The organism is Micromonospora sp. LA-10 (genome assembly GCF_051853095.1).
GTDB lineage: Bacteria > Actinomycetota > Actinomycetes > Mycobacteriales > Micromonosporaceae > Micromonospora > Micromonospora echinospora_A.
In genome coordinates this window covers 1400861-1457380 of the sequence record NZ_CP195710.1, presented here as the reverse complement: position 1 = coordinate 1457380, position 56520 = coordinate 1400861, and the positions used below count along the sequence as shown (strand labels likewise).

Genomic DNA, 56520 nt, shown 5'->3' with positions numbered 1-56520 from the left:
TCGAAGTACAGGCCGTAGTTCAGGTCGCGGCTGTCCACCGGTACCCGGAGGAAGTCGCCGAAGTCCTCGGCGCGGGCCAGGTCCTCGCGGCTGGCCAGCGTCTCGTACAGCTTCTCGCCGTGCCGGATGCCCAGCACGTCGAACTTCGCCGGCACGCCGAACAGGTTGCACAGGGCCACGGCGAGGTCCTCGATCGTGCAGGCGTCCGCCTTGCGGATGAACACGTCACCCGGCTGGCCGTGGTGGAAGGCGTGTTCGACGAGTTCGACCGACTGCTCCAGGGACATCAGGAAGCGGGTCATCGTCGGCTCGGTCACGGTGAGCGGCACGCCGCCGCGGATCTGCTCGACGAACAGGGGGATCACGGAGCCGCGGGAGTACATCACGTTGCCGTACCGGACGCAGCAGACCCGGGTACGGGCACCCGGGTTGTTGCGCGCGTGGGCCTGCGCCACCTTCTCCATCAGCGCCTTGGTCATGCCCATCGCGTTCACCGGGTAGACGGCCTTGTCGGTGCTGAGCAGCACCAGCGCCTCGACGCCGTTGCGCTCGCAGGCGTCCACCACGTTGGCGCTGCCCAGGACGTTGGTCCGGACCGCCTCCAGCGGGAAGAACTCGCAGGAGGGCACCTGCTTGAGCGCCGCCGCGTGGAAGACGTACTCGACTCCCCGGGTGGCCTTCAGCGTGCTGTCGTGGTCGCGCACGTCGCCGACGTAGTAGCGGACCCGGTCGTCCCGGAGCCGGTGCCGCATCGCGTCCTGCTTGGACTCGTCCCGGCTGAGCACCCGCACCTCTTCGGCGCCGGCCTTCAGCAGGCGGACGACCATGGTCTGGCCGAACGATCCGGTGCCGCCGGTGATCAGGAACCGCCGGCCCGAAAGCGAGGAAGCCACATCTCCTCCAGTCTCCCCCGTGCCTGACGGGAGCTCACATCGCAACTGCACGTTACTTCCTCATAACGAGTCAAAGATGGAGATAGCGGCAATAAGCGGCGTGATCCGCCGGTCGCTCCCGTCCGGCCGCCACCGGGCGCGACGCCTGCTCGTTGATCCAACGAGCAGAGGTCGCTGGTGGAAGCTGGGCCGGCTGGGCGAAAGGCAGTTCATGACACGGGTGATGACGGTGGTGGGGACCAGGCCGGAGATAATCCGGCTCTCCCGGGTGATCGCGCGACTCGACGACACTGTGGAGCACGTGCTCGTGCACACCGGGCAGAACTGGGACAGCACCCTGTCCGACGTCTTCTTCAAGGAGCTGCGGATCCGCGAGCCCGACCGCTTCCTGCAGGTCGACACCGCGTCCCTGGGACGCGTTCTCGGTGGCGTGCTGATCGGGATGGAGTCCGCGATCGCCGACCTGCGCCCGGACGCCCTGCTCGTGCTCGGTGACACCAACAGCAGCATCGGCGCCCTGATGGCCCGGCGGATGAAGGTGCCGGTCTACCACATGGAGGCCGGCAACCGGTGCTTCGACCTGAACGTGCCGGAGGAGACGAACCGGCGCCTCGTCGACCACATCGCCGACTTCAACCTGGTCTACAGCGAACACGCGCGGCGCAACCTGCTGGCGGAGGGCCTGCACCCGCGGCGGATCCTGCACACCGGCTCGCCCATGCGGGAGGTGCTGGAGCACTACCGGCCCGCGATCGCGGCGTCCACGGTGCTGAGCCGGCTCGGGCTGACAGCGGGCCGGTACTTCCTCGTCAGCGCGCACCGCGAGGAGAACGTCGACCGCCCGGACCGGCTCGCCCGGTTGCTGGACTGCCTGTACGCGGTCCGGGACGAGTGGGGATTCCCGGTCCTCGTCTCCACGCATCCGCGGACGCGGAACCGGCTGGAGGCGCTGGCGCCGGAGGCGGACCTGCTGGACGGCATCGTCTTCCACGAGCCGTTCGGCCTGCCCGACTACGTCCACCTGCAGACCAGCGCCTACTGCACGCTGTCGGACAGCGGGACGATCAGCGAGGAGGCGGCGATCCTGGGCTTCCCCGCCGTCACGCTCCGGGACGCGATCGAGCGCCCCGAGGCGCTCGACGCCGGAGGCATCATCATGACTGGGCTGGATCCGGCCGGGGTGACCGAGGCGGTCCGGGTGACAGTGCGCCAGCACCGGGCGGAGGGCGTGCCCTGCCCGGCCGACTACGAGGTCACCGACACGTCACGCCGGGTCGTCGACTTCATCCTGTCCACGGTCCGTCGTCACCACGACTGGGCGGGCATCCGTCGCTGATCCCCGACGCGGTGGGCGGTGTCGGCGCTGCCCGCCGCGGGAGCGCTGGATCAGCGTGCCGGCACACCCTTCACGACCGTCCGCTCCCCGACGTCGCGTACCACGCAGGCGCCGGCGCCGACAGTGCTGTCCCGGCCGACCCGCAGGCCCTGGAGCACCGCGGCGTTGGTGCCGACGAGCGTGCCCTCGGCCAGGTGGCAGTCACCGGAGACGGCGGCGAGCGGGTTGACCGACACGAAGTCGCCGAGGGTGCTGTCGTGCCCGACGGTGACGTTCTGGTTGAGGTGGACGTGCCGGCCGATGGTGACGTTCGTGGTGACGCGGGCGCCCGCGAAGGCGACGAACCCTGGGCCGTACCGGTTGTCCGGGCCGACGGTGGCATCCGGGTGGACGAGGCTCGCGGCCGGAAGGTCGTAGGCGTCGACCCTCGCCGCCACCGCCCGGCGGATCCTCGGGTCGCCGATGCCGATGACGTGGTGGGTCTGCGGCGGCGCCTCGCGCAGCCACGCGACGCCGCCGAGGTACGGCACGTCCAGGCGCTGTACCCGCTTGAGGTTCTCCTCCGAGGGGTGGTCGTCGACGAACCCGATCAGGTGCCAGTCCGGTCCGCCGGCCGACACCACCGCCCGGGCGATCGTCAGCAGTTCCCGCCCGTGGCCACCGCACCCCACGATCAGCAGGGGTGTCATGCGGCTACGCCCCGATCCGGGCGGCCAGGAACTCGCCGATCGCGCCCAGCACCGTGCTGATCTGCGGCTCGGTGAGCGCGCTGCCGCTGGGCAGGGTCAGCCCTTGGGCGAACAGGTCGTCGGCGGCGCCACTGAGGATGCTCTCCGCGCCGGCGAAAGCCGGCTGCCGGTGCATCGGCTTCCAGACCGGGCGCGTCTCGATGTCTCGCTTCCGCAGCTGTTCGGCCAGCTCGGCCGCGTGCCACCCGGCGCGGTCGGGGCGTACCCGGATCACCGTCAGCCAGCAGTTCGAGGTGTCGTCGGCCGCGCCGACGAGTTCGACGCCCGGGACGGACGCGAACAGCTCGGCGTAACGGTTCCGCAGGCGCCGACGCCGGCCGATCATGCCGTCGAGCCGCACGAGTTGCGCGCGGCCGAGGGCGGCGAGCAGGTTGCTGAGCCGGTAGTTGTACCCGGTCTCGCGGTGCTCGTAGTGCGGCGCCTGCTCGCGTGCCTGCGTGGCGAGATGCCGGGCGCGGGCCAAAAGCGACAGGTCGTCGGAGACGAGCATGCCGCCGCCGGAGGTGGTCATGATCTTGTTGCCGTTGAAGGAGAGCGCGCCGACCCGCCCGAACGAGCCGGCGGGCCGGCCACCGTGCGTCGCGCCGAGCGCCTCCGCGGCGTCCTCCACCACCGGCACGCCCGCCTCCGCGCAGACCGGAAGCAGCCGGGTGTAGTCGGCGCAACTGCCGAACATGTCCACCGGAACGACCGCGCCCACCCGTTCGCCCCGGTCGCGTAGCCGGTCCAGCGTCTCGGCCAGCAGCGACACGTCGATGTTCCCGGTGCCCGGGTCGCAGTCGACGAACACCGGCCGCGCGCCGGTGTACCGGACCGCGTTCGCGGTCGCGACGAACGTCAGCGTCGGTACGACCACCACGTCCCCGGCGCCGACGCCGACGCCGAGCAGGGCCAGGTGCAGCGCGGCGGTGCCGGAGCTGACCGCCACCGCGCCCCGGACGCCGACCCGGGCCGCGACTTCGCGCTCGAACTCCTCGAGATCGGGACCGGTGGGCGCCACCCAGCCGGAACGCAGCGCGGCGATCAGGTAGGACTCCTCCAGCGGACCGACGTCCGGCGCGGACAGGTGGACCAGGCGGCTCATGACAGCCTGCCCGGCCGGACCGTGGCACGCGCGGTGTCTCCCGCCGCGGCTGCGGCCGGCACGGTCCCGAGGAACTCCGGCGCGGTGGCCGACCCGGCCGCCGAGATGCCCTCCCGCCGCAGCACGGTACGGACGGTGGCGGCGAGAATCGCGAGGTCCAACCGCAGTGAGCGGTTGTCGACGTACTCCACGTCGAGGGCGAACTTCTCCTCCCAGCTCAGCTCGTTGCGGCCGCGTACCTGGGCCAGGCCGGTGACGCCGGGTCGCACCTCGTGCCGGCGCGCCTGGGTCGGCGTGTAGCGGTCCAGGTACTCCGGCAGCAGGGGGCGCGGGCCGACGAGGCTCATGTCGCCGCGGAGCACGTTCCAGAGCGTGGGCAACTCGTCGAGGCTCGTGGCGCGGAGCCGGCGACCGAACGGCGTGAGGCGGTCGGCGTCGGAGAGCAGGCCGCGCCGGTGGTCCGGCTCCCGCATGGTCCGGAACTTGACCACCTCGAACAGCGCGCCGTGGCGCCCGGCGCGCCGCTGGCGGAACAGCACCGGGCGGCCCAGCCGGACGGCCACCAGAACGGCGACGACCGCCAGCACTGGCGCCGTCACCACGAGCAGGACGACGGCCGCGAGCACGTCGAGGAACCGCTTCGACCGGTCGGACCGGCCGGTCGAGAGCGATCCGTGACGCACATCGGGAAGCGACATGCCCCCACCTCCGCACAGGTACCCGGCCACCTGTCCGGGCGCGGCAGGAAGCCGCGATCGGGAACAGGCGGCACCGATCTCTCGGATCAACCGTGCGGGAGCGCGCGAGGACACGGGTGCGGGAGATCGACACTTCGCCTGGTCAGGTGGCGGGCGTCAGCCCGTCGTGGGCCGGCAGCCAGTACCCGACGTACACCCCGGCCGTGATCTGGTAGCTCATCGTCCCGTTCACCCAGGCGGTCGCGCCGAACGGCGCGGCCGAGCTGCGGGGGAAGGTGAACGTCTTGCTCCCGGTGACGCCCCAGCCCGGCCCGTGCAGATGCGCCGTGTAGGTGCCGGGACCGAAGGACAGCGTCCGCTGCGGCGTGTAGGTGTGGCGCACGACCGCGCCGAGCAGATTTCGCTCGCCCGGGGTCTCCGCTATCAGGAACCCGGCCAGCGCCCCGTTCGTGATCCGGTAGTGGATGCCGCGTCCGGGGATGCGGATGCGCTGGTCGGCGTTCGCCTGGGACTGCCGGGACAGGGTCAGGGATCGCTGCTCCAGCACCGCCCCGGCGGAGGAGAACCGGTAGCCAACGTGCGTGCCGCCGGAGAAGACCACGGTCCCGGAGACGGCCGGCGCCGGGTAGTCCTCACGGAACAGGTCGGCCAGGCCCGCGAAGACCGGCGCCCGGGTCATCTCGTACGTCTTCAGCAACTGCCCTATGTGCACAGGGTGGTAACTGGCGTACGAACTTGGACACCCGATCGAGTAGCGACTGATCCACTGCGGGGCGCGGAACGTGGACGGCACGTGGTGGCGCAGCGTGGTCGCGGCCCCGTCGAAGAGGGCGACGGCCCGCTGGTCACCGGTCAGCCGCCAGTAGTCGTACACGCCGTAGAGCGCGAATATGTGGCCGTTCAGCACACGCTCACCGGTCACGCCCGGGGTCACCGGATACTCCTCGAGCCACAGGTGTCCGGCGTCGTCCACCCAACTGGCCCAGGGCACCCCGGTGGCGGGTGGGAGCAGGAGGCTGGCGAACGTGCGGTCGGCGGCTTCGCGCCACTTCCGGTCGCCGGTGACGACGTGCAGGCGGGCGAACAGGCTGAGCAGCTGTCCCTGTGCCATCGCGCTGTACCAAGGCGCCCGGACCACGGGCATCTGACTGCAGCGCGGAAAGTCGAATTCGTAGGAGTACCACCAGGCCGACCGCGATTCGACCCGGCGGTCGATGTTGCGCTGCGCCTGGGCCAGCGCCCGGTCGAGGAAGAGCCGGTCGCGGTTGGCGAGGTACGTGCGCAGGTTGCTCAGTCCCCACTGCGCCTGGGCGACGGGATGGTCGTACGTCTGCCCGTTGTACTGGAACAGGCGGACACCGTGCTCGTCGTGCGGGTTCGGATCCACCCGGGGCGCCAGCGCGCTGTCGTTGTACGGCAGGCCGGCGTCCGGGATGAACTGTGGCCGGAATCCGTCGCGCGCATAGCCGCTCACGTCCGCCGCGCCGCGGAGCGTCGCGACGTCGGCCGCCTCCGCCGTACCGGCTGTCGAGGCCACGACGCCCATGGTCAGCGCCAGTGCCAGCAGAGTGTTCCTCATCGGGGAGAACAGGGTGCTCATAGGGGGACGGTTGGGACGAGATCCACCAGAGCCATGGAAAATATCGGCTTTCCGACATGTACCTGCGGCTCGTCGCTCCGCAGTAGAGTGCGCCAGTGCTGCACCTGCGAATCATCGCGCCGGGCGACCGCTCGTCCGCCGTCGTGGACCTGCTCGGCGGCGAGCCCGGCGTGACCCACCTGGTCGTCGTCCCCGGGGCCGCCCGCCGGCCCGCCGGCGACCTCGTCCTGTGCGACGTGGTCCGGGAAAGCGCAGACCACGTCCTGCGCCGCCTTCAGGACCTCGACGTGGACGTACGCGGTGGGATCGCCGCCGACGACGTGGAGCTGACCCTGTCCGAGGCGGCCGACCGGGCCGCTGAGGAGGCCCCCGGCCACGGCGAGGACGCCGTGGTGTGGGACGAGATCGCCGCGAAGACCGGCGAGCAGACGGTGCTCACCGGCACGTTCCTCGCCCTGATCGTGGTGGCCACCATGATCGCCGGCATCGGTGTGTTGCTGGACCAGCCCATCCTGATCGTCGGCGCGATGGTGGTCGGCCCCGAGTTCGGCCCGCTCGCCGCGCTCTGCGTGGCGCTGCTGCGGCGCCAGCCGCGCGTGGTCGGCCGCTCGGTGCAGGCGCTGACCGTCGGCTTCCTCGTCGCCATGGCGGCCACCGTGCTGAGCACCTGGGCGCTCACCGCGACTGGTCTCGTCGACCGGGACATGCTGCTCGCCGAACGGCCGATGACCGACTTCATCTGGCGTCCGGACGCGTTGTCCTGGGTGGTGGGCCTGCTCGCGGGCGTGGCCGGCATGCTGTCGCTGACCTCGAAGAAGTCCGGGTCGCTCGTGGGTGTGCTGATCTCGGTGACCACCGTGCCGGCGGCGGCGAACGTGGCTGTGGCGTCCGCGTACGGCGTGTGGCACGAGGCGGCCGGCTCCGCCCTCCAGTTGGTGATCAACCTGGCCGCGATCGTGCTCGCCGGGTTGCTCACGCTCGTGGTTCAGCTGTGCTGGTGGCGGCACGTCGCCCGGCGGGCCGCGCACGCGGTGCCCCGGCAGCGGGCAGATCGGCCGCCGTCCCCGGTCAGCGCCAGTCGTCGCCCGCGTCGAGACGACGGCTGAGCAGCGTCGCCAGCGGCACGGACTCGCCGTCCCGGCCGCCCCGGCCGATGACGAGGGGCGGCGGACTGGGCGGCGGGTCCGCCCCGAGCAGCCGCGCCCGCAGACCCGGCGGCACGGTGAGCAGGTAGAAGCGCCCGTCGGTGTCGACCGCGCGGCTGTGCGCCCGGTCCACGTACCAGCCGGTGATCCGCGTGCGGTAGCGGCCGCGCCCGTCGTGGCCGGTGGCGGTCAGCCGGTCGGCGCGCAGCCCGCGCCGCAGCGCCTCGGCCGCGAAGCGGGCGACCAGCTCCGCGGCCTCCGCCTGCTCGGCCTCGCGTTCGCGGGCGGCGGCCTCCGCGTGCGCCCGCACCGCGTGGCGTTGCCGCTCCCGCCACCGCTCGTCGTCCTCACCGCCCACGACCGCGAGGGTACGCGGAACCGGCGCCGCCCGGCGCAGAGGCCGTCGGGACCGGGGCGCGCACCGCCGAGGCTGCGGTTGCTCTGGCAGGCGTGACCCGTTCGCGGCGCGCTGCCCCGCCCGGCGTGATCAACTCCAGCTCGCCGAAGCGGTGGTGTCGCGGTGCCTCTGATGCCACCACCTCGGCGAGATTGTGTTGATCAAGGGTGGCGATGCCGCCGCCTCGGCCCGGCAGCGGGACGTGTCAGGCCAGCCCGGCGCGGCGCAGCGCCTCCGCCATGGCGTCGTTGACCGGGGCCGGACCGCCGCCACCGCGCCCCGGCCGCTGCTGCTGGCCACCGCGCGCCGCGCCGCCCTGCCCGCCGCCGCGCTGGCCGCCGCCGCCCTGCCCGCCGCCCGAGCCGCCGCCCGAGCCGCCGCCCGAGCCGCCGCGCTGGCCGCCGCCGCCCTGCCCGCCGCGACCCTGGCCGCCCGGGCGCGGACCGGCGCCGCCCCGACCGCCCCGGCCCTCGCCGCCCGCCGGGCGTCCGCCGCCGGCCGGCGCCTCGTCCTCCAGGCGCAGCGTCAGCGAGATCCGCTTGCGCGGCACGTCCACGTCGAGCACCCGGACCTTCACCACGTCACCGGACTTCACCACGTCGCGCGGGTCCTTGACGAACGTGTGCGACATGGCCGAGACGTGCACCAGGCCGTCCTGGTGCACGCCCACGTCGACGAACGCGCCGAACGCGGCCACGTTCGTGACCACGCCCTCCAGCACCATGCCCGGCGTCAGGTCGCTGATCTTCTCCACGCCCTCGACGAACGTGGCGGTCCGGAACTCCGGGCGCGGGTCGCGGCCCGGCTTCTCCAGCTCGGCCAGGATGTCGGTGACGGTGGGCAGGCCGAACGTGTCGTCGACGAAGTCGGTGGCGCGCAGGCCACGCAGGATCGCCGACTTCCCGATCAGCGCGCGCAGGTCCTGCCCGGTGGAGGAGAGGATGCGGCGCACCACCGGGTACGCCTCGGGGTGCACGCTGGAGGAGTCCAGCGGGTCGTCGCCGCCGGGGATGCGCAGGAAGCCCGCGCACTGCTCGAACGCCTTCGGGCCGAGCCGCGGCACCTTCTTCAGCTCCGCCCGGGTGCGGAACGGCCCGTTGGCGTCGCGGTGCAGCACGATGTTCTCGGCCAGCCCGGCGCCGATGCCGGAGACCCGGGTGAGCAGCGGCGCGGAGGCGGTGTTGACGTCCACGCCGACCGCGTTGACGCAGTCCTCCACCACCGCGTCGAGCGAGCGGGACAGCTTCACCTCGGACAGGTCGTGCTGGTACTGCCCGACCCCGATCGACCGCGGGTCGATCTTGACCAGCTCGGCGAGCGGGTCCTGGAGGCGGCGGGCGATCGACACCGCGCCGCGCAGCGAGACGTCCAGACCGGGCAGTTCCTGGGAGGCGTACGCGGAGGCGGAGTAGACCGACGCGCCCGCCTCGGAGACCACCACCTTCGTCAGCTTCAGCTCCGGGTGCCGCTTGATCAGGTCACCGGCGAGCTTGTCGGTCTCCCGGCTGGCGGTGCCGTTGCCGATCGCGATCAGCTCGACGCCGTGCGCGGCGGCGAGCGTGGCGAGCGTGTGCAGGGAGGCGTCCCACTGCCGGCGCGGCTCGTGCGGGTAGATCGTGTCGGTGGCGACCACCTTGCCGGTGGCGTCGACCACCGCCACCTTCACGCCGGTACGCAGGCCCGGGTCGAGGCCCATCGTCGCCCGCGTGCCGGCCGGCGCGGCCAGCAGCAGGTCGCGCAGGTTGGTGGCGAAGACCCGCACGGCCTCCTCCTCGGCCGCCTGCCACAGCCGCATCCGCAGGTCCGCGCCGAGGTGGATGAGGATCCGGGTACGCCAGGCCCAGCGCACCGTGTCGGCCAGCCACCTGTCGGCGGGCCGCCCCTGGTCGCTGACGCCGAACCGGCCGGCCACTACCGCCTCGTAGCGGCTGGGGCCCGGGTTCGCGTCGGCGTCCCCGTCGGCCTCCGGGTCCATGGTCAGCTCCAGCACGCCCTCCTTCTCGCCCCGGAACATGGCGAGGATGCGGTGCGACGGCAGCTTCGGGTACGGCTCGGAGAAGTCGAAGTAGTCGGCGAACTTCGCGCCCGCGGTCTCCTGGCCCTCGCGTACCCGGGAGACCAGGCGGCCCCGCGACCACATCTGTTCGCGCAGCGTGCCGATCAGGTCGGCGTCCTCGGCGAAACGCTCGATCAGGATGGCCCGCGCGCCGTCCAGCGCGGCGGCGGCGTCCGCGACGCCCTTGTCCGGGTCGGCGAACCCGGCGGCGACCGCCTTCGGGTCCTGCGCCGGGTCGGCCAGCAGCGTGTCGGCGAGCGGCTCCAGCCCGGCCTCGCGGGCGATCTGCGCGCGGGTGCGCCGCTTCGGCTTGTAGGGCAGGTAGATGTCCTCCAGGCGCGACTTCGAGTCGGCGGCGAGGATCTGCGCCTCCAGCGCCTCGTCGAGCCTGCCCTGGCCGCGGATCGACTCCAGCACGGCCGCGCGCCGCTCGTCCAGCTCACGCAGGTAGCGCAGGCGCTCCTCCAGCGTGCGCAGCTGCGCGTCGTCGAGCAGGCCGGTGGCCTCCTTGCGGTAGCGGGCGATGAACGGCACTGTGGCGCCGCCGTCGAGCAGGTCGACTGCTGCCCGCACCTGACGTTCGGCGACGCCGAGTTCCTCGGCGATCCGCTGGTGCACTGACTGGGTCACGATTGTCATCCGCCTTCTCGGGTGGTTTCCGCCCTGCATTGTGCCGTTCGCCTCCGACCGGCTGTGCCCGGCCCGCCGCCGTCTGCGCTAGCGTGGCGATCATGGAGGCACCTGCGGATCCGCGGGCCCGGCGGCTCTTCGGGGGCAGCGCCCGGGCGCTCGGCGACCTGGCCGCCGGCCCGTTCCGGGCCGACCGGGACCGGATCGTCGGCTCGCCGTTCTTCGCCCGGCTGAACGGCGTCACCCAGGTGATCAGTCCCGGCGGGTCGGGGCTGCTGGTGCACAACCGGCTCACCCACAGCCTCAAGGTTGCCCAGGTGGCCCGGGCGATCGCGGAGCGGCTGACGGCCGACCCGGCGTACCGGGACCTGCTGGACAAGCTCGGCGGCTGCGACCCGGAGGTGGTGGAGGCGGCCGCGCTCGCGCACGACCTCGGCCACCCGCCGTTCGGGCACCTGGGGGAGCGGGTGCTGGACCGGCTGGCCCGGCAGCGGCTCGGGCTGGCCGACGGCTTCGAGGGCAACGCGCAGTCGTACCGGATTGTCACCAGCACCGAGATCCGTGGCGCGGCGACCACCGGACTGGACCTGACCGCCGCGGTCCGGGCCGCGATGCTGAAGTACCCGTGGACCCGCCTGGACCATCCCGACCCGCACCCACGGCACCTCGACCCGGCGCCCCGGGGCGCGGCGGCGCCGCCGGACGACCCGGAGAGCGGGTCGGTGAAGTTCGGCGCGTACCGCACCGAGCTGGACGATCTGCGCCAGGCGCGGGAGCCGTTCGCCGGGCGGATCCCGGACTGGCAGCAGACCCCGGAGGCGTCGGTGATGGACACCGCCGACGACATCGCGTACGCGATCCACGACGTGGAGGACTTCTACCGCGTCGGGGTGCTCCAGCAGGGCGCGGTGGCGGCCGAGCTGATGGCCTGGCAGCGCGAGTGCGGGCACCTGCGGTCGATCACCGCCCCGGCGCTGGAGGCGGCGGGCCGGCGCCCCGGCGCGGCGATCGAGCGGCTGCGCCGGCACCTGCACCGCAAGGACGGCTGGATCGCCGACGACGAGGCGTTCGCCGCCGCTGTCGAGCACGTGCGCGAGGAACTGGTCGAAGGGCTGCTGGCGCTGCCGTTCGACGGCTCGATCGAGGCCGAGCAGTACGTCGCCCGGTTCTCCGCCCGCTGGACCACCCGCTTCGTGGACGCCATCACGGTGACCCCGGAGCCGCACGTCCGCTCCGGGTACGTGCTGCTGACCAAGGCGCAGTGGCACGAGGTGCAGGTGCTCAAGTTCGTGCACCACCGGTTCGTGCTGGCCCGGCCGGACCTGGCGCTGCACCAGCGTGGCCAGGCCCGGCTGCTGGGCACGCTGGTGGAGGCGCTCTGGGAGTGGCTGCTGGACCCGGACGAGGAGTCGCGGCTGCCGCGCCGGCTGCACGACCTGGTCGAGCTGGCCGAGGCGGAGCTGCACCCGCGTACCCCGGACCGGATCGGCCGGGCCCGGGGCCGGGCGATCATCGACTTCGTCGCGCAGCTCACCGACGGCCAGGCGGTGGCCATGCTGGACGCGCTGTCGGGCCGCTCGGGCGCGCTCTGGACGGACGCCTTCGTGCTCTGAGCCGCCGGGTCAGAGCACGAAGTGCGGCAGCCCTCGGTCAGGCGATGTCCTGCCACCAGCCGTCGACCGCCGGCGGCTCGTCGACCACCACCCGCTCGCCGGGGCGCGGCACGGCCAGCCGCACGTCCCGGGCTTTCGCCTCGGCCCAGAGCCGGTTCACCGGCTCGGACCAGTCGTGCAGGGCCAGGTTGAACGTGCCCCAGTGCACCGGCACCAGCAGTCCGCCGCGCACGTCGAGGTGGGCGGCGACCGCCTCCTCCGGGAACATGTGGATGTGCGGCCACGCCCTGTCGTACGCGCCGATCTGCATGAGCGTCAGGTCGAACGGGCCGTGCTCGGCGCCGATCGCGGCGTACCCGTCGAAGTAGCCGGAGTCGCCGGTGTAGAAGACCTTCCGGTGCGTGCCGGTGATCGTCCAGGAGCTCCAGAGCGTGCCGTCGCGGCGCAGCCCCCGGCCGGAGAAGTGCTGGGCGGCGGTGGCGGTGAGCGTCAGCCCGCCGACCCGGTGGCTCTCCGACCAGTCCAGCTCGATGATGCGGTGCTCGGGTACGCCCCAGCGGGCCAGGTGGGCGCCGACGCCGAGCGGCACCACGAACGGCGCGGACTGGAGATCGGCCAGCGTGCGGACGGTGTCCATGTCGAGGTGGTCGTAGTGGTCGTGCGAGATCAGCACCGCGTCCAGCGGGGGCAGGTCGGTGAGGCGGACCGGCGGTTCGTGGATGCGCCGCGGGCCGACCAGCCCGGACGGGGAGCACCTGTCGCTCCACACCGGGTCGAGCAGCACCCGCTTTCCCTCGATCTCGACGAGCGTGGAGGCGTGGCCGTACCAGATGACGTTCAGCTCGCGGTCCGGGTCGGCGGCGGGCGCGGCGCCGGGGCGCAGCAGCGGCACCGGGCTGTCCGGGCGCCGCTTCTGCTTGCCGAAGACCAGTTCCCGGAGCAGGTTGCGGCCGGGGTCGGCGACCATGGTGGCGCTGGCGCCGGCCGGGTTGTGGAACGTGCCGTCGCGGAACCGCGGGGACCGGGCCGCCCGTTCCGCCCGGTCGCCGGTGAGCCGGCCGCCGAGCTGGGCCGGTACGTCCCGTGCCGCCCAGGCCAGCCCGGCCACCGCGGCCAGCCCGGCGAGTTTCCACATCCGCCCGCCGCGCGTCCGGTCCGGTTCCTGCCCCGTTGGTTGCCGCATGCTCGTCCCTCCGCAGTGTCCCGCCGTACACGGTAACGACCCGCGCCACGGTCCGCCCGCGCGGCGGTCAGGGCAGCCGGCGTCGTACCGCCGACGCCACGCCGGCCGCGCGCCCGCCCACGGCCCGGACCACCTGCGACACGTCGGGCAGCCAGCCGCCCCGGACCGCCTCGCCGGCCGGGTTCGGTGCGAACACGATGCCCCGGTGGGCGGCGATCGGCTGCCGGGTCAGCCCGGCCAGGCGCATCAGCGGCCCGACCAGCACGTCGTACACCCCGGGCAGGGCGGTGAAGCCGAAGCGCATGATCACGTTGAGCCGTCCCACCGAGACCTCCCGGCGGGGCCGGTCGAGGCACTGCGCGATGGCGCGGGCCACCCGCTCGGGTGAGGCGATCGGGAGTGGCGGCCGGCCGATGCGGCCCAGGTAGTTGGCCGCCTGCCGGTAGACGGGTGTGTCGACGCTGCCCGGGTTGACCAGGCAGATCGCGATGCCCGGTGTCTCCCGCGCCTCCTGCTGGAGCGTGCGGGCCAGCCCTTGCAGGCCCCACTTCGCCGCCACGTAGCCGCTCATGTAGGGCGCGGTGATGTGCCCGAGCACCGAGCCGGTGAGCACGAGCGTGCCGCCGCCGGCGGCCCGGAACCGGAGCAGCGCCTCCCGGGCCACGGCCGCGGCGGCCAGCAGGTCGGTGCGGACCACCTGCTCGAACACCTCGGCCGGGGTCTCGTCGAAGCGGCCGTAGGACATCACCGCGGCGGTGTGCACCCAGGCGTCGACGCCGCCGTACTCGGCCTGCGCCGCGTCGGCGAGCGCGGCCACCGCGCCGGGCTCGGTCACGTCCATCGGTACGGTGATCGCCGCCGCGCCCGCGGCCCGGCACTCGTCGCGCACCTCGGTGAGCGTGGCGGGGGAGCGGGCCGCGAGGACCAGCCGGTCCCCGCGGCCCGCCAGCTCCCGGGCGGTCGCCCGGCCGATCCCGCTGGTCGCGCCGGTGACGACCACCGTCCGGGTCACGGCGCGAGCACGACCTTGACGCAGCCGTCCTCCTTCTTCTGGAACATCTCGTACGCGCGCGGCGCGTCGGTCAGCGGCAGCCGGTGGGTACGCAGGTCCTCCACGCCCAGCGGGTCGTCGTCGCGCTCCAGCAGCGGGATGATGTCGTCGACCCAGCGCCGTACGTGGCACTGCCCCATGCGCAGCTGGATGCCCCTGTCGAACATCTCCATCAGCGGCATCGGGTCCTGCTCGCCGCCGTACACGCCGGAGATCGACACGGTGCCGCCGCGCCGCACGGCCTTGAGCGCGGCGTGCAGCACCACGAGCCGGTCCACGCCGGCCTTGTCGGTCATCGCCTGGTCCAGCTTGTCCGGGAGCAGCCCGGCGGCGGTCTGGGCCATCTTGCCCAGCGGCGCGCCGTGCGCCTCCATGCCGACCGCGTCGATCACCGCGTCCGGGCCGCGCCCGTCGACCAGGTCGATGAGCGTGCCGGGCACATCGTCGAGCTCGCTGACGTCGAGCACCTCGATGCCGTGCCGGCGGGCCATCTCCAACCGCTCGGGGACCAGGTCCAGCCCGATGACGCGGCCGGCGCCCAGGTGGCGGCCGATCCGGGCGCTGAACTGCCCGACCGGGCCGAGCCCGAACACGGCGAGCGTGCCGCCGGGCGGGGTGTCCGCGTACTTCACGGCCTGCCAGGCGGTGGGCAGGATGTCGGACAGGTAGAGCCAGCGCTCGTCCGGGCCGCTGTCCGGGATCGTGATCGGGCCGAACTGGGCCTGCGGCACGCGCAGGTACTCGGCCTGGCCGCCGGGGATCGAGCCGTACAGCGAGGTGTAGCCGAACAGGGACGCGCCCTTGCCCTGGATGGTGACCTGCGTGGTCTCGCACTGGGCGTAGAGCTGCCGCTCGCACATCCAGCACGAGCCGCAGGAGATGTTGAACGGGACGACCACCCGGTCGCCCTTCTTGAGCCGGGTCACCCCGGGCCCGACCTCCTCGACGATGCCCATCGGCTCGTGCCCGAGGACGTCGCCGGGCTTCAGGTACGGCCCGAGCACTTCGTACAGGTGCAGGTCGGAACCGCAGATGGCGGTCGAGGTGATCCGGATGATCGCGTCGGTCGGCTCCTCGATCCGGGGGTCCGGGACGTCCTCGACGCGAACGTCCCGCTTGCCGTGCCAGGTCAGTGCCTTCATGCCTGTATGTCCCCTCTCCGGTGCCGTCCCTCGGACTGCTACCCGGCAGGGGGCTGTTGAATCGGCGGCGCCGGTCACCGTGGCGTGAGGTCGACGGCCACGGCGATCGTGCTGGTGCTGGCGGCGGTGACGGCGAGTGCGCCGATGTCGAGGCGGCGGCCCGCGCGGTCGGTGACGGCGCCCGCGGCGAGCCGCAGGCCGGCGACGGGCGTGCCGAGAGTCGCCGACGCGGCCTCCAGCAGCCGCCGCCGGGCCACCGCCACCGCGACCCGGACGGGGGTACGGGTGGGAACGGCCGGATGGGGCGCGCCCCGGACGGTGGCGACCGCCGCCCGTGCGCCCGCGCCGGCCGGTGGCACGCGCACCCGGCGGCGGGGCAGGGACAGCTCCTCGGCGATCAGTTCGGCGGCCGAGGCGCCGCTGCCGTATCCCGGCCGGCCCGGCGGCAGCGTGCACGACACGGTGCCGTCCGGGTCGATCTCGACGGCGATCAGTGCCGTCCCGGGCAGGGCCGCCGCCGTCATGATGTCGCCGAGGCCGAGCAGCCCGGTGACGTCCGGCGACGGCGTCCGGGCGGTCGCCGGGTACGCGGCGGTGAGTTCGGCCGCGGCCACGAGGATCGGCGCGGCCAGCACGTACCCGACGAACCGGGGGACGGGCACGGTGCTCAGAACTCGCGGTTGCCCAGTGGGATCTCGATGTTTATCGACTGTCCCTCGGACAGGAACAGCAGGGCGAGCTTGCGCAGGAACTCGTCGAAGAGCCAGTAGCACTCCGGCGCGAGCGGGAACGGCAGCAGTGCCTCCCGGACCGCGATGAACGGGCCCCAGCTCGTCCGCAGCAGCGTGTCCCAGAGCAGGTCGCGCGGGATCTCCAGCCAGTTGGCGATCTGGTTGCCGAGCAGGAACCGGGTGAACGAGCCGAGGATCGGTTTGCTGAGCAGCCCGGCGTCGATCTCCTTGCCGAGGCCGAGCAGGATGTCGGCCAGCGCGTTGCCCTCGCGGGTGGGCGCGAGGATCGGGTCGAGGACCTCGCCCGCCTGGGCGTTCGCCTCGCTCCACGTGGCCGGGATGTACTCGTCCTTGATGCCGAGCATGTGCGCGGCGACCTGCCACAGGTGCAGGAACGCGGCGGACTCGGCGGCGGGGATCGGGACGCGCCAGTCGGTCAGCTTCCGCATGACAGTGGTCGGCAGGCTGTGCCAGGTGACCATCAGGTCCCGCTGGCTGATCGGGATGTCCTCCGGCGCGACGTCGGCCCAGTCCGGCGACTGCGGCAGCAGGTGCCGGACGCCCGCGTGGGCCAGCCGGGTCTTGACGGCGGTCACGATCATCGAGCCGTCGGGCTGGTAGGCGTTGGCGGTGCCGATGTCGTACCCGAGCTTGGCGGTCTTGGAGATGCGGTCCTTCATGTCCGCGCCGCCCTTGGAGTAGTAGACGGCGCGGGCCTCCTTCGGGATGACGGTGCTCATCATGCCGCTGGCCAGTCCGTACAGCACACCGAGGTAGAGTCCGCGCTTCTCGTTGAAGCGCACGGCGGTGGCCAGCTTGCCCTGGTCCACCCAGGACGGCAGCACGCGTGCGCGTTCGATGAACGCGCGTACGTCGGCGGGGAGGCCGGCCGGCAGCGGCTGGCCGTTCTTCGTCCAGGTGCGCAGCAACTGGTTGACCAGTGGCGCGTCGCCGCGGTCGAGGAGGGAGGCGACGAGCGGATCGGCCTCCTCGTCCCACACCCACCGCGGGTCGACGCCCGCGCCGGCGCCGGCCACCGAACCCTGGGGTGACCAGGTCCACGCCGACCGGGCCTGGGCCGGGGCGGCGACGCTCAACGCGCCGAGCGCGCCCAGCGCTCCGCCGGCTTTCAACATCTTGCGCCTGCTGACTGGTTCCACGTCCACTCACTCCTCGGGGGTCGAGGCCGCTGATACGGTGAAACAAATGTTGCGCCCGTGTATCACATGAGAGCACGCCGTAACGGCGTCCACAAGGCTCGTTATGACAACTGTCGATGGATCAAGGTGAGGGGAGTCCACGGTGGCGCTGGTCGGGCAGGCACTGACGGGAAGGGTCGCGTGGGTGACCGGGGCCAGCCAGGGCGTCGGCGCGGCGATCGCCGAAGGGCTGGCGCGGGCCGGCGCTTCGGTCGTCCTCCAGTCCCGGCGCGTGGACGCGCTGACCGCGGTCCGGGACCGGATCGTGGCCGCCGGCGGCACGGCCGAGGTGGTGGCCGGGGACGTCGCCGACGAGTCCGCCGCCGACGCGGCCGTGGCCCTGGCGAAGCGGCGGTGGGGCCGCCTGGACGTGCTGGTCAACAACGCCGGGATCAGCCCGGCGCTGTGGCGCAGCGAGCGGCTGAGTCTCGCCGACTGGCAGCGGGTGATCGACACCAACCTGTCCGGGGTGTTCCTCTGCGCCCGCGCGGCCGGCGCCGTCATGATCGAGCAGGGCGCGGGCAGCATCGTCAACATGTCCTCGGTGCACGGTCAGGTCGGCTTTCCGCGCCTGGCCGCGTACAGCGCCAGCAAGGGCGGGGTCGAGCAGCTCACCCGGGCGCTGGCGCTGGAGTGGGCGACGGCCGGCGTACGCGTCAACGCGGTGGCGCCCGGCTACCTGGAGACCCCGATGACGGAAGGGCTGCGTGGCCACGAGCAGTGGTCGCAGCGGCTGCGGGAACGCATCCCGATGGGCCGGTTCGGACGGCCCGAGGAGGTCGTCGGCGCGGTGCTGTTCCTGGCCTCGGACGCGGCGAGCTACGTCACCGGGAGCGTGTTGCACGTGGACGGCGGCTGGACCGCGCAGTGAGCCGGCGCGGTTAGTCGTCGTTCTCCTCCGGCAGACGCGTCCGATCTGGATGAGCACGTATCCACCGCTGCTTCTTCCCAGGAAGTTAACCCTCGTTTACAGTGCTGCCATCGGCTGCGGAGCCCCGCGGCACCACGGCGAGGGGTGCGGCCAGCCCTGCCACCACCAGGCCCGGTTGCGTGCGAAGGAGAACTCCATGGACCCCGCCGACGTACTTGCCGACCACTGCGTCAGAAAAGCCGCCGACCTGACCGTCCCGGCGTTGCTGCACCGCAACGCCGAGGAGTTCGCCGACCTGCCGGCGCTGACCACGCTCGGCCGCGACGACACCCGCACCTGGGCCGAGCTGCGCGACGAGGTCGCCGAGCTGTCCGGCGGCCTGGCCGAGATCGGCCTGGAGCCGGGACGGCACATGCTGATCATGATGTCCAGCCGCGCCGAGCACTGGCTGGTCGACCTCGCCGCGGTTCACCTGGGCGCGGTTCCGTCCACCATCTACCCGACGCTCAGCTCCGAGCAGATGCGCTACCTGGCGCGGCACAGCGCCGCGCAGGTGCTCGTGCTGGAGGGGCCGGCCGAACTGGAACGCTGGCGGCCGATCCTGGCCGACCTGCCGGACCTGCTCCGGGTGGTGCTGGTGGACGAGCCGGGTGAACCGGCCGCCGACGCGGTGCCGCTGTCGCGCGTGCGTACCCTCGGCCGGGCCGCCCACGAGGCGGACCCGGACGCCTTCGAACGGCGCTGGCGCGCGATCCGGCCCGAGCAGCCGGTGACGCTGCTCTACACCTCCGGGACGACTGGTAACCCGAAGGGCGTCGTGCTCAGCCACCACAACGTGATCTACCAGGCGGTGGCGCTGGACGCGATGGTGTCCGTCCCGGACCACGCGCCGACGGTGGCCTACCTGCCGCTCGCGCACATCGCCGAACGGTTCCTCGGCATCTACAACGCGATCTACCGCGCCGGGCACGTCACCATCTGCCCCGACGCCACGCAACTCGTCGCGGCGCTGCGCGCTGTCGGTCCCGCCTCGTTCTTCGGGGTGCCGCGGGTCTGGGAGAAGATGGCCGCCGGTGTGCAGGCCCACCTGGCCGGCGCCGAGCCCGCGGTCCGCGCCGCCGTCGCCGCCGCGAGCGCGGTGACGCTGGAGGCGTACGAGCTGCGTGCGGCCGGAAAGCCGGTGCCCGACGAGTTGGCCGCCCGGGTGGAGCAGGCCCGCGCCACAGTGCTCCGCCCGCTGCAGTCCACGCTCGGCCTGCAGAACATGGTCTGGCCCGGCAGCGGCGCCGCCCCGATCCCGGTCGACGTGCTGCGGTTCCTCGCCGGGCTCGGCGTCGACGTGCTGGAGGTGTGGGGCCTGACCGAGACCACCGGCACCGCCACCCTCAACACCCCGGACCACTTCCGCACCGGGACGGTCGGCCGGCCCAACGTGGGCATGGAGGTACGCCTCGCCGACGACGGCGAGATCCTTGTCCGGGGCCCGCTGGTGTGCTCCGGCTACCTGCGCGAGGACGGCGGCGTCGAGCCGGTCGTGGACGCGGACGGCTGGCTGGCCACCGGCGACGTCGGCACGCTCGACGCCGACGGCTTCCTCACCATCACCGACCGCAAGAAGGAACTCATCATCACCTCCAGCGGGAAGAACATCTCCCCGGCGCAGATCGAGAACCTGCTGCGGGCGCACCCGCTCATCAGTCAGGCGGTGGCGATCGGCGACCGCCGGCCGTACGTCACGGCGCTGATCGTGCTGGACGAGGAGGTGGCGCCCCAGTGGGCGCGGGCGCACGGCGTCAGCGACCCGCACCTGCCCGCCCTGGCCTCGGACCCGGTGCTGCTGGCCGAGATCCAGGCCGCCGTGGACGCGGCGAACGCCCGGCTCGCCCGCCCCGAGCAGGTCAAGTCCTTCCAGGTGCTGCCGTCGGCCTGGACGCCGGAGTCCGGCGAGCTGACCCCGACGTTGAAGCTACGGCGCCGGATCATCGTCGACCGGTACGGCGACCGGATCGACGCCCTCTACACGGCCGCCGGGGTGGCGGCGGAGCCCGTCACGCAGTAGCGCCGGGTCGATGCCGGGCGGGGGTGGCGGCGCGCCGAGGTCGGCGGGCCGGTACCCCCGTGGGTAGCCGGGATAGGTGCGGTTGCGCGGCGCGCGGGTCAGCCGGCTCGTCCTGCGCGCGGGCAGCAGCCGCACCACCGCCGCCCGGGCGCGCAGCCCGGCGGCGAGCGCCCCGGACAGCCAGCGCGGCGCGGCCGGGAAGCCGAACGCGGCCCGCAGGTCGGCGGGCAGCAGCGCGAGGACGCCGAGCCGGGCCGCGCGGCGCAGCGGCGCCGGATACCAGGACGCGAACAGGTCGAGCGTGGACGCGCCGACGCGCTCGTTGCTCGGGGCGTAGCGGAAGTTCGCGCGCTCGTACTCGCGCTTGAAGTCCCGGAAGGCGTCGAAGTCCGCCGGGACGTCCCGGATGCCCATCCGCGCGCCGACCGCGCGGTAGTAGTGGAACGCGGCGAGCCGTTCGTGCTCGTGCAGCGGGCGCCAGCCGTACCGGTCCAGCCAGTCGATCGGCTCGTAGACGAACGTGGACAGCACGTAGCGCATGTCGTCGTCGGAGATCGCGTACCGGCCGTGCGCCCGGTTGATCACCCGCAGCGCCTCCCGGCCGCGCGGTGAGTCGTACCCGTGCTCGACCATCTCCGCCATCAGCAGCGCGGTGTCGTCGTAGCGCTGCTGTGCCCGCACCCGGAACTCGCCTGTCGCGTCGAGCAGCGCGGAGATGCTCGGCACGCAGTACGTGCGCAGCAGCGCCAGCTCCAGCGCGCGCTGGTAGTCGAAGGGGAACTCGTACCCGGCCGAGAGCCGGTAGATCTCGTGATGGTCGCGGACCGGATCGAGCTCCTCGATCCGGCGCAACCAGCGGTACCGCCCGCCACCAGCCATTCCGACCACCTCACCACCCACCCTTGCCGACGAAGTCAAGCTCCTCTATGTTAATAGAAAATCACATCCCCGGATAACTCGAAACCTGCTTGTGCGCACCTCACAGGCCGGTGTTCAGGGCGATGTCCGGTCGAACCGGGAAGTGGTGCGAATGGAAAATCTCAGTAGACGCAGCATCCTGACCCTCGGTGCCGCGCTGGGACTGGTCGCCGTGACCGACACCCCCAAGGCGTGGGCGTGGTCGTCGTCCGGCTCGATCGCCGGGACCGACACGGTCACCGACCCGTGGGACGTCTGGGACGACGACACCGACCCGCTCGTCGCCTCCATGCTGGACGCCGGTCAGATCCCGGCGGTGAACGCCGCGTTCGCGTCCTGGATCCGCAACGGCGACGCGCTGCCCGCCGGCCTGCCCCCGGCGCTGACCACCTACCTGCGGCGGGTCAACACGCTGCCGTCCTGGGCCGACCAGGCCAAGCTGGACCGCGCCGCCCAGTTCAACAAGCGCATGAGCATGTACCTGTTCCTGCTCTACGGCCTCGGCAGCGGGATCATGAGCACGGTGATCCCACGCGAGGCCCGCAACGTCTACTGGTCCGAGGGCGGCGCGGACATGAAGTCGCGCGCCGCGAAGACCTTCACCTACGGGTACGACCTGAGCGCCCCCGACGCGTTCAAGGCCACCGGCAACTTCGTGGTCACCTCGCACAAGACGCGACTGACCCACGCGGCGGTGCGGCACCTGCTGCCGCAGTCCGCGCCGTGGCGCGGCGTCACCGACCACCCGATCCCGATCAGCAACGGCGACATCCTCATCACCTTCCACAGCCTCGGCACGTACGTGCACCGCAAGCTGCTCGACTGGCGTCGCTGGGGGCTGCGGATGTCGGCCGCGGAGGAGGAGGCCTACCTGCACATGTGGCAGGTCGCGCTGCACCTGCTCGGCGTGCGCGACGAGTTCATCCCGAACAGCTGGGCCGCCGCCGAGGAGCAGTCCCGGTACGCGTTGTCCCCGCTCCTCGCGCCGACGCCCGAGGGCATCGACCTGGCCGACATCCTGCTCAACCTCACGTCCTCGGTGGACCTGGGCGTCACCCGGGGATTCCAGCGGGAGTTCGCGCGCTACGTGCTGACCGACCGGATCGGCGACTGGCTGCGGCTGCCGCGCGACTACATCTCCCGGGGCGTGATCGAGGCCGGCTGGCCCACGTACGTCATGTTCCGCGAAGGACTGTCGCCGCTCATGCCGGAGACGTTCGGCCTGTTCGACAGGTTCATCCGCGGGCTGGCGATGCTGTTCCTCAACAACGGCTCGTCCGCGTCGCACACCCCGATCACGATCCCGGTCATGAACCGGCCGGGCACCTGAGGCGGGTGCGGCCTCACCGCATGAGGGCGCCGGTGACCAGCGCGGTGACGGCGTCCCGGTGGCCGGGCGAGTCCTGCCAGCGCAGGGCGCGCCCGGCCTCCACCGCCACCCCGAATCCGGCGTGCACCAGCAGCCGGGCCTGCCGCCGGTCCAGGTCCGGCCGGGCCGCTCGCAACTGCTGCTCCCAGACCGCTATGTGCTCGCGCTGGGCGAGGATCAGCGGGCGCCGCACGTCGGCCGGAAGGCCGGCCACCTCCGCCTCGGCGACACTGTTGAGGGCGTTGTGTTCGAAGCAGTAGGCCACGTACGCCGCCGCCAGCGCGACCACCGCCTGATGCGGGTCGGCCGCCCGCTGGAGACTGCGGTCCACCGCCTGGGCGAGCAGTTCCGCCGCCTGGAGGCAGGCGGCCACCAGGATGTCCACCTTGCCGGGGTAGTGGCGGTAGAGGGCGGACGGCGCGAGCCCGACGGCCTGGGCGATCTGCGCGTTCGTGACGGTGGCGAACCCGTCACGGGCGAACAGCGGGACGGCGGCGGCCAGGATCTGCGCGCGCCGGGTCCGGGGCACCGGCTGGGTGGGCAGCTCGACCAGCCGCGCGGTGCCGGCCGCCGTCGTGGGGTCGGTGGCCGCCACGCGCATCGCGGACCGGAGCACCAGATCCTCGATCCGGCGCTGCGCGATCGAGGTGTGGTGCATCGTCACCGAGCCGATCACACCGAGCGCCGCCACGGCCCGCAGGCGCTCGTCGGGCAGCGGGTACTCCCGCCGTACCGTCTCGGTGACCCGGCCCACGACGCGGTCGAACTTCGTGCGGAGCAGGCGGCGGTCCTCGCGGCCGAGGTAGCGGGCCTCCCAGCGGTACAGGCCGCCGGAGGCGCGGTGCGCCACGGTGACCCGGGTGAGGGCGAGGAGCACGTCGGACAGCGTCGCGTCCGGAGGCCATTCGTCGATGACCTCGACCAGGTTGTCCACCATGACGTTGGCGCACGCGGCGAACAGCGCGTACTTGTTCGGGAAGTGCCGGTAGAGCGCGGGCGCGCTGATGCCGACTGCGGCCGCGATCTCCTCCATGGACGCGCCGTGGTAGCCGCGCTCACTGAACACCTGCCCGGCCGACTCGACGATGACCTGCCTGCGGTTGCGTGGCCGGGTGGCAGCGGCCGGCCCGGTGGTCACCGGGCCGGCCGATCGGCCGCGGGCGGGCACAGCACCATGCGTGTCAGTCAATCACAGCGCCTCACGCCGCCCGCGCGGTCGCCGCGGCCCGGCGGCGCCGGTCAGGCGTGCAGCGCGGCGAGCGCGAGTCGGGCGGTCTGGGTGTCGTAGCCCTCGGTGCGGTCGAAGCGGCCGATCCGTCCGACGTCGGTGACGACGTTCAGCGCGGCGTGCACGAGGACGCGGGCGTCCCCGGCGGGCAGCTCCGGCCGTACGGCGCGGACCAGGCGCACCCACTCCTCGACGTGTGCCCGCTGCGCGCCCCGCAACTGGTGCCGGTCCCGGTCGGGCAGGTTGTTGTTCTCCGCCAGGTAGACCGCGACGAGGTCGCTCTGGGCGAACGCGAAGTCGACGTAGGCCCGCACCACCCGGCGCAGCGCGTCGGCCGGGTCGCTCGCCTCGGCGAGCGCGGCGGTCGTGGCCCCGGTCAGGCGGTCGGTGGCGCGGTAGTAGGCGGCCGCGAGCAGGTCGGCCTTGCCGGGGAAGTACCGGTACACGCTGGACGCCTGCATGCCTGCCGCGCGCCCGATGTCCTCGACGGCGACGGCGTGGTAGCCGTGGCGGTGGAACAGGCGGATCGCCTCGACCAGCAGCAGTTCGCGGCGCGACGCCGGACGGACCGGCGCGGCGCCGGGCGCCGGGTCCGCCGTGACGCGCGGGCGGGGCGGCGCCGGGGGAGCGTCGGTCCGCAGCAGCGTCCAGGCGACGCGGGTGAGCAGGCGTTCGGTGTCGGCGCCGGTGGCCGCGGCCCGGTAGGTGGTGACGCTGCCGAAGGCGCTCAGGGCCGCGTTCGTCAGCAGGTCCGCCTGCCCGGCGGTCAGCTCGGGGCGCAGCTCGCGCAGCGGTCCGGCCAGGCGGCCGACGAGCGTGGTCATGCTCGCGGCGAACTCCTGCCGGTGCTCGGCGGTGAGGTACCGGCCCTCCCACTGGTACAGCCCGGCCACCCGCCGCCGGCTCACCGCGACCCCGGCGAGCGCGTGCAGCAGTTCGTCGAGCCGCCCCCGGGCGTCGTCGGCGGACGGCTGGTCGGACGCGGCGAGCAGCGCGCCGACGACCTCCCGGGTGGCGTGCACGAGGATCGCGTACTTGTTCGGGAAGTGCCGGTAGACGGCCGGCCCGCTGATGCCGACGGCGGCGGCGATCTCGTCGACGGAGACCCCGTGGTAGCCCCGCTCGCAGAACAGCTCGGCACCCGCCAGCGCGATGCGGGCCTTGCGGTCCTTCGGCCGTCTGGCGGGTGCCCCGGCGGTGTCGCTCGCTGCTTGTCGCACCCGCACAGGTTAGCGCCACCTCGCGGTACGGCCGCGTCGACCCGCTGGCTCCTCGACCGCTGAGCAGGGGTCAGGGCGAAGGCAGCCAGCGCTCTTCGGCCGTCGGAACTTCTTGACAAGCTGCGGTGGGCTCCAGAAAAGTTAGGCGAAATTCGCATGCGGGTGAGCAATGAGGAGCTTGGCATGACGACCGAGGCGTTCATCTACGACGCGTTGCGCACACCGCGCGGGCGAGGCAAGCCCAGCGGGGCCCTGTACGGGGTCAAGCCGGTGTCGCTCGTCACCGGCCTGATCGAGGAGACCCTACGGCGGATGCCCGGCCTGGACCCGGCTCTGATCGACGACATCGTGCTCGGCGTGGTGTCCCCGCTCGGCGACCAGGGGGCCGACATCGCCCGCGCCGCGGCCGTCGCCGCCGGCCTGCCCGACACCGTGGCCGGCGTCCAGCTCAACCGCTTCTGCGCCTCCGGTCTGGAGGCGGTGAACATCGCCGCGCAGAAGGTGCGCTCCGGCTGGGAGGATCTCGTCCTCGCCGGTGGCGTCGAGTCGATGTCCCGGATACCGATGGGCTCCGACGGGGGAGCGTGGGCGCTGGACCCGGAGACCAACTACACCACCGGCTGCGTGCCGCAGGGCATCAGCGCCGACCTCATCGCCACGATCGCCGGCTTCGACCGCGAGACCGTCGACGCGTACGCGCTCCAGTCGCAGGCCCGGGCCGCGAAGGCGTGGGCCAACGGCTACTTCACCCGCTCCGTGGTGCCGGTGCGCGACCGCAACGGGCTCACCGTCCTGGACCGCGACGAGCACATCCGGGCCGACTCGACGGCGGAGAGCCTCGCCGCGCTGCGCCCCTCGTTCGCCGAGATCGGCGAGCAGGCGGGCTTCGACGCGGTCGCCTTGCAGAAGTACCACTGGGTCGAACGCATCGAACACGTCCACACGGCCGGCAACTCCTCCGGCATCGTGGACGGCGCCGCGCTCGTCACGATCGGCAGCGAGGCGGCCGGCGCCGCCGCCGGGCTCACCCCCCGCGCCCGCGTCGTCGCCACGGCGCTCAGCGGCGCCGACCCCACCATCATGCTCACCGGCCCGGCCCCGGCCGCCCGCAAGGCGCTGGCCAAGGCGGGCCTCGGCGTCTCCGACCTCGACCTGGTCGAGATCAACGAGGCGTTCGCCGCCGTGGTCCTGCGGTTCGTCGCCGACCTCGGGCTCAGCCCGGACATCGTCAACGTCAACGGCGGCGCGATCGCGATGGGCCACCCGCTGGGCGCGACCGGCGCCATGATCCTCGGCACGCTCGTCGACGAGCTGGAACGACGCGGCGGCCGCTACGGGCTGGCCACGCTCTGCGCCGGCGGCGGCATGGGCATCGCGACTGTGATCGAACGAATCTGAGGAGCACGAATGGCAAACACCATCCGGTGGGAGCACGGCGACGACGGCATCGTGCTGCTCACCCTCGACCACCCCGGCCGCTCGGCGAACGTGATGAACGCGGAGTTCGGCGAGAGCCTCCTGGCCACAGTGGACCGGCTCGAAGCCGAACGCGACCGGATCACCGGCGTGATCCTCACCTCGGCCAAGAAGACGTTCTTCGCCGGCGGCGACCTGGAGACCCTGGTGCGGCTCACGCCCGCCGACGCCGAGGCGTCAGCGGCCGATGCCGGCCGGCTCAAGCACACGGTACGGCGCCTGGAGACGCTCGGCCGCCCGGTCGTCGCCGCGATCAACGGCTCGGCCCTCGGCGGCGGGCTGGAACTGGCGCTCGGCTGCCACCACCGCATCGTGCTCGACGACCCGGCCATCGAGATCGGCTTCCCCGAGGTCACGCTCGGCCTGCTGCCCGGCTGCGGCGGCGTGGTGCGTACCGTCCGGCTGCTCGGCGTCACCGCCGCGCTCACCGACTGGCTGCTGCGCGGCCAGCGCCGCCGTCCGCAGGACGCGCTCGCGCACGGGCTGGTCGACGCGCTTGCCGCCGACCGCGACGCCCTCATGGCCGCCGCCCGCGCCTGGATCGCCGCGAACCCGGACGCGACCCAGCCGTACGACCGCAAGGGCTACCGGATGCCCGGCGGCACCCCGTCCAGCCCGGGGCTGGCGATGCAGTTGCCGGCCATGCCCGCGCTGCTGCGCAAGCAGCTCAAGGGCGCGCCCTACCCGGCGCCCCGCAACATCCTCGCCGCCGCCGTCGAGGGCGCCCAGGTCGACCTGGACACCGCGTTCACGATCGAGGGGCGGTACTTCACCGAGCTGGCCACCGGCCAGGTCGCCAAGAACATGATCAAGGCGCTCTTCTTCGACCTCCAGACCGCCCGGTCCCGGACCGCCGGCGGCGAACACCCGCCGGTACGCGGCGTCGCTGTCGTCGGCGCGGGCATGATGGGCGCCGCCATCGCGTACGTCTGCGCCCGCGCCGGGATGCGGGTGGTGCTCAAGGACGTCACCGCCGAGGGGGCGGCGCGCGGCAAGGCGTACTCGGCCGGTCTGCTCGACAAGGCGGTGGCCCGGGGCCGGTCCACGCCGGAGAAGCGCGACGAGATCCTGGGCCGCATCCACGCCACCGGCGACGTCGCCGACCTGGCCGGCGTCGACCTCGTCATCGAGGCGGTCTTCGAGGACCCCGCGCTCAAGCACAAGGTGTACGCGGAGATCGAGCAGGTCGCGCCGGACGCGCTGATCGCCTCCAACACCTCCACGCTGCCCATCACGATGCTCGCCGAGGGCGTCAGCCGGCCGGAGGAGTTCGTCGGGCTGCACTTCTTCTCGCCGGTGGACAAGATGCCGCTGGTCGAGGTGATCCGTGGGGAGCGGACCAGCGAGGCCACGCTGGGGCGCGCCCTCGGTGTCGTCCGCCAGCTGCGCAAGACGCCGATCGTGGTCAACGACAGCCGGGGCTTCTTCACCAGCCGGGTCATCGGCACGTTCACCAACGAGGGCGTGGCGATGCTGGCCGAGGGCATCCCGGCGGCGACCATCGAGCAGGCCAGCAGCCAGGCCGGCTATCCCGCGCCGGTGCTCGCGCTGATGGACGAGCTGACCCTCACCCTGCCCCGCCGGATCCGCCTGGAGACGGCAGCGGCGACTGTGGCCGCCGGTGGCACGTGGCAGCCGCACGCGGCCGACGCGGTCATCGACCGGATGATCGACGAGTGCGGCCGGACCGGACGCTCCGGCGGCGCCGGCTTCTACGACTACCGCGACGGCAAGCGGGCCGGGCTCTGGCCGGGGCTGCGCGAGCAGTTCGGCGGCACGAACCTGGACACGCCCTTCGAGGACCTCAAGGAGCGGATGCTCTTCATCGAGGCGATCGAGTCGGTGCGGTGCCTGGACGAGGGCGTGCTGACCTCGGTGGCCGACGCCAACGTCGGCTCGATCCTGGGCATCGGCTACCCGAGCTGGACCGGCGGCGTCCTGCAGTACGTCAACCAGTACGACGGCGGACTGCCGGGCTTCGTGGCCCGGGCCCGGGTCCTCGCCGAGCGCTACGGCGAGCGGTTCGACCCGCCGCCGCTGCTGGTCGGCATGGCCGAGCGGGGCGAGCGGTTCGAATAGGCGACGACGCGGCCGGGCCGGTGAGGGGAAACCCACCGGCCGGGCCGCGCCACGTCAGGACATCTGCTCGGACAGCCCGTACGTCTTGGCGATGATCTCGCGCTGGATCTCGCTTGCGCCGCCGTAGACGGTGGACACGATCGACGAGCGGACCAGCCGTTCCATGTCGAACTCGGTGGTGTAGCCGTAGCCGCCCATCATCTGCATCGCGTCCAGGGCTACCCGGCGGGCGGTCTCGGTAGCCTTGAGTTTCGCCATCGAGCTCTCCCGGGGCAGCACCGTGTCCGGCGCCCTGTCGACCTTCGCGGCGGTGTCGTAGACCAGCAGCCGGGCGCACTCGATCTCGGTGGCCAGGTCGGCCAGCCGGTGCCGGAGCACCTGGAACGATCCGATCGGGCGGCGGAACTGCCGCCGGTTCTTCACGTACTCCACGACGTCGTCGAACGCCCGCTGCGCGGTGCCGAGCATGACGCTGGCCAGGATGAGCCGCTCCATGTTGAGCCCGGCCATCAGTTGCCGCCAGCCGTTGTCGACCTCGCCCACCACGGCGTCGGCGGGCAGCACGCAGTCGGTGAAGTAGAGGTCGTTCACCTCCCGGCCGCCCATCGTGTCGATGCCGGAGACGGTCAGGCCGGGCGCCGAGGCGGGGACCAGGAACATGGTCAGGCCGTGGTGGTCGCCGGCCCGGCCCGAGGTGCGGGCGACGAGCAGGATGTGCTCGGCCAGATGGGCGTTCGAACACCACGTCTTCTGGCCGTTGACCACCCACCCGTCGTCGCGGCGCTCGGCGCGGCAGCTCAGGTTCGCCACGTCGGAGCCGGCCTCGGGCTCGGACATCGCGACCGCCTCGATGACGCCGCGGGCCACTCCGGACAGGATCAGCTTCTTCTGCGCCGGCGTGCCGAACCGCTGGTAGGTGGCGGCCACGATGATCGAGGTGGTGAAGCCGCCGATCGGGGCCATCGCGCGGGCCGTCTCCTCCAGGAACAGGCACAGCTCGGTCGTGCCGGCGCCGCCGCCGTCGAACTCCTCCGGCAGCGACAGGCCCAGCCAGCCGAGGTCGGCCATCCTGCGGTACAGCTCCGGGCTGTGCGGTTCCCGGCCGCCGTTCGTGAGGTTCTGCCGCTGCTCGCGGGTGCCGACCTCGCGGCGGCAGAAGTCCCGCACCGCCTGGACCAGGGATCGTTGCTCGTCGCTCCACTCCACTGCGGTACCTCCAGCGCGTCAGCAGGGATTGACAGCAAGGCTAGACTATCGAATATCAAATGTCAGGAGGCTGCCGATGACGTCCCTCGTTGAGCGCCCTCGCCGGCTGCGCGTCGTCGACCCGGTGACAGGTGAGCACCGCGCCGACTACGACATCGCCGACGACGCCGCAGTGCGCGCCGCCGTCGAGCGGGCCCGCGAAGCGGCCGGCTGGTGGTCCGGTCTGGACGCCCGGCAACGCCGCCGGCACCTGCTCGCGTACAAGGCGTCGATCGCCGGCGGCATCGACGAGCTGGCCGGCGTCATCCGCAGCGAGACCGGCAAGTCCCTCGCCGGCGCCCAGCTCGAGGTGATGCTCGCCGTCGAGCACCTGGACTGGGCGGCGCGTCACGCCCGGCGGGTGCTCCGGCGGCGGTCGGTCTCCTCCGGCCTGCTCGCGTTCAACCAGGCCGCCTCCGTCGAGTACGTGCCGTACGGCGTGGTCGGCGTGATCGGCCCGTGGAACTACCCCGTCTACACGCCGTTGGGCGCGGTGTCGCACGCGCTCGCCGCGGGCAACGCGGTGGTGTTCAAGCCCAGCGAGTTCACCCCGGGCGTCGGCGTGTGGCTGGCCGAGCGCTGGCGTGAGCTGTTCCCTGACCACCCGGTCCTGCAGGTCGTCACCGGTGACGGCACGACCGGCGCCGCGCTGTGCCGCGCGGGGGTCGACAAGCTCGCGTTCACTGGGTCGGCCGCGACGGCACGCGTGGTGATGGCCGCCTGCGCCGAGAGCCTGACGCCGGTGGTGATCGAGGGCGGCGGCAAGGACGCGCTCATCGTCACCGCCGACGCCGACCTCGACGCCGCCGCCCGGGCTGCGGTCTTCGGTGGCCTCGGCAACGCCGGGCAGACCTGCGCCGGCGTCGAGCGCGTCTACGTCGAACAGCCGGTGTACGAGCCGTTCCTGACCAGGCTGACCGAGCTGGCGCGGGAGGTCCGCCCGGGCGCCGAGCCGGACGCGCCGTACGGGCCGATGACCACGCCCGCTCAGCCGGACGTGGTGCGACGCCACGTCACCGACGCCCTCGACCGGGGCGGCCGGGCGGTGGTCGGTGACGCGAACTCGGTACGGCCCCCGTTCGTCGAGCCGGTCGTGCTGGCCGAGGTGCCGGAGGACAGCGCGGCGGTCACCGAGGAGACGTTCGGGCCGGTGCTCGTGGTCAACCCGGTGGCCGACGCCGACGAGGCGGTACGCCGGACGAACGCGACGACCTACGGGCTGTCCGGCTCGATCTTCACCCGCGACCGTCGCCGTGGCCTGGCGCTCGCCGGGCGGCTGCGGGCCGGCGCGGTGTCGATCAACTCGGTGCTGGGGTACGCCGGCGTGCCGTCACTGCCCTTCGGCGGTGTGGGCGACTCGGGGTTCGGCCGGGTCCACGGCGCGGACGGACTGCGCGAGTTCAGCCGGGCGCGGTCGGTCACGTGGCAGCGGTTTCGGCCCGCGATCGATGTGATGACGCTGCAACCGTCCGCCGTCGCCATGCGCCGGTCGCTGGCGATGTTCGCCAAGCGTCATGGCCGCCGGTGACTCACTCGCTCCACACGCCGAGGCCGTCGAGGTGCTTGACCAGCCGCTCCGCGCCGTCGGTGAAGTGGCGGGCCATGACCGGCCGGACGGTGTCCGGGTCGCGGGCTTCGAGTGCGTCGAGCAGGGCCTCGTGATCGGCGACCATGCCGGCCCGCCACTCCGCGTCGGCGGCGTAGAACCGCGACGGCGTGTAGCGGGTCACGGTCCGCAGCAGCCAGGACAGCTTGCGCGCGTCGGCGAGCCGGTTGATCCGGCGGTGGAACTCGTACTCCAGCTGCTCGACCCGGCTGACCTGCCGGGCCTGGGCGGCCCGGCGCAGGCGCTCGTGCTGCTGCCGCAGGTCGTCGAGCTGGTCGGGCGTGATGCTGAGCGCGACCCGGGCGGCCAGCTCGCCGGCGATGTGGCCCTGGAGGCCGAACACGTCGAGGATGTCCTGCCGGGACAGCGGCGCGACCACGTGCCCGCGGCGCGGTTGCAGCTCGACCATGTCCTCCGCGCGCAACATCAGCAGCGCCTCACGCACCGGCGTGATGCTCAGCCCGGTCTCCTGGGCGACCTCCTCCAGCCGGATCCGCTCGCCGGGACGCAGCTGGCCGGACATGATCCGGTCGCGCAGCAGGCTCGCCACCGTCTCGGAGAGCTGGGGCTGGGACACGCTCGGGGTCTTGCCACGTTCCACCACCGCCTAAGGGTATCAAATGTCAAATGTCACAAAGACCGAGCCGGCGGGTGAGGGCCTGCGGGCCGCCACCGCCGGCGGCGTCCGCACCATCTGGTTCGACCGGCCCGAACGGCGCAACGCGATGTCACTGGAGATGTTCCGCGACTACTACGCCGCGCTGGTGGCCGCCGACGCCGACCCTCAGGTACGGGCGATCGTGGTGACCGGGGCCGGCGACTGGTTCTGCGCCGGCGCCGACCCGGAGGCGCTCGTCGCGCTGCTGGACGGGCACAACCGTGACCTGCTCGCAGACGAGTTCGGCTTCCCGCCGCACCTGCCGTTGACGCTCGGCACGCCGGTCGTCGCGGCGGTGAACGGCGGAGCGGCCGGCCTCGGTCTGGTCCACGCGCTCTACGCCGACGTGCGGTTCCTGTCCGAGCGGGCGCGCCTGGCCACCTCGTTCAGCCGGCTCGGCCTCGTCGCCGAGTACGGCAGCGCCTGGCTGCTGCCCCGGCTGATCGGCGTCGGCAACGCGCTCGACCTGCTGCTGTCCGGCCGCAAGATCGACGCGGCGGAGGCGTACCGGATCGGGCTGGTACAACGTGTGCTCCCGCGCGACGAGGTGCTGGCCGAGGCGCAAGCCTATGCCGCGGACCTCGCCGAGCACTGCTCACCGGCCTCCATGGCGGTGATCCGGCAGCAGGTCTGGTCGGGCCTGGAGACCGGGGCGGCCGAGGCAGCAGGCGACGCCATCCGGCTCATGACCGCCTCCCTCGCCGGTGCCGACTTCGGCGAGGCCCTGCTCAGCCAGGCCCAGGGACGCGCACCCCGCTTCGCCCCGCGGGCCGGCGCGTGAGCGGCCCGCTCGCCGGCGTCCGGGTCGTGGAGCTGGCCGGGATCGGGCCCGGCCCGTTCGCCGCCATGCTGCTCGCCGACCTCGGCGCCGACGTGGTGCGCGTCGACCGGCCGGAGCCCGGCGCGTTCGCGGCCGGCGACCCCGGGCGGAACCTGCTCAACCGCGGCAAGCGCTCGGTGGTGGTGGACCTGAAGCACCCCGACGGCGCGGAGGTGGTCCGCGAACTCGCCGGCCGGGCCGCGATCCTGATCGAGGGCTGGCGTCCCGGCGTCGCCGAGCGGCTCGGCGTCGGACCGCAGGACGCGCTGGCCCGTAACCCCGCTCTGGTCTACGGGCGGATGACCGGGTGGGGGCAGGACGGGCCGCTGGCCCGCGCCGCCGGCCACGACATCGGCTACATCGCCGTAGCCGGGGCGCTGCACCCGATCGGCCGGGCCGGCGGGCCGCCGCAGATCCCGCTCAACCTGGTCGGCGACTTCGGCGGCGGCGCGCTCTACCTGGTCGTCGGCATCCTGGCGGCGCTGCACGTCGCGGGCGCCACCGGGCGTGGGCAGGTCGTCGACGCCGCCATCGTGGACGGCGCGGCCCACCTCACCACCCCGTTCGCCGGGCTGCTCGCGCAGGGCGCCTGGCGGCCCGAGCGGGGCCGCAACCTGCTCGACGGCGGCGCGCCGTTCTACGACGTGTACGCCACCGCCGACGGCGGGCACATGGCTGTGGGCGCGCTGGAACCCCAGTTCTACGCCGAACTGCTGCGGCTGCTCGGGCTCGCCGACGCGGACCTGCCGGACCGGCACGACGTCACCGGGTGGCCGGTGCTGCGGGCCCGCTTCGCCGAGGTGTTCGCCGGCCGTACCCGCGAGGAATGGACAGCTGTGTTCGACGGCACCGACGCCTGCGTCGCGCCGGTGCTGTCGCTCACCGAGGCGCCGGACCACCCGCACCTGGCCGCGCGCGGCACGTACGAGGAGCACTTCGGCGTCCGGCAACCCGCCGTGGCGCCCCGCCTGTCCGGGACACCGGGGCAGGTCGGCGGTCCACCGCCCGCGCCGGGCGCGGACACCGAGCCCGTCCTCACCGACTGGGGGCTGGGCGCACACCTACGACGGTGGCGCGACGGCGGCGCCGTCCGCCAGGGACAGGGAGCGCACTGATGCGTATCGGGACGACACTGGCGTACGCCGCCGATCCCCGCAGCGGCGCTGATGACGTGGCCGCCTGGGAACAGGACGGCCTGGACGTGGTCTGGGTGTCCGAGGCGTACGGCTTCGACGCGCCCACGGTCATGGGTTACCTCGCCGCTCGCACGAGCCGGGTGCACATCGGCTCCGCGATCCTGCCGATCTTCTCGCGTACCCCGGCGTTGCTGGCGCAGACCGCGGCGGGCCTGGACGCGATGTCCGGTGGCCGCGCCATCCTCGGCCTGGGCGCGTCCGGGCCGCAGGTGATCGAGGGCTGGCACGGCGTGGCGTACGACAGGCCGCTGGCCCGCACCCGGGAGGTGATCGACATCTGCCGGCGGGTGTGGCGGCGCGAGACGCTGACGAACGACGGGCTCTACCAGCTGCCGCTGCCGCCCGGTGAGGGCACCGGCCTGGGCAAGCCGCTGAAGATCCTCACCCACCCGGTCCGCGACCGCATCCCGATCCACGTGGCCAGCCTGGGCGACCGGAACGTGCGGATGACCGCCGAGATCGCCGACGGGTGGCTGCCGTTCCTCTACGACCCGCAGCGCGCCGGCGACGTCTGGGGCGACGCGCTGGCGGCCGGCCGGGCCAAGCGGCCCGCCGATCTCGGGCCGCTGGAAGTGGTGGCCGGTGGGCCGCTGGCCATCGGCCCGGACGTGACCGGCCTGCGCGACCTCGCCCGGCCACTGATCGCCCTGTACGTGGGCGGGATGGGCGCCAAGGGCCGCAACTTCTACCACGACCTGCTGTGCCGCTACGGCTACCCGGCCGAGGCGGACCGCATCCAGGACCTCTACCTGGCCGGCCGCAAGGCCGAGGCCGCCGCCGCGGTGCCGGCGGAACTGCTGGAACGCACCAGCCTGATCGGGCCGGAGAGCTACGTGCGCGACCGGGTGCAGGAATTCCGCGACGCGGGCGTGACGGTCCTCAACGTCGCGCCGCTGGGCGAGGACCCCCGGCGTCTCGTCGCCGCCGTCGCGGACATGGCCCGGTAGCGCAGGGGAGGGAGCTGACACATGGACCGCGCGATCTTCACCGCCGACCACCTCGCGTTCGCCGAACTGGTGCGCGCGTTCATCGACAAGGAGATCACCCCGCACCACGAGCGCTGGGAGGCCGACGGCATCGTCGACCGCGCCGTGTGGCGGGCCGCCGGCGCCGCCGGGCTGCTCGGCTTCTTCGTCGACGAACGGTACGGCGGCGCCGGGGTGACCGACCGGCGTTTCCACGCCGTCCTCACCGAGGAACTGGCCCGGGCCGGCGCGAGCGGTCCGGCGTTCGGCCTGCACAACGACATCATCGGGCCGTACCTGACCGACCTGACCACCGAGGAGCAGAAGCAGCGCTGGCTGCCGGGCTTCTGCTCCGGTGAGATCGTCACCGCGATCGCCATGTCCGAGCCGGGCGCCGGCAGCGACCTGCAGGGCATCACCACCACCGCGGTACGCGACGGCGACGACTGGGTCCTCAACGGGCAGAAGACGTTCATCAGCAACGGCATCCTGGCCGACCTGGTCATCGTGGTCGCCCGTACCGACCCGGACGCCGGACGGCGGGGGATCAGCCTGCTCGTGGTCGAGCGCGGCATGCCCGGCTTCGAGCGGGGCCGCAACCTCGACAAGCTCGGGCAGAAGGCGCAGGACACCGCCGAGCTGTTCTTCGCCGACGTCCGCGTACCAGCCGCCAACCTGCTCGGCGCGGAGGGGGAGGGCTTCGCCTACCTGATGCGCAACCTGCCCCTGGAACGGCTGTCGATAGCCGTCGCGGCGCTCGCCGGCGCCGAGACGGTGTTCGCGCAGACCCTGGAGTACTGCAGGCAGCGCCGGGCGTTCGGCCGTCCCATCGGCAGCTTCCAGCACAACCGGTTCGTGCTCGCCGAACTCGCCACCGAGCTGCGCCTGGGCCGCGTCTTCGTGGACAACTGCCTGGTGGCGCCGGACCTCGGCGCGGAGACGGCGGCCATGGCGAAGTGGTGGTGCACCGAGTTGCAGCAGCGCGTCGTCGACAGGTGTCTCCAGTTGCACGGCGGCTACGGCTACATGCGCGAGTACCCGGTGGCCCGCGCCTACCTGGACGCCCGCGTGCAGACCATCTACGGCGGCACCACCGAGATCATGAAGGAGGTGATCGGCCGGTCACTCGGTCTGTGAGCCGGTCTCCAGCATGGGTACGAGGAACCGGCGGGCCATCTCCCGCAGCGCGTCGTCGTCGTCCAGGTCGATGACGTGGCTCGGGGTGAGCAGGAACGAGCAGGACAGCCGCGTCATCAGCTCGGCCACCACCTCGACGTCCACGGCGCCGGAGATGGTGCCGGCGCGTTGCTCGCGGCGCAACTGCCCGGCGACGAACCGTTGCACGGTGGCCAGCGTCCGCCCGCCGTCGCTGATCATCGAGGGGATGAGCACGTCCGGCTCGACCGCCATAAGCCCACCGATCAGCGGGTTGCGGCGGATCGCGCCCAGCGCGCTGACGAAGCCCAGCACCACCCGGTCACCGACGGTCTCCGCCCGCTGGATGTCGATCAGGAACTGGTCGAAGTAGCGGCGGAACTCCCGGCGGACCACCTGCTCGACCAGCCGGTCCTTGGTGGCGAACCGGCGGTACGCGGTGATCCGGGAGACGCCGGCCCGCCGGGCCACATCCTCCATCGTGGAGCGCCGGATACCCATGCGGCAGAACTGCTCGTAGGCGGCGTCGAGGATCCGGGTGGCCACCTCGTCGGTGTCGTCGGCGCTCTGCAACGCCTCGGTGAACGCGCGTTCCAGCAGCGACTCCGGCGGGCCGGCCGGTCCGCCGTGACCCGCCTCGGGGGAGGACGCCTGCGCGGGAGCGGTCCCGGCCATGTTGCCCTCCCGGGAGAGACGGTGACGCGACTGGCGCTTCACCGTACCAACCGCCGGGGCGTACCCCCGGGAAAGCGCGACCGCCGCGCCCCCGGGTGCGGGGCGCGGCGGTCGCGTGGTCGTGCCGTGGTCAGGAGCCGGCGCGCTTGGCCGTCGCCTTGAGGTAGTCCCGGTTGAGCCGGCCGATGGTGTTCAGCGGGATGCCCTTCGGGCAGGCCGTCGCGCACTCGCCGATGTTCGTGCAGCCGCCGAAGCCGGCCTCGTCGTGCGCGTCCACCATGCCGATCACCCGGGTGTAGCGCTCCGGCTGGCCCTGCGGCAGCAGCGAGAGCTGGGTGATCTTCGCGGCGGTGAACAGCATGCCGGAGCCGTTCGGGCAGGCCGCCACGCAGGCGCCGCAGCCGATGCACGCCGCCGACTCGAACGCCGCGTCCGCGTCGGCCTTCGGCACCGGCACCGAGTGCGCCTCCGGGGCGCTGCCGGTCGGCGCGGTGACGTAGCCGCCGGCCGCGATGATCTGGTCGAACGCGTTGCGGTTGACCACCAGGTCCTTGACGACCGGGAAGGCGCGGGCCCGCCACGGCTCGATGTCGATCGTGTCGCCGTCGGAGAACTGCCGCATGTGCAGCTGGCAGGCGGTGGTGCCGCGCTGCGGGCCGTGCGCCTCACCGTTGATCATGAGGCTGCACATGCCGCAGATGCCCTCGCGGCAGTCGTGGTCGAACGCGACCGGCTCCTCGCCGTCCAGGATCAGCCGCTCGTTCAGCACGTCGAGCATCTCCAGGAAGGACATGTCCGGGGACACGTCCTGCACCGGGTAGGTCACCATCCGACCCTTGTCCTCGGGGCCGTGCTGGCGCCAGATGCGCAGGGTCAGGTTCACTTGTAGCTCCGCTGCGTGGGGTGAACGTATTCGAAGGTCAGGTCTTCCTTGTGCAGCACGGGCTCACCGGTGCCGGTGTACTCCCAGGCCGCCACGTACGCGAACCGGTCGTCGTCGCGCTGCGCCTCGCCGTCGGGCGTCTGGTGCTCGGCCCGGAAGTGGCCACCGCAGGACTCCTCGCGGTGCAGCGCGTCGATGCACATCAGCTCGGCCAGCTCGAAGAAGTCGGCCACCCGGCCGGCCTTCTCCAGCGACTGGTTGAGCCCCTCGCCGTCGCCCGGCACGCGCACCCGCTGCCAGAACTGCTCGCGCAGCGCGCGGATCTCGTCGATCGCCTTGCGCAGCCCGGCCTCGGAGCGCTCCATGCCGCAGTGCTCCCACATGATCTGGCCCAGCTCCCTGTGGAACGAGTCCACGGTGCGGTCGCCGTTGATCGCGAGCAGCCGCTTGATCCGGTCCTCGACGTCGGTACGCGCCGCGACCGCTTCGGGGTGGCTCGCGTCGACCTTCTCCAGCGCGCCGGAGGCCAGGTAGTTGGCGAGCGTGTTGGGCAGCACGAAGTAGCCGTCGGCCAGGCCCTGCATCAGCGCCGAGGCGCCGAGCCGGTTCGCGCCGTGGTCGGAGAAGTTGGCCTCGCCGATCACGAACAGGCCGGGGATGGACGACTGGAGGTCGTAGTCGACCCAGAGGCCGCCCATCGTGTAGTGCACGGCGGGGTAGATCCGCATCGGGACCTCGTACGGGTCCTCGCCGGTGATCCGCTCGTACATCTCGAAGAGGTTGCCGTACTTGGCCTCGATGGCCTTGCGGCCGAGCCGGTCGATCGCGTCGGCGAAGTCCAGGTAGACGCCGAGGCCGCTGGGGCCGACGCCACGTCCCTCGTCGCAGACGTTCTTCGCCGCACGGGAGGCGATGTCGCGGGGGACCAGGTTGCCGAAGGAGGGGTAGATCCGCTCCAGGTAGTAGTCCCGCTCGTCCTCGGGGATCTCCCGGGGGCTGCGCTGGTCGCCCTTGGCCTTCGGCACCCACACCCGGCCGTCGTTGCGCAGCGACTCGCTCATCAGGGTCAGCTTCGACTGGTGGTCGCCGGAGACCGGGATGCAGGTCGGGTGGATCTGCGTGTAGCAGGGGTTGGCGAAGTACGCGCCCTTGCGGTGCGCCCGCCAGGAGGCGGTGACGTTGCAGCCCTTGGCGTTGGTGGAGAGGTAGAAGACGTTGCCGTACCCGCCGGTGGCGAGCACGACGGCGTCGGCCATCTCGGTGCTGATCTCGCCGGTGACCATGTCGCGGACCACGATGCCGCGCGCCCGGCCGTCGACGATGACCAGTTCGAGCATCTCGTGGCGTGCGTTCATCTCCACGTTGCCCAGGCCGATCTGCCGCTCCAGCGCCTGGTACGCGCCGAGCAGCAGCTGCTGGCCCGTCTGGCCCCGGGCGTAGAAGGTGCGCTGCACCTGCGCGCCGCCGAAGGAGCGGGTGTCCAGCAGGCCGCCGTACTCGCGGGCGAACGGCACGCCCTGGGCGACGCACTGGTCGATGATGTTGACCGAGACCTCGGCCAGCCGGTGCACGTTCGACTCGCGGGAGCGGAAGTCGCCGCCCTTGACCGTGTCGTAGAACAGGCGGTGCACCGAGTCGCCGTCGTTGCGGTAGTTCTTGGCGGCGTTGATGCCGCCCTGCGCGGCGATCGAGTGGGCCCGGCGCGGGCTGTCCTGGTAGCAGTAGGACCGCACCTGGTAGCCCTGCTCGGCGAGCGTGGCGGCGGCGGAGCCGCCGGCCAGGCCGGTGCCGACCACGATCACCGTCATCTTGCGGCGGTTGGCCGGGTTGACCAGCTTCATCTCGAAGCGGTGGCGCTCCCACCGCGTCTCGATCGGGCCGTCCGGGGCCCGGGTGTCGGCGATCGGGTCGCCTTCGCTGTAGAGATCCATGTCAGGACACCAATCCGGTGATCACGGCGAACGGGACCAGCAGGTAGCCGCCGACGAGCGCGACGGCGAAGACGAGCGCGGCGATCCGGGCCCGGCGCTCACCCTTGGGCGTCTGCTGGCCGAGGCTGCGGAACGCGCTGAACGCGCCGTGGCGCAGGTGGAAGCCGAGGGTCACCAGCGCGAGGGTGTAGAAGAGCGTGACGTACCAGCGTTCCGGCGCGAAGCCGGCGACCACGTTGCCGTACGGGTTGGCCGGGTCGCCCTGCGGGTTCAGGTGACCCGTGGTCAGGTCGAGGATGTGGTAGATCACGAAGAGCAGGATGATCACACCACCCCAGCGCATCGTGCGCGCCGCGTAGTTCACGTGGATCTTGCGGCGGTGCGCGTACTTCACCGGGCGGGCGGCCCGGGACCGCATCGCGAGCAGGGTGGCCGCGCCGATGTGCCCCAGGACGGCCACGGTGAGCACCGTGCGCTGGATCCACAGGAACCACGTCGTCGGCAGCAGTGGCGTGCCGATGTCGCGCAGCCAGTGCGCGTAGTGGTCGAACGAGGTCTCGCCCGTGAAGATCTTCAGGTTGCCGAGCATGTGGGCGACCAGGAACAGCACAAGAATGATGCCCGTCACCGCCATGACGGCCTTGAGGCCGACGTTCGAGCGGATGGGCGACCGAGTTTTCGTGATTACCACGCGAACGACGCTAGGAGCACTTCGATCAGGCGTCCAATGCATCGAAATCGCAGTGTTGATAGCCGTAGGCTATGTAGATGCAGCTCCATCAGCTTCGGTACTTCGTGGCGGTCGCCGAAGTACGACATTTCACCCAGGCAGCTGATCTTGTCGGCATAACCCAGCCCTCGTTGAGTAAGCAAATTCACGCGTTGGAGACCGACCTGGGGGCCCCGTTGTTCGAGCGGGTAAGGGGCAACATCACACTCACCGCGGCCGGCGAGGTGCTGCTGCCACTGGCCAAGCGGATCCTGGCCGACGTCGACACCGCGACCCGCGAGGTGCAGGAGCTGGTGGGGCTGCGCCGCGGCCGGGTCCGGCTCGGCGCCACGCCCAGCCTGGCCACCTCGCTCGCGCCGCCGGTGCTGCGCCGGTTCCGCGACGCGCACCCCACCATCGACCTGCGCGTGGAGGAGGGCGGCTCGCAGGACCTCGTCCGGGACCTGCTCCGCGGCGGCCTCGACCTCGCCCTGATCATCATGCCGTCGGCCGGCACCGACCCGGGGCTGCGCGCCGACCCGATCCTGCGGGAGAGCCTGGTGGTCGCCTCCGTCGACCCGCTCCCCGGCGCCTCGGCCACCGGCGAGCTGTCCATCACCGACCTGCGCGACCAGCCGCTCGTCATGTTCCGCGAGGGCTACGACCTGCGCGACGCCACGCTCCAGGCGTGCCGGGCGGCCGGGTTCGAACCGACCCTGTCCGTCGACGGCGGAGAGATGGACGCGGTGCTCAGCTTCGTCGAGGCCGGGCTCGGCGTCGCGCTGGTGCCGGGCATCGTGGTGGCCCGCCGCGCCGGCATCCGGGTCACCCGGCTCGTGCCGCCCGGAGTCCGCCGGACCATCGGGGTGGCCCGCCGCCGCGACGTCGTCCCCACCCACGCCGGGCGCGAGCTGCGCCGCATCCTCCTGGAGTACGTCCACGACGCCACCGCCGCCCACCAGCTCCCGCCCGGTGTGGAGCCACTTCCCGCCGTTTGACGGATCTCCGACTTATCAGAACGAATGTCCTTGCCTGTCCCGGTGCACGGGGCCAGCATGGGAGGGCTGGTGCCCAGCATGTGAAGGACACGGGAGGTTCGCATGCGCCACCGAGATCCTGTCGACCCCGCCGGCCCGACATCGACGCTGAGCCGGCGCGCCGTCGTCGCCGGCTCCCTGGCCGCCGCCTCGGTCCCGCTGCTCGGCGGCGGCCCCGCCTGGGCCGCGACGCCGCAGCAGGCGCCCTCGCTCTGGACGCCGGCGGACCCGGTCATCGACCCGGCCCTGGAGATCGGCCCACCGGGGCCGGTCGAGCCACTGCCGGACCTGTCCGCGATCCCGGCCCGCGACGTGCCGCGGCTGGCCCCGCGCGCGGCGTCCACCCCGGGCGCCGGCCGCGTCGGCGGACCGACCCGCCGGTACGCCGCCACGGCGTCGGTGCCGTTCCAGTTCCGCTACGACGACTTCGAGATCCGGGAACTGCCGATCGGCATCGAGCCCTACCACATGACCTCGCCGGTCCCGCTCGTCGATCCCGGCGTGCACGACTCCACCGGGGTGCGCATGGTGCGCCTCGGCGGCCGGCTCTACGACCACCCGGTCGCCCAGGCGCAGTACGGCCTGCACCTGATGGAGGCGCACCGGATCACCGGCAACGTGACGTACCTGAACCGGGCCAAGCTGCAGGCGCAGCGCCTGATCGACCGCCGCACCCTGCGCTCCGGCGCGTGGTTCTACCCGTACCCGTTCGACCACCGGCTGCACGGCGGCCCCGACCTCTACCCGGCGCCGTGGTACTCGATGATGGCCCAGGGGCAGGCGCTGAGCCTGTTCACCCGGCTCTTCCAGCGCACCGGCGAGACGAAGTGGAAGGGCGCCGCGGACGCCACCTTCGCCTCGTACCTGCTGCCCGCGGCGGCCGGCCAGCCGTGGGGCGTGTACGTGGTCGACGGTCTGCTGTGGCTGGAGGAGTACCCGCACCCGAAGGCGGTCCGCGGCGACCGCACCTACAACGGGCACATGTTCTCCGCGTACGGCCTCTACGACTACTGGGTGCTCACCCGCAACGCCGACGCCAAGCTGATGCTGCAGGGCGCGATCACCACCTACCGGGACGTGTGGGAGCAGGCCCGGGTGCGGCACTGGCGCAGCCGCTACTGCCTGACCCACGGCATCGACGCGGGTCAGTACCACTCCACCCACATGTTCCAGTTCGTCCAGCAGTACGCCATCACCGGTGACACGTACCTGGCCCAGCTCGCCGACCTCTGGTACACCGACTACCCGCCCTACGGCGTGAAGGGCAACATCCGGTTCTCCTCCGGCACGCACACCGCGTACAAGTTCAACAGCGCCGGCACGGTGACCGCGCGGACGAAGATGACGCTGGCCCGCGCCAGCGCCGCGCCCTCCGGCGACCGCGTGAAGATCATGCGCCAGACCGGGATCTGGTACGCGATCACCGCCGGCACCCTGACCGGCTACTACGTGCAGGAGTACTCGCCCTACCGGTACCAGGTCGGCATCTGCGCCGGGTTCGGCTACAAGCTGCACCGGCCCGGCACGATCGCCGTCGACGCCCCACCGGCGTACTCGATCGACGCCGCCGGGCTGATGAAGTCGGTGCCCACCACCTACCGGATCGGTGACGCGGTGGCCATCGACGGCCGCTCGGTGCTCAACGGCCGCGAGCACGTCCGCCTCATCGAGGGGCCGTACGCCGGCCGCTGGCTCGGCTTCGGCGCGGTGATCCGCCGCTGACCGGGACCGCCGCGCCGGCGTCGCACCGGCGCGGCGGCTCAGCGGCCCTCGGCCTCGTCCATGGCCCGGTAGATGCGCTGCTCGGAGACCGGGTACGGGGTGCCGAGGGCCTGCGCGAACACGTTCACCCGCAGCTCCTCGATCATCCAGCGGATCTGCCGGGCCGCCGCTGCCTGGCGCCGGGCCGGCGGCAGCGCCGCGAGCATGTCCTGGTACTCCTTCTGCACCACGGCGATCCGGTCCTGCTGAGACTTGTCGCGCTGCGGGTTGCCGGGCAGCCGCTCCAGGCGGCGCTCGATCGCGGTCAGGTAGCGCAGCAGGTCGGGCAGGCGCGCGTACCCGGTCTCGGTGATGAAGCCCTTGTGCACCAGGCCGGTGAGCTGGTTACGGATGTCGGCCAGCGCGGCCACCACCGCCAGGTTCCGGGTCGCGCCGAGCCGCTGCTCCACCGCGTACGCGGCGGCCAGCACCCGGCGGACCCGATCCATCACCTCGACCACGGTGTCCACCAGGTCGGCCCGCACCTTGTCGCGCAGCGCGGCGAAACCCTCGGCGTCCCAGGCGGGGCCGCCCGCGTCGCCGATCAGCTTGTCGATCGCCGCCCCGGCCGCGTCCTCAATCAGCTCCGGCACACTGCCGTGCGGGTTGCGGGACAGCGCCAGCTTCGCCTCGTTGCTCAACCGCCCCTGGAGGAACTTCGCCGGTGACGGCAGCGTCAGCCGCAGCAGCCGGCGGGTGCCCGCCCAGTGCGCGGCCTCCTGCTCGGCGGCCGAGTCGAACACCTTCACCCCGACCGTGACGCCCTCGTCCACCAGCGCCGGGTACGCGGTCACCGCGAAGCCGGCGCGGACCTGCTCGATGGTGCGCGGCAGCGCGCCTATCGACCACTCGGTCAGCCCGGTCCGGGCCACGTCCGGCGCGGCGGCGGCCACGACCTGGCGTACCTCCTGGCGCAGCTCGCGTTGCAGCGCCGGCAGGTCCTTGCCCTCGGCGACCGGCTTGTCGTCGTCGCCGAGCACCCGGAACGTGACCCGCAGGTGCGGCGGCAGCCGGCCCAGGTCCCATGCGTCCGGCGGCACCGTCACCCCGGTCATCCGGCGCAGCTGCCGGGTCAGCGCGGCCAGCAGCGGCTCCTCGCCCGGCGTGATCGCGGCCAGCGCGGCCCGCGCGTAGTCGGGCACCGGCACGAAGTTGCGCCGCACCGGCTTGGGCAGCGACCGGATCAGCGCGACGACCAGCTCCTCGCGCAGCCCCGGCACCTGCCAGTCGAAGCTCTCCGCCGGCACCTGGTTGAGCAGCGGCAGCGGGATGTCCACAGTGACGCCGTCGGCGGGCGCGGTCGGGTCGAACGTGTACGTCAGCGGCAGCGTCACGCCGTCGGCCCGCCACTCGTCCGGGAAGTCCTCCTCGTCCACCCCGCCCCGGCCGGCGTTGACCAGCAGCTCGCGGGTGAACGTGAGCAGGTCCGGCTGCTCCCGGCGGGTCTTCTTCCACCACGAGTCGAAGTGCCGGCCGGAGACCACATCGGCGGGGATGCGCTGGTCGTAGAAGGCGAAAATGGTCTCGTCGTCGACCAGGATGTCGCGCCGCCGGGCCCGGTTCTCCAGCTCCTCGATCTCGGTCAGCAGCCGCTGGTTGTCCCGCCAGAAGTGGTGGTGGGTCTGCCAGTCGCCCTCCACCAGGGCGTGCCTGATGAACAACTCCCGGCTCAGCGCCGGATCGATCCGCCCGAAGTTCACCTTGCGGGAGGTGACGAGCGGGATGCCGTACAGCGTGACCTTCTCGTAGGCCATCACCGCGGCCTGCTTCTTCTCCCAGTGCGGCTCGCTGTAGCTGCGCTTGACCAGGTGCTGGGCCAGCGGCTCGACCCACTCCGGCTCGACCCGGCCGGCCACCCGGCCCCACAGCCGCGACGTCTCCACCAGCTCGGCGGCCATCACCCAGCGCGGTGGCTTCTTGAACAGCGCCGACCCGGGGAAGACCGCGAACTTCGCGCCCCGCGCGCCCAGGTACTCGTGTTTCTGCGCGTCCTTGAGACCGAGGTGCGACAGCAGGCCGGGCAGCAGCGACTGGTGCACCTTCGGGGTGTCGATCTCCTCCGGCAGGTCTGCGCCGGCGCCGCGCCGGCCCTCACCCTTGTCCGAGGTGCTTCTCACCTGGCGCAACTGGCTGACGATGTCCTGCCACTCGCGTACCCGCAGGTAGTTGAGGTATTCGGCCTTGCACATCCGGCGGAACGCGCTGGAGGAAAGCTCCCGCTGCTTCTCCCGCAGGTAGCGCCACAGGTTCAGGTACGCGACGAAGTCGGACTCCTTGTCGGCGAACCGGGCGTGCGCCTGGTCGGCCTGGGCCTGCTTGTCGGCCGGGCGCTCGCGGGGATCCTGGATGGACAGCGCGGCGGCGATCACCACCACCTCGGTGGCGCAGCCGTTGCGTTCGCCCTCCAGGACCATCCGGGCCAGCCGGGGGTCGACCGGGAGCTGCGCCAGCCGCCGGCCCAGCGCGGTGAGCCGCTTCGCCGGGTCGGTCTCGGCCGGGTCGAGCGCGCCCAGCTCGTGCAGCAGGTTGACGCCGTCGGTGATGTTGCGCCGGTCCGGCGGGTCGATGAACGGGAACGCGGCGACGTCGCCGAGCCCGATCGCCGTCATCTGGAGGATGACCGAGGCCAGGTTGGTGCGCAGGATCTCCGGGTCGGTGAACTCGGGGCGGGAGTCGAAGTCCTGCTCGTCGTAGAGGCGGATGCAGATGCCGTCCGAGGTACGCCCGCAGCGGCCCTTGCGCTGGTTGGCGCTGGCCTGCGAGACCGGCTCGATCGGCAGCCGCTGCACCTTCAGCCGGCTGGAGTAGCGGGAGATCCGGGCGGTGCCCGGGTCCACCACGTACTTGATGCCCGGCACCGTCAGCGAGGTCTCCGCGACGTTCGTGGCCAGCACCACCCGGCGGTTGGAGTGCGCGGCGAAAACCCGGTGCTGCTCGGCGGTGGACAGCCGGGCGTACAGCGGCAGGATCTCGGTGCCGAGCAGCGACCGCCTGGACTGCACCAGCTTGCCCAGCGCGTCGGCGGTGTCCCGGATCTCCCGCTCGCCGCTGAGGAACACCAGGATGTCGCCCGGCCCCTCGGCGGCCAGCTCCTCGACCGCGTCGCCGATCGCCTGGATCTGGTCGCGGACGTTCTCCTCGTCGGCCTCGTCCTCCTCCTCGGCCTCGGTGACCTCGACCAGCGGCCGGTAGCGGACCTCCACCGGGTAGGTGCGCCCGGACACCTCGACCACCGGTGCCGGGTTGCCCTCGGCGTCGGCGAAGTGCTTCGCGAACCGGTCGGTCTCGATGGTCGCGGAGGTGATGACCACCTTGAGGTCGGGCCGGCGGGGCAGGAGCTGCCTGAGGTACCCGAGGATGAAGTCGATGTTGAGGCTGCGCTCGTGGGCCTCGTCGATGATCAGCGTGTCGTACTGCCGCAGCATCCGGTCGGTCTGCAACTCGGCCAGCAGGATGCCGTCGGTCATCAGCTTGACCAGGCTGTTCTCGCCCACCTGGTCGGTGAAGCGCACCTTGTAGCCGACCACGTCGCCCAGCTCGGTGCCGAGTTCGTCGGCGATGCGGTCGGCGACCGTACGGGCCGCCAGCCGGCGGGGCTGGGTGTGCCCGATCAGGCCGGTGATCCCGCGCCCCAGCTCCAGGCAGATCTTGGGCAGCTGGGTGGTCTTGCCGGAGCCCGTCTCACCGGCCACGATCACCACCTGGTGGTCGCGGATCGCGGCGGCGATGTCGTCCCTGCGCTCGCTGACCGGCAACTGCGCCGGGTAGGTGATCACCGGCACCGCCGCGCGGCGCGCCTGGAGCCGGGCCTCCGCGCGGGTCACCTCGGCCGTGATCTCGGCCAGCGCCGCGTCCCGCCGCTGCGGGTCACGCAGCCGTCGCGCGCCGTCGAGCCGCCGCTGGAGGCGGCGCTGGTCGCGGAACATCAGCGGGGCGAGGCGGCGGTGCAGGTCGCGGGCGGTGTCAGGGGCGGCGGGTACGGCTGGCTTCTGCATGTCGTCGCCAAGGATAGGCAGCCGCGCGGCGGACCGCCCCCGGGTTACCGGCGCTGGGCGCGCCGCCACCGGCCGGATCGCCCGGCGGGGATAAAGTTGCCGCCGACGGGCCGACGAGGGGCGGGGATGATCATGCGGGACACCGACCGGGCGCTCGTGCAGGCCGCCACCGCCGTGGCGAAGCTGCGCTGCCGCAGTGACAACCACACAGTCGCCGCCGCCGTACGCAGCACCGACGGCCGGGTGTTCAGCGGCGTGAACGTCTACCACTTCACCGGCGGCCCGTGCGCCGAGGTGGTGGCGATCGGCGCCGCCGCGACCCAGGGTGCCGGCGAGCTGGAGACGATCGTCGCGGTGGGGGACCGGGGCCGGGGCGTCATCCCGCCGTGCGGGCGCTGCCGCCAGGTGCTGCTCGACTACTTCCCGTCGATCAAGGTGATCGTGGGCCCGCCCGACGGGCTGCGCGCGGTCCCGATCGCCGACCTGCTGCCCGAGACGTACGTCTGGTCCGACCAGCAGGTCGAGGTGCCGGCCGGGCCGCGTGCCCCGCTGTGGCCGACGCCGGTGGTGCCGGGCGTCCGTCAGGCCGCCGAGGACTGACCCGCGCCCCGGCGGAGCCACGACGCTCAGTCGCCGGCCGCGGCCTCCAGCATCGAGCGGGGCACCGGCACCTGCTCGAAGCGGACCTGGCCCTCCGGCACCATCCAGCTGCTCACCCGCGCGACCAGATGTCCCGCGCGTACCGCCGGGTCGTTCGCGTACAGCTCGCGGGCCATCTGCGGGTCCACCGACAGCACCGCGAAACCTCGGATCCGCTCGTCGTCGCCGTCCAGGAACGGCCCGGCCGCGAGCACCGCGCCCTGCTCCACCAGCCCGGCCTGGTGCGCCAGGTGGGCGTCCTGGATCCGGTCGAGGGCGTCGCGCGGCAGGTCCGGCGCGTCGTCCGGGCGGACCAGCAGCACCACCGTGTGCCTGTCGAATCGCATGCCCTCAGGCTAGGGGCTGCCGCGCGAGCAGGGCCCGGATCGACCAGTCCAGCACCGGCGCCAGGCTCTCCGCCGGTGGCCAGCCGTTGACCACCGAGAGCAGCTCCAGGTACCGCTCCCGGCGAGGGTCGCGCGCGGTCCGCAACCGGTCCAGCATCCGCCGTCGCAGGTCGGCGTCGTCCGGCCGGCCGCAGAGCCGCGCGTACCGGCTCGCCACCCGGGCCAGGACCGGGTCGGCGCCGGGCGAGGCGGGCTCGACCCCGTCGGCGAGCGCCGGGGTCACCTCCTCCCGGGCCACGGCGACCACGTCCCGGCGTACGCCCCCGGCCCCCACCCGGTCGGCCGCGTGCTGCTCGGCCAGCCGGCGCAGCACGGCCCGGAAGCCCGGGTCCAGGGCCAGCTCGGCCAGCTCCACCCACGCCTCGATCTGCCCGTCGTCCGGGTCGTCCGGCAGCTCCGGCGTGAGCGACCGGCGGATGCCCGCGAACCCCGGATCGGTCAGGTCACCGAAGGACGCGTCGAGGAACTCCTCGACCAGCCGCCGACGCTCCCGCGCGGCCAGGACGGCCAGCCGGTGCAGCAGGTCGGCCCGGCGCGGGCCGGCCCCGCGTCGGGCGATCACGGTGAGCGCCGCGCGGCGCGACCGCAGCAGGCGGATCTGGGCGGCCAGCGCGTCCGCGTGCGCCGAGGCCACCTCGGGCAGGGTGACCTCCCGCGCCACCACCCGGCGCACGGTGGGCAGGTCCACACCCAGCTCGCGCAACGTGCGCACCAGGTCGAGCCGGGCCACCGCCTCCCCGTCGTAGCGGCGGTGGCCGGTCGGCCCCCGGTCGGTGGGCGGCACGATGCCGCGGTCGGACCAGAACCGGATGGTCTTCACCGGCACCCCGGTCCGCCGGGCCAGGTCGCCGATCGAGTAGCGCTCCGCACCGTTCATGCCATCCACCATCGTGCCTCCCCCTGGTGGAGGCGCAACCCGCTTAGGTACGCCTTACCAGGTCAGCTAAGGTGAGGCGCACCTAACCGGAAGGCGTGCAACCCCGTGACGACCGTCGCCCTCCGGCCCACGCGGGCCGGGGCCCCCGCCCGCCGTGGCGCACCCCGCCGCATCGCGGTCACCCTGGCGGCGGCACTGCTGCTCCTGCTGGCGCTGCTGGCCAGCCTGGCGCTCGGCAGCCGGCACATCCCCGTCGACCAGGTGTGGCACGCGCTGGTGTCCCCGGACGGCGGCGACGCCACCACAGTGGTCCGGGACATGCGGCTGCCGCGTACCGTCCTCGGGCTGGTCGTCGGCCTCGCGCTGGCGCTGGCCGGCGTGCTGTTCCAGGCGGTCACCCGCAACCCGCTGGCCGAGCCGCGCATCCTCGGCATCAGCGCCGGGGCCTCGTTCGGCGTGGTGCTGGCCATCGCCGTCTTCGGGGTCGGCACGCTCGCCGGGTACGTCTGGTTCGGCATCGCCGGCGCGCTGCTCACCGGGCTCCTCGTGTTCGCCGTCGCCAACCGCGCCCGCGACGGCGCCAGCCCGGTCACCCTCGCGCTCGTCGGCGCGGCCCTCGACGCCGGTCTCGGCGCCATCGTGTACGCGCTGCTCAGCATCGACGCCCGCACGTTCGAGGAGTACCGCTTCTGGGTGGTCGGCGGGCTGACCGGCCGGGGCGTCGGCGTGGCCGGTCAGGTGCTCCCGTTCGTGGCGGCCGGGGTGGTGCTGGCCCTGCTGGCCGCCCGTGGCCTGGACGCGCTCGCCCTCGGCGACGACGTGGCCCGGGGACTCGGCCACCGGGTCGCCCTGGTCCGGCTCGCCGCGGGCGGCGGTGGCGTGCTGCTCACCGGCGCCGCGGTGGCCGCCGCCGGGCCGATCGCCTTCGTCGGGCTGGCGGTGCCGCACCTGGCCCGGGCGCTCGTGGGCGCTGACCACAGGTGGACGCTGCTGGTCGCCGCGCTGCTCGGCCCCGCGCTGGTGCTGGCGGCCGACGTGGCCGGCCGTCTGGTCGCCCCGCCCGGCGAGATCCCGGCCGGCATCATCACCGCACTGCTGGGCGCCCCGCTGCTGGCCTACCTGGTCCACCGAGCCAAAACGGTGACGACATGACCACCCCCACCCCCACCCCGGCCTCCCGCGATCTTGCACTTGCCGCCCTGGCGAAAGGGGCGATCCCGGCACCCTCGGGGCACCAAGTGCAAGATCGACGGCGCGGAGGGCGGCCTCGGGGGGCAGGGCGCGGGGTTCTGCGGGTCGGGGCGGTGGTGGTGCCGTTTCGGTGGCGTCCTGTCGTGCTGGCACTTGTGCTGTTCGGGCTGCTCTGCCTCGCGGTGGTGGTCAGCCTGTCGCTGGGGACGCCGTACGTGGCCCCCGTCGACGTGCTGCGCTCGCTCTCCGGCGCGGGCACCCCGTACGACCTCGTGGTGCGCGACCTGCGACTGCCCCGCGCGGTCCTCGCGGCGGTGGCCGGGGCGGCCTTCGGCGTGGCCGGCACGCTGATCCAGAGCGTCGCCCGCAACCCTCTGGCCAGCCCCGACGTCATCGGCGTCACCCAGGGCGCCGGACTGGCCGCCACCATCGCGCTGACCAGCGGGGCGGCGGCGGTGCTGGTGGCGCCCGCGGCGCTGCTCGGCGGCCTGGCCGCGGCGGTGCTGGTGTTCGCGCTGGGAGCCCGGCACGGCCTGGCCGCCCAGCGGTTCGTGCTGGCCGGCGTGGCGGTGGCGTTCGCGTTCCGGGCGCTGATCGAGGTGGTCATGCTCACCGCCGACCCGATCGACGGGCTGCGCGCGCAGATCTGGCTGATCGGCACGCTCGCCGGCAAGGGGTGGAGCGAGGCGGCCTGGATCGCCGGCACGCTCGCCGTGCTGCTGCCGGTGCTCCTCTGGGCCGGCTGGGCGCTGCGCAGCAGCACGCTCGACGACGACACCGCGCGGGGTATCGGCCTGCGGCCGGTGGCCCGGCGCATGGGGCTGGCCGGCACCGGCGTGCTGGCCGCCGCCATGGTCACCGCCCAGGTCGGCGCGGTGGACTTCGTGGCGCTCGTCGCCCCGCAGGTGGCCCGCCGGCTGGCCCGGACCGAGCGGCCGCCGCTGCTCTGCTCCGCGCTGCTGGGCGCGTTGCTGCTGGTGCTCGCCGACCTGGGCGCCCGGCGGCTGCTGGCGCCCACCCAACTGCCGGCCGGCGTGCTGACCGCCGCGATCGGCGGCCCGTACCTGATCTTCGTGCTGCTGCGCACCCGAGGGAGGCGCTCGTGACCGCGCTGCTGTCCACCCGCGACCTGGTCGTCGGGTACGAGGGCCGGACCGTGCTGGACGGACTGGACCTCGACCTGCCGGCCGACACGTTCACCGTGATCGTCGGCCCGAACGCCTGCGGCAAGTCGACGCTGCTGCGCACCATGGCCCGCCTGCTGACCCCCCGGCGGGGCGCGGTGCTGCTCGACGGCGCGGCGATCCGGGACCTGCCCACCCGGGACGTGGCCCGGCGGCTCGGCGTGCTGCCGCAGAGCCCGCTGGTGCCCGAGGGGATCACCGTGGCCGACCTGGTCGGCCGGGGCCGGCAGCCCTACCAGCGCTGGTGGCGGCAGTGGTCGGCCGAGGACGGGCGGGCGGTCGAGGAGGCCATGCGGCTGGCCGACGTCGCCGGGCTGGCCGACCGGGCGGTGGACACGCTCTCCGGCGGCCAGCGCCAGCGGGTGTGGATCGCCATGACGCTGGCCCAGGACACCGACGCGCTGCTGCTGGACGAGCCCACCACGTATCTCGACCTGGCCCACCAGGTGGAGGTGCTGGACCTGCTGCACCGGCTGCGCGCCGAGCGGGGCCGGACCGTGGTGGCCGTGCTGCACGACCTCAACCAGGCGGCCCGGTACGCCGGCCACCTGATCGCCATGCGCGACGGCGCGGTGGTCGCCGCCGGCGAGCCGCGCGAGATCCTCACCGCGGACCTGGTCCGCGACGTGTTCGGCCTGGACTGCGTGGTCGTGCCCTGCCCGGTCAGCGGCGCGCCGCTGGTGGTGCCCGCCCTCAGCCAGCCCGCCCGCGCCGAAAAAGCAGCCACCGAGACCGCGGCCGCCCAGCCAGCGGTCACCCAGACCTCGGCCGTTCCGGCCGCCACGCCGGCCACTGCCGGCGCCCCCGTCGGCGACGCCTGAGCGCGCCGACCCGCACCACCGAAAGGAACACCATGCGTCGTCTCGCCGTCGCACTCACCGCCGCGCTCGCCCTCGGCGTCGGTCTCACCGCCTGCGGGGAGAGCGATCCCGTCGGCGACGCCGGCACCGGGGAGACCCGGGAGATCACCCACGCCATGGGCACCACCAAGGTGCCCGCCGAGCCGAAGCGTGTGGTCGTGCTCGACACCGACAAGATCGACACCGCGTTGTCGCTCGGCGTCACCCCGGTCGGCGCCGCCACCGCCGGTGAGGCGAAGAGCTGGCCCACCTACTTCGGCGCGGAGAAGCTCGCCGGCATCACCGAGGTCGGCGTGCTCACCGAGCCGGACCTGGAGGCGATCAACGCGCTCAACCCGGACCTGATCCTGGGCAGCAAGTTCCGGCAGGAGAAGTTCTACGACGAGCTGTCCAAGATCGCGCCGACCGTCTTCACGGAGAAGGTCGGCATCACCTGGAAGGAGAACTTCCTCCTCGACGGTGCGGCGCTGGGCAAGGAGCAGCAGGCCAAGGACCTGCTGGCCGAGTACGAGAAGCGGGCGAAGGATTTCGGCGCGAAGCTCGGCGACGCCGCGTCCCGCAAGGTCTCCATCGTGCGCTTCATGCCGACCGAGATCCGCCTGTACGGGCCGGACTCGTTCTCCGGCATCGTCGTCGGCGACACCGGCCTGGGCCGCCCCGAGCGGCAGCTGCTCGCCGGCAAGGAGGACAAGCGGATGGACCGGGTCAGCCCGGAGCGCATCGCCGAGGCCGACGGCGACGTGGTGTTCGTGACCGCGTACGGCGAGAAGGCCGCCGCCGAGCAGGCGAAGGTCACCGGCGGCACGCTGTGGAAGGGCCTGTCCGCGGTCAAGGCGGGCAAGGCGCACGTGGTCTCCGACGAGATCTGGATGACCGGCATCGGCGTCGGCGCCGCCAACAAGATCCTGGACGACCTGGAGAAGTACCTGGCCGCCTGAGCCCCGGCACACCCGCGCCCGTCCAGCCCTTGTGTGGCTGGACGGGCGCCGGTGTCTTCTCAGGCGGCCAGCTGCCAGAGCAGGAACGCGTTGAGCGCCACCACGAACGCGGTGATCGCCACCGCCGCCGCGGTGGTGGCCCGCCGGTTGACCAGGCTGCCCATCAGGTCCCGGCGACGGGTGAACATCACCACCGGGATCAGCGCGAACGGGATGCCGAAGCTCAGCACCACCTGGGACAGCACCAGCGCCCGGGTGGGGTCCACGCCGATCGCGAGCACCGCCAGCGCGGGCAGCAGTGTGATCATCCGGCGGATCAGCAGCGGGATCCGGCGGCGCAGGAAGCCCTGCATGATGATCTCCCCGGCGTACGTGCCGACGCTGGTGGAGGCGAGGCCGGACAGGAGCAGCGCGACCGCGAAGCCGACCGCCGCCGCCGTGCCGAGCGTGGTGGCGAGCCCGGCGTGCACGCCTTCGAGGGTGTCGGTGCCGGGGATCGACGTGCCGTGGAAGCTGCTCGCGGCGACCAGCAGCATGGCCAGGTTGACCGCCCCGGCGATGCCGAGCGCGATCAGCACGTCGACCCGCAGGCCCTTGGCGATCACCCGCCGCTGCGTCTCGCCCTCGGCGGGCAGGCGGTTCGGGGTCAGCGCCGAGTGCACGTAGATGACGTGCGGCATCACCGTCGCGCCCAGGATGCCGGCGGCGAGCAGCATGCTGTCGGTGCCCTGCATCCGGGGCAGCAGCCCGGCCGCGGCGTCGGACACGTCCGGCTGCGCGGTGACCAGGTTGACCGCGAACGCCAGCACGATCACGCCGAGCAGCACCGCGATGGCGATCTCGAACGTCCGGAAGCCCCTGGAGCGCAGCGCCAGGATGGCGAACGAGGCGGCGCCGATGATCAGGCCGCCGGGCAGCAGCGGGACGCCGAACAGCAGGTACAGGGCGACCGCCCCGCCGATCACCTCGGCGAGGTCGGTGGCCATGGCGACCAGTTCGGCCTGCGCCCACATGAAGCGGTTGAGCGGCCGGGGCAGGTGCTCCCGGCACAGCTCGGGCAGGCTGAGCCCGGTGGCGAGGCCGAGCTTGGCGGTGAGCGTCTGCACCAGCATGGCGGCCAGGTTCGCCGCCACCACCACCCAGACCAGCAGGTACCCGTACCGGGCGCCGGCGGTGGAGTTGGTGGCGAAGTTGCCGGGGTCGACGTAGGCCACCGCGGCCACGAACGCCGGTCCGAGCAGGATGAGGCGGCCACGTACCGGGCGCGGGGCGCGGGCGGTCCGCAGCGGAGGTACGACGGGTGAGTCGCTTGTTACCACTGTTGCTCCTCGACGACGAACGACGAACGACGGACGACGGACGACGGAAGACGGACGACGAACGGCGGGGCGGGCAGGGGTGAGGACGGGATCAGGCGGGCTCGTGCCGGGTGGGCGGCGCCGGGTCGCGTTGCAGCGCGTCCGCGAACGGGACCAGCGCGGTGAGGACGGCCAGCGCGAGGATCGCGGGCAGGGCCAGGCCGGCGCCGGCCGAGACGAGCGTGAGCAGGCCGAGGACGGCCGTTCTGATGCGGTTGGACGTCGACATGACGACTCCCGACGGTGTGTTGCGTGGGACGGGGGGCGTCGCGCCGGGCCGCCGCGCGGGGCGGCCCGGCGCGGTCGGCATCAGGTGAGCTTGCTCTTGACGGTGGTGGCGATCTTGCCGGCCGTCCCCGGGTTGGTGCCGTACAGGCGCGGATCGCCGGGGGCGAGCACCGGCTCGGGCGCGTGCGCCCGCGGGCTGCTGTCGTAGCGGAACTCGCCCTTGCCGTCGGGCGTCGGACCGGACGCCCACCGGCCCTCGGCCGCGTCCCGGCCGGGGGAGAAGTCCAGGTAGGTGTAGCTGAACTCCTCGGTGAACTCGGGTGAGTCGGGGAAGGCGTCCGGCACCGGCATCTCCTCCAGGCCGTCGGACTTGAGCTGCTCGATGGCCGCCATCCACATGTTCTGGTGCATGGTGTCGCGGGCCAGCAGGAATCGCAGCATCTGCTTGACGCCCGGGTCGTCGGTCATGTTGAACAGGCGGGCCACCTGGAGCCGGCCCTGGGCCTCCGCGGTGACGTTGAGCTGGAAGTCGGCCATCAGGTTGCCGCTGGCGGTGATGAAGCTGCCGTTCCACGGCACGCCGGCGCTGTCGACAGCGAGGGCGCCACCGCCGCCGTGGATGAAGTGCGCCGGGTTGGAGCCGCCGTAGATGGCGCCGACCATCGGGTTCTCCTCGGCGGCCTCCTCCAGCGACAGCGGCGCGTTCTCCAGCAGCCGGGTGATCATCGTGGCGATCATCTCGACGTGGCCCATCTCCTCGGTGCCGACGTCGAGCAGCAGGTCCTTGTACTTGCCGGGCAGCCGGCAGTTCCAGCCCTGGAACAGGTACTGGTTGGCGACGGTCATCTCACCCCACTTGCCGCCAAGGACCTCCTGGAGGCGGCGGGCGAACGCGGCGTCCGGCCCGTCCGGCTTGGCCTCGAACTGCAGGTCCTTCATGTGCGTGAACATGTCGTCTCCTCCGGTTCACCGATGCTGTCCGCTCCCGGATGCCCGCTGCGGCGGCCCGCCGGGGCCGATCCGTGTCCCGGACGGGACAGCCCGCACCGGCACCGGCAGCCGGACGTCGACTGCGAGCCCGCCGGTGCGCGGCCGGCGGGCGCGCAGCGTTCCGCCGTAGGTGTCGACCAGGCGCCGCACGATCCACAGTCCGAGGCCGTGACCGGCGGCCGACGGGGCCGGCCGGGCCAGCGCGGCGCGCAGCGCGGGACACGGGCCGCCCTGGTCGCGGACCGAGACGGTCAGCGTGGAGCCGCGCACCGCGGCGCGTACCTCGATCTCGCCGCCGGCCGGGCCGTAGCGCAGCGCGTTGTCCACCAGGTTGGCGAGGATCTGCCGGACGTGCTGCTCCGGCACGGGTAGGCCGGCGGCGGCGTGGTCGAGGCGCGTGCGCAGCCGGGCGCCGGCCCCGGCCGTCGCCGCGCGCACCACGGCGGCCAGGGGGACGCGAGCTGGCGGGCGCGGCTCGTCGCGGG

48 protein-coding genes (2 of these 48 only partly in view) are annotated in these 56520 nt (G+C 73.0%); 20 read left to right on the top strand and 28 right to left on the bottom strand.

Annotation, left to right across the window (positions count from 1 at the left end; genetic code table 11):
* Nucleotides 1-893, bottom strand: the 5' portion of a protein-coding gene (locus ACSDG8_RS06815; RefSeq protein WP_210894965.1) for a polysaccharide biosynthesis protein. Its footprint begins 157 nt before the window's first position; the window shows 893 of its 1050 coding nt (coding positions 1-893); its start codon is at nt 891-893; its stop codon lies beyond the left edge, outside the window.
* A gap of 223 nt (nt 894-1116) precedes the next feature.
* Between ACSDG8_RS06815 and wecB the strand changes: the two genes are divergently transcribed.
* A complete protein-coding gene (wecB, locus tag ACSDG8_RS06810; RefSeq protein ID WP_247688268.1) occupies nt 1117-2229 on the top strand; it encodes a non-hydrolyzing UDP-N-acetylglucosamine 2-epimerase in 1113 nt (370 codons plus the stop codon).
* A gap of 50 nt (nt 2230-2279) precedes the next feature.
* On the opposite strand, the gene ACSDG8_RS06805 is transcribed toward wecB, so the two are convergent.
* The 4 genes from ACSDG8_RS06805 to ACSDG8_RS06790 form a co-directional block, all read right to left on the bottom strand.
* A complete protein-coding gene (locus ACSDG8_RS06805; RefSeq protein WP_439427739.1) occupies nt 2280-2918 on the bottom strand; it encodes an acetyltransferase in 639 nt (212 codons plus the stop codon).
* Nucleotides 2919-2922: 4 nt separating this feature from the next.
* Nucleotides 2923-4062: a DegT/DnrJ/EryC1/StrS family aminotransferase gene (locus tag ACSDG8_RS06800; RefSeq protein ID WP_439427738.1), complete on the bottom strand. Its 1140-nt coding sequence runs from the start codon at nt 4060-4062 to the stop codon at nt 2923-2925.
* Nucleotides 4059-4760, bottom strand: coding sequence for a sugar transferase (locus ACSDG8_RS06795; RefSeq protein ID WP_210894961.1), 702 nt, complete (start codon nt 4758-4760; stop codon nt 4059-4061). The genes ACSDG8_RS06800 and ACSDG8_RS06795 overlap by 4 nt, the downstream gene beginning before the upstream one ends.
* Before the next feature lie 142 nt (nt 4761-4902).
* A complete protein-coding gene (locus ACSDG8_RS06790; RefSeq protein WP_210894960.1) occupies nt 4903-6339 on the bottom strand; it encodes a D-glucuronyl C5-epimerase family protein in 1437 nt (478 codons plus the stop codon).
* Between the two features lie 116 nt (nt 6340-6455).
* Here ACSDG8_RS06790 and ACSDG8_RS06785 point away from each other — a divergent pair, with 116 nt between their 5' ends.
* Nucleotides 6456-7466, top strand: coding sequence for a DUF389 domain-containing protein (locus tag ACSDG8_RS06785; protein WP_210894959.1), 1011 nt, complete (start codon nt 6456-6458; stop codon nt 7464-7466).
* Here ACSDG8_RS06785 and ACSDG8_RS06780 read toward each other — a convergent pair.
* Entirely contained in the window at nt 7429-7863 is a 435-nt protein-coding gene (locus ACSDG8_RS06780; protein WP_210894958.1) for a hypothetical protein, read from the bottom strand. The two genes, ACSDG8_RS06785 and ACSDG8_RS06780, sit on opposite strands and share 38 nt — an antisense overlap.
* Nucleotides 7864-8107: 244 nt before the next feature.
* A complete protein-coding gene (locus tag ACSDG8_RS06775; RefSeq protein WP_210894957.1) occupies nt 8108-10588 on the bottom strand; it encodes a Tex family protein in 2481 nt (826 codons plus the stop codon).
* A gap of 101 nt (nt 10589-10689) precedes the next feature.
* Between ACSDG8_RS06775 and ACSDG8_RS06770 the strand changes: the two genes are divergently transcribed.
* Nucleotides 10690-12201, top strand: coding sequence for a deoxyguanosinetriphosphate triphosphohydrolase family protein (locus ACSDG8_RS06770; protein WP_210894956.1), 1512 nt, complete (start codon nt 10690-10692; stop codon nt 12199-12201).
* A gap of 37 nt (nt 12202-12238) precedes the next feature.
* Here the strand turns inward: ACSDG8_RS06770 and ACSDG8_RS06765 are convergent, their stop codons facing one another.
* The 5 genes from ACSDG8_RS06765 to ACSDG8_RS06745 all read right to left on the bottom strand — a co-directional run bounded on the left by ACSDG8_RS06765 (nt 12239) and on the right by ACSDG8_RS06745 (nt 17444).
* Nucleotides 12239-13384, bottom strand: coding sequence for an MBL fold metallo-hydrolase (locus ACSDG8_RS06765; RefSeq protein ID WP_210894955.1), 1146 nt, complete (start codon nt 13382-13384; stop codon nt 12239-12241).
* A 67-nt stretch (nt 13385-13451) separates the two neighbouring features.
* Nucleotides 13452-14396, bottom strand: coding sequence for an SDR family NAD(P)-dependent oxidoreductase (locus tag ACSDG8_RS06760; RefSeq protein WP_210894954.1), 945 nt, complete (start codon nt 14394-14396; stop codon nt 13452-13454).
* Nucleotides 14393-15577, bottom strand: a complete 1185-nt coding sequence (locus ACSDG8_RS06755) for a zinc-dependent alcohol dehydrogenase (protein WP_439427737.1) — start codon at nt 15575-15577, stop codon at nt 14393-14395. Before ACSDG8_RS06755 ends, ACSDG8_RS06760 begins: the two co-directional genes overlap by 4 nt.
* 74 nt (nt 15578-15651) lie before the next feature.
* Nucleotides 15652-16239, bottom strand: a complete 588-nt coding sequence (locus ACSDG8_RS06750) for a molybdopterin cofactor-binding domain-containing protein (protein ID WP_307871178.1) — start codon at nt 16237-16239, stop codon at nt 15652-15654.
* 5 nt (nt 16240-16244) lie between these two features.
* Nucleotides 16245-17444, bottom strand: a complete 1200-nt coding sequence (locus tag ACSDG8_RS06745) for an oxygenase MpaB family protein (RefSeq protein WP_247678620.1) — start codon at nt 17442-17444, stop codon at nt 16245-16247.
* Nucleotides 17445-17652: 208 nt separating this feature from the next.
* Here ACSDG8_RS06745 and ACSDG8_RS06740 point away from each other — a divergent pair, with 208 nt between their 5' ends.
* Both ACSDG8_RS06740 and ACSDG8_RS06735 read left to right on the top strand, forming a co-directional pair.
* Nucleotides 17653-18378, top strand: coding sequence for an SDR family NAD(P)-dependent oxidoreductase (locus ACSDG8_RS06740; protein ID WP_439427736.1), 726 nt, complete (start codon nt 17653-17655; stop codon nt 18376-18378).
* A gap of 196 nt (nt 18379-18574) precedes the next feature.
* Nucleotides 18575-20437 carry an AMP-dependent synthetase/ligase gene (locus ACSDG8_RS06735; RefSeq protein WP_210894950.1) on the top strand — a complete coding sequence of 621 codons (1863 nt, stop codon included), beginning with the start codon at nt 18575-18577 and terminating at the stop codon, nt 20435-20437.
* Here the strand turns inward: ACSDG8_RS06735 and ACSDG8_RS06730 are convergent.
* The gene (locus tag ACSDG8_RS06730; RefSeq protein ID WP_210894949.1) at nt 20345-21316 is read right to left on the bottom strand and encodes an oxygenase MpaB family protein; all 972 of its coding nucleotides are present in this window, start codon (nt 21314-21316) and stop codon (nt 20345-20347) included. The genes ACSDG8_RS06735 and ACSDG8_RS06730 overlap by 93 nt on opposite strands.
* A gap of 151 nt (nt 21317-21467) precedes the next feature.
* On the opposite strand from ACSDG8_RS06730, the gene ACSDG8_RS06725 reads away from it, so the two are divergent.
* The gene (locus ACSDG8_RS06725; protein WP_210894948.1) at nt 21468-22685 is read left to right on the top strand and encodes an oxygenase MpaB family protein; all 1218 of its coding nucleotides are present in this window, start codon (nt 21468-21470) and stop codon (nt 22683-22685) included.
* A 13-nt stretch (nt 22686-22698) separates the two neighbouring features.
* On the opposite strand, the gene ACSDG8_RS06720 is transcribed toward ACSDG8_RS06725, so the two are convergent.
* Together ACSDG8_RS06720 and ACSDG8_RS06715 are read right to left on the bottom strand one after the other, a co-directional pair.
* Entirely contained in the window at nt 22699-23862 is a 1164-nt protein-coding gene (locus ACSDG8_RS06720) for a TetR/AcrR family transcriptional regulator (RefSeq protein ID WP_439427735.1), read from the bottom strand.
* Between the two features lie 101 nt (nt 23863-23963).
* Nucleotides 23964-25172, bottom strand: a complete 1209-nt coding sequence (locus ACSDG8_RS06715) for a TetR/AcrR family transcriptional regulator (RefSeq protein WP_439427734.1) — start codon at nt 25170-25172, stop codon at nt 23964-23966.
* Between the two features lie 183 nt (nt 25173-25355).
* On the opposite strand from ACSDG8_RS06715, the gene ACSDG8_RS06710 reads away from it, so the two are divergent.
* Together ACSDG8_RS06710 and ACSDG8_RS06705 are read left to right on the top strand one after the other, a co-directional pair.
* The gene (locus ACSDG8_RS06710; RefSeq protein ID WP_439427733.1) at nt 25356-26570 is read left to right on the top strand and encodes an acetyl-CoA C-acetyltransferase; all 1215 of its coding nucleotides are present in this window, start codon (nt 25356-25358) and stop codon (nt 26568-26570) included.
* A gap of 9 nt (nt 26571-26579) precedes the next feature.
* Nucleotides 26580-28727: a 3-hydroxyacyl-CoA dehydrogenase NAD-binding domain-containing protein gene (locus ACSDG8_RS06705; RefSeq protein ID WP_439427732.1), complete on the top strand. Its 2148-nt coding sequence runs from the start codon at nt 26580-26582 to the stop codon at nt 28725-28727.
* 54 nt (nt 28728-28781) lie between these two features.
* On the opposite strand, the gene ACSDG8_RS06700 is transcribed toward ACSDG8_RS06705, so the two are convergent.
* A complete protein-coding gene (locus ACSDG8_RS06700; RefSeq protein ID WP_210894944.1) occupies nt 28782-29933 on the bottom strand; it encodes an acyl-CoA dehydrogenase family protein in 1152 nt (383 codons plus the stop codon).
* Between the two features lie 76 nt (nt 29934-30009).
* On the opposite strand from ACSDG8_RS06700, the gene ACSDG8_RS06695 reads away from it, so the two are divergent.
* Nucleotides 30010-31500, top strand: coding sequence for an aldehyde dehydrogenase family protein (locus ACSDG8_RS06695; protein WP_210894943.1), 1491 nt, complete (start codon nt 30010-30012; stop codon nt 31498-31500).
* Nucleotide 31501: 1 nt separating this feature from the next.
* Here the strand turns inward: ACSDG8_RS06695 and ACSDG8_RS06690 are convergent, their stop codons facing one another.
* Entirely contained in the window at nt 31502-32182 is a 681-nt protein-coding gene (locus tag ACSDG8_RS06690; protein WP_210894942.1) for a GntR family transcriptional regulator, read from the bottom strand.
* Nucleotides 32183-32198: 16 nt separating this feature from the next.
* Here ACSDG8_RS06690 and ACSDG8_RS06685 point away from each other — a divergent pair, with 16 nt between their 5' ends.
* Genes ACSDG8_RS06685 through ACSDG8_RS06670 form a run of 4 tightly spaced genes read left to right on the top strand, consistent with a single transcriptional unit; the run spans nt 32199 to nt 36354 of the window.
* Nucleotides 32199-33017 carry an enoyl-CoA hydratase-related protein gene (locus tag ACSDG8_RS06685; protein ID WP_210894941.1) on the top strand — a complete coding sequence of 273 codons (819 nt, stop codon included), beginning with the start codon at nt 32199-32201 and terminating at the stop codon, nt 33015-33017.
* The gene (locus tag ACSDG8_RS06680; RefSeq protein ID WP_210894940.1) at nt 33014-34171 is read left to right on the top strand and encodes a CaiB/BaiF CoA transferase family protein; all 1158 of its coding nucleotides are present in this window, start codon (nt 33014-33016) and stop codon (nt 34169-34171) included. The genes ACSDG8_RS06685 and ACSDG8_RS06680 overlap by 4 nt, the downstream gene beginning before the upstream one ends.
* On the top strand, nt 34171-35199 hold the full coding sequence (locus ACSDG8_RS06675; RefSeq protein WP_210894939.1) for an LLM class F420-dependent oxidoreductase: 1029 nt from the start codon (nt 34171-34173) through the stop codon (nt 35197-35199). Before ACSDG8_RS06680 ends, ACSDG8_RS06675 begins: the two co-directional genes overlap by 1 nt.
* A gap of 21 nt (nt 35200-35220) precedes the next feature.
* On the top strand, nt 35221-36354 hold the full coding sequence (locus ACSDG8_RS06670) for an acyl-CoA dehydrogenase family protein (protein WP_210894938.1): 1134 nt from the start codon (nt 35221-35223) through the stop codon (nt 36352-36354).
* Here ACSDG8_RS06670 and ACSDG8_RS06665 read toward each other — a convergent pair.
* From ACSDG8_RS06665 to ACSDG8_RS06650, 4 genes are all read right to left on the bottom strand, one after another.
* On the bottom strand, nt 36340-37047 hold the full coding sequence (locus ACSDG8_RS06665) for a TetR/AcrR family transcriptional regulator (RefSeq protein WP_210894937.1): 708 nt from the start codon (nt 37045-37047) through the stop codon (nt 36340-36342). The two genes, ACSDG8_RS06670 and ACSDG8_RS06665, sit on opposite strands and share 15 nt — an antisense overlap.
* 130 nt (nt 37048-37177) lie before the next feature.
* Nucleotides 37178-37930: a succinate dehydrogenase/fumarate reductase iron-sulfur subunit gene (locus ACSDG8_RS06660; RefSeq protein WP_210894936.1), complete on the bottom strand. Its 753-nt coding sequence runs from the start codon at nt 37928-37930 to the stop codon at nt 37178-37180.
* Entirely contained in the window at nt 37927-39861 is a 1935-nt protein-coding gene (locus tag ACSDG8_RS06655) for a fumarate reductase/succinate dehydrogenase flavoprotein subunit (protein WP_184684330.1), read from the bottom strand. Before ACSDG8_RS06655 ends, ACSDG8_RS06660 begins: the two co-directional genes overlap by 4 nt.
* A gap of 1 nt (nt 39862) precedes the next feature.
* On the bottom strand, nt 39863-40495 hold the full coding sequence (locus ACSDG8_RS06650; RefSeq protein ID WP_247678613.1) for a succinate dehydrogenase cytochrome b subunit: 633 nt from the start codon (nt 40493-40495) through the stop codon (nt 39863-39865).
* A 134-nt stretch (nt 40496-40629) separates the two neighbouring features.
* Here ACSDG8_RS06650 and ACSDG8_RS06645 point away from each other — a divergent pair, with 134 nt between their 5' ends.
* Nucleotides 40630-41568 (top strand): LysR family transcriptional regulator, encoded by a 939-nt coding sequence (locus tag ACSDG8_RS06645; protein ID WP_210894934.1) that lies wholly within the window; start codon nt 40630-40632, stop codon nt 41566-41568.
* Between the two features lie 102 nt (nt 41569-41670).
* Nucleotides 41671-43329 carry a D-glucuronyl C5-epimerase family protein gene (locus ACSDG8_RS06640; RefSeq protein ID WP_210894933.1) on the top strand — a complete coding sequence of 553 codons (1659 nt, stop codon included), beginning with the start codon at nt 41671-41673 and terminating at the stop codon, nt 43327-43329.
* Between the two features lie 38 nt (nt 43330-43367).
* Here the strand turns inward: ACSDG8_RS06640 and hrpA are convergent, their stop codons facing one another.
* Nucleotides 43368-47363 (bottom strand): ATP-dependent RNA helicase HrpA, encoded by a 3996-nt coding sequence (gene hrpA, locus ACSDG8_RS06635; protein ID WP_210894932.1) that lies wholly within the window; start codon nt 47361-47363, stop codon nt 43368-43370.
* 126 nt (nt 47364-47489) lie between these two features.
* Here hrpA and ACSDG8_RS06630 point away from each other — a divergent pair, with 126 nt between their 5' ends.
* Complete coding sequence (locus tag ACSDG8_RS06630) at nt 47490-47963, top strand: cytidine deaminase family protein (protein ID WP_210894931.1); 474 nt, start codon at nt 47490-47492, stop codon at nt 47961-47963.
* A gap of 26 nt (nt 47964-47989) precedes the next feature.
* On the opposite strand, the gene ACSDG8_RS06625 is transcribed toward ACSDG8_RS06630, so the two are convergent.
* Nucleotides 47990-48349, bottom strand: coding sequence for a YciI family protein (locus ACSDG8_RS06625; RefSeq protein ID WP_210894930.1), 360 nt, complete (start codon nt 48347-48349; stop codon nt 47990-47992).
* Between the two features lie 4 nt (nt 48350-48353).
* The gene (locus ACSDG8_RS06620; RefSeq protein ID WP_210894929.1) at nt 48354-49286 is read right to left on the bottom strand and encodes a MerR family transcriptional regulator; all 933 of its coding nucleotides are present in this window, start codon (nt 49284-49286) and stop codon (nt 48354-48356) included.
* Between the two features lie 105 nt (nt 49287-49391).
* Here ACSDG8_RS06620 and ACSDG8_RS06615 point away from each other — a divergent pair, with 105 nt between their 5' ends.
* From ACSDG8_RS06615 to ACSDG8_RS06600, 4 genes are all read left to right on the top strand, one after another.
* The gene (locus ACSDG8_RS06615; RefSeq protein WP_210894928.1) at nt 49392-50438 is read left to right on the top strand and encodes a FecCD family ABC transporter permease; all 1047 of its coding nucleotides are present in this window, start codon (nt 49392-49394) and stop codon (nt 50436-50438) included.
* A 182-nt stretch (nt 50439-50620) separates the two neighbouring features.
* A complete protein-coding gene (locus ACSDG8_RS06610) occupies nt 50621-51583 on the top strand; it encodes a FecCD family ABC transporter permease (protein ID WP_307856207.1) in 963 nt (320 codons plus the stop codon).
* A complete protein-coding gene (locus ACSDG8_RS06605) occupies nt 51580-52482 on the top strand; it encodes an ABC transporter ATP-binding protein (protein WP_210942903.1) in 903 nt (300 codons plus the stop codon). Before ACSDG8_RS06610 ends, ACSDG8_RS06605 begins: the two co-directional genes overlap by 4 nt.
* 32 nt (nt 52483-52514) lie before the next feature.
* Entirely contained in the window at nt 52515-53459 is a 945-nt protein-coding gene (locus ACSDG8_RS06600; protein ID WP_210942904.1) for an ABC transporter substrate-binding protein, read from the top strand.
* A gap of 59 nt (nt 53460-53518) precedes the next feature.
* On the opposite strand, the gene ACSDG8_RS06595 is transcribed toward ACSDG8_RS06600, so the two are convergent.
* From ACSDG8_RS06595 to ACSDG8_RS06580, 4 genes are all read right to left on the bottom strand, one after another.
* A complete protein-coding gene (locus ACSDG8_RS06595) occupies nt 53519-54778 on the bottom strand; it encodes an Nramp family divalent metal transporter (RefSeq protein ID WP_210942905.1) in 1260 nt (419 codons plus the stop codon).
* Nucleotides 54779-54869: 91 nt separating this feature from the next.
* On the bottom strand, nt 54870-55046 hold the full coding sequence (locus tag ACSDG8_RS06590) for a hypothetical protein (protein WP_210942906.1): 177 nt from the start codon (nt 55044-55046) through the stop codon (nt 54870-54872).
* Nucleotides 55047-55126: 80 nt separating this feature from the next.
* Complete coding sequence (locus ACSDG8_RS06585) at nt 55127-55996, bottom strand: manganese catalase family protein (RefSeq protein WP_210942907.1); 870 nt, start codon at nt 55994-55996, stop codon at nt 55127-55129.
* Between the two features lie 15 nt (nt 55997-56011).
* On the bottom strand, nt 56012-56520 hold the 3' portion of the coding sequence (locus ACSDG8_RS06580; protein ID WP_210942908.1) for a sensor histidine kinase. It continues 235 nt past the right edge of the window; only the last 509 of its 744 coding nucleotides appear in the window; its start codon lies off the right edge, out of view; its stop codon occupies nt 56012-56014.

Bases quoted from the DNA above. Each gene is read 5' to 3' on its own strand.
- ACSDG8_RS06655 (WP_184684330.1), bottom strand. From the start codon at position 39,861: ATGGATCTCTACAGCGAAGGCGACCCGATCGCCGACACCCGGGCCCCG.
- ACSDG8_RS06730 (WP_210894949.1), bottom strand. From the start codon at position 21,316: ATGGCTGGTGGCGGGCGGTACCGCTGGTTGCGCCGGATCGAGGAGCTC.
- ACSDG8_RS06670 (WP_210894938.1), top strand. From the start codon at position 35,221: ATGGACCGCGCGATCTTCACCGCCGACCACCTCGCGTTCGCCGAACTG.
- ACSDG8_RS06795 (WP_210894961.1), bottom strand. From the start codon at position 4,760: ATGTCGCTTCCCGATGTGCGTCACGGATCGCTCTCGACCGGCCGGTCC.
- ACSDG8_RS06695 (WP_210894943.1), top strand. From the start codon at position 30,010: ATGACGTCCCTCGTTGAGCGCCCTCGCCGGCTGCGCGTCGTCGACCCG.
- ACSDG8_RS06725 (WP_210894948.1), top strand. From the start codon at position 21,468: ATGGAAAATCTCAGTAGACGCAGCATCCTGACCCTCGGTGCCGCGCTG.
- ACSDG8_RS06620 (WP_210894929.1), bottom strand. From the start codon at position 49,286: ATGAACGGTGCGGAGCGCTACTCGATCGGCGACCTGGCCCGGCGGACC.
- ACSDG8_RS06640 (WP_210894933.1), top strand. From the start codon at position 41,671: ATGCGCCACCGAGATCCTGTCGACCCCGCCGGCCCGACATCGACGCTG.
- ACSDG8_RS06650 (WP_247678613.1), bottom strand. From the start codon at position 40,495: ATGGCGGTGACGGGCATCATTCTTGTGCTGTTCCTGGTCGCCCACATG.
- ACSDG8_RS06600 (WP_210942904.1), top strand. From the start codon at position 52,515: ATGCGTCGTCTCGCCGTCGCACTCACCGCCGCGCTCGCCCTCGGCGTC.
- wecB (WP_247688268.1), top strand. From the start codon at position 1,117: ATGACGGTGGTGGGGACCAGGCCGGAGATAATCCGGCTCTCCCGGGTG.
- ACSDG8_RS06585 (WP_210942907.1), bottom strand. From the start codon at position 55,996: ATGTTCACGCACATGAAGGACCTGCAGTTCGAGGCCAAGCCGGACGGG.
- ACSDG8_RS06765 (WP_210894955.1), bottom strand. From the start codon at position 13,384: ATGCGGCAACCAACGGGGCAGGAACCGGACCGGACGCGCGGCGGGCGG.
- ACSDG8_RS06590 (WP_210942906.1), bottom strand. From the start codon at position 55,046: ATGTCGACGTCCAACCGCATCAGAACGGCCGTCCTCGGCCTGCTCACG.
- ACSDG8_RS06625 (WP_210894930.1), bottom strand. From the start codon at position 48,349: ATGCGATTCGACAGGCACACGGTGGTGCTGCTGGTCCGCCCGGACGAC.
- ACSDG8_RS06770 (WP_210894956.1), top strand. From the start codon at position 10,690: ATGGAGGCACCTGCGGATCCGCGGGCCCGGCGGCTCTTCGGGGGCAGC.
- ACSDG8_RS06630 (WP_210894931.1), top strand. From the start codon at position 47,490: ATGATCATGCGGGACACCGACCGGGCGCTCGTGCAGGCCGCCACCGCC.
- ACSDG8_RS06805 (WP_439427739.1), bottom strand. From the start codon at position 2,918: ATGACACCCCTGCTGATCGTGGGGTGCGGTGGCCACGGGCGGGAACTG.
- ACSDG8_RS06665 (WP_210894937.1), bottom strand. From the start codon at position 37,047: ATGGCCGGGACCGCTCCCGCGCAGGCGTCCTCCCCCGAGGCGGGTCAC.
- ACSDG8_RS06705 (WP_439427732.1), top strand. From the start codon at position 26,580: ATGGCAAACACCATCCGGTGGGAGCACGGCGACGACGGCATCGTGCTG.
- ACSDG8_RS06800 (WP_439427738.1), bottom strand. From the start codon at position 4,062: ATGAGCCGCCTGGTCCACCTGTCCGCGCCGGACGTCGGTCCGCTGGAG.
- ACSDG8_RS06710 (WP_439427733.1), top strand. From the start codon at position 25,356: ATGACGACCGAGGCGTTCATCTACGACGCGTTGCGCACACCGCGCGGG.
- hrpA (WP_210894932.1), bottom strand. From the start codon at position 47,363: ATGCAGAAGCCAGCCGTACCCGCCGCCCCTGACACCGCCCGCGACCTG.
- ACSDG8_RS06685 (WP_210894941.1), top strand. From the start codon at position 32,199: ATGTCAAATGTCACAAAGACCGAGCCGGCGGGTGAGGGCCTGCGGGCC.
- ACSDG8_RS06645 (WP_210894934.1), top strand. From the start codon at position 40,630: ATGCAGCTCCATCAGCTTCGGTACTTCGTGGCGGTCGCCGAAGTACGA.
- ACSDG8_RS06675 (WP_210894939.1), top strand. From the start codon at position 34,171: ATGCGTATCGGGACGACACTGGCGTACGCCGCCGATCCCCGCAGCGGC.
- ACSDG8_RS06790 (WP_210894960.1), bottom strand. From the start codon at position 6,339: ATGAGGAACACTCTGCTGGCACTGGCGCTGACCATGGGCGTCGTGGCC.
- ACSDG8_RS06745 (WP_247678620.1), bottom strand. From the start codon at position 17,444: ATGTTGAAAGCCGGCGGAGCGCTGGGCGCGCTCGGCGCGTTGAGCGTC.
- ACSDG8_RS06755 (WP_439427737.1), bottom strand. From the start codon at position 15,577: ATGAAGGCACTGACCTGGCACGGCAAGCGGGACGTTCGCGTCGAGGAC.
- ACSDG8_RS06735 (WP_210894950.1), top strand. From the start codon at position 18,575: ATGGACCCCGCCGACGTACTTGCCGACCACTGCGTCAGAAAAGCCGCC.